At 31.0% G+C, this 57,671-nt stretch carries 49 protein-coding genes and 1 tRNA gene (1 of these 50 running past the window's edge); 21 read left to right on the top strand and 29 right to left on the bottom strand.

Features of this window, described 5'->3' with window-relative positions; translation table 11 throughout:
- Positions 1-338: the 3' end of a 6-phosphofructokinase gene (gene pfkA, locus H527_RS0113545; RefSeq protein ID WP_027413210.1), read on the top strand. The gene continues 649 nt to the left of window position 1, outside the view; 338 of the gene's 987 nt are visible here — the last part of the coding sequence; its start codon lies beyond the left edge, outside the window; it ends in the stop codon at positions 336-338.
- Positions 339-645: 307 nt separating this feature from the next.
- Here pfkA and H527_RS0113540 read toward each other — a convergent pair whose 3' ends face one another.
- Complete coding sequence (locus H527_RS0113540) at positions 646-984, bottom strand: cupin domain-containing protein (protein WP_027413209.1); 339 nt, start codon at positions 982-984, stop codon at positions 646-648.
- A gap of 321 nt (positions 985-1,305) precedes the next feature.
- On the opposite strand from H527_RS0113540, the gene H527_RS0113535 reads away from it, so the two are divergent.
- From H527_RS0113535 to H527_RS0113520, 4 genes are all read left to right on the top strand, one after another.
- Positions 1,306-3,528: a nitric-oxide reductase large subunit gene (locus H527_RS0113535; protein WP_027413208.1), complete on the top strand. Its 2,223-nt coding sequence runs from the start codon at positions 1,306-1,308 to the stop codon at positions 3,526-3,528.
- A gap of 732 nt (positions 3,529-4,260) precedes the next feature.
- Positions 4,261-6,024 carry a hypothetical protein gene (locus tag H527_RS0113530; protein ID WP_027413207.1) on the top strand — a complete coding sequence of 588 codons (1,764 nt, stop codon included), beginning with the start codon at positions 4,261-4,263 and terminating at the stop codon, positions 6,022-6,024.
- A 112-nt stretch (positions 6,025-6,136) separates the two neighbouring features.
- On the top strand, positions 6,137-6,535 hold the full coding sequence (locus tag H527_RS0113525; protein ID WP_027413206.1) for a lipocalin family protein: 399 nt from the start codon (positions 6,137-6,139) through the stop codon (positions 6,533-6,535).
- A 208-nt stretch (positions 6,536-6,743) separates the two neighbouring features.
- Positions 6,744-9,119, top strand: coding sequence for a porin family protein (locus H527_RS0113520; protein ID WP_027413205.1), 2,376 nt, complete (start codon positions 6,744-6,746; stop codon positions 9,117-9,119).
- 205 nt (positions 9,120-9,324) lie between these two features.
- Here the strand turns inward: H527_RS0113520 and H527_RS0113515 are convergent, their stop codons facing one another.
- Positions 9,325-10,002, bottom strand: a complete 678-nt coding sequence (locus H527_RS0113515) for a class I SAM-dependent methyltransferase (RefSeq protein ID WP_027413204.1) — start codon at positions 10,000-10,002, stop codon at positions 9,325-9,327.
- A 417-nt stretch (positions 10,003-10,419) separates the two neighbouring features.
- Between H527_RS0113515 and H527_RS0113510 the strand changes: the two genes are divergently transcribed.
- Together H527_RS0113510 and H527_RS0113505 are read left to right on the top strand one after the other, a co-directional pair.
- A complete protein-coding gene (locus tag H527_RS0113510) occupies positions 10,420-12,321 on the top strand; it encodes a T9SS type A sorting domain-containing protein (RefSeq protein WP_162143821.1) in 1,902 nt (633 codons plus the stop codon).
- 140 nt (positions 12,322-12,461) lie between these two features.
- A complete protein-coding gene (locus tag H527_RS0113505) occupies positions 12,462-13,439 on the top strand; it encodes a hypothetical protein (protein ID WP_027413202.1) in 978 nt (325 codons plus the stop codon).
- Positions 13,440-13,496: 57 nt separating this feature from the next.
- On the opposite strand, the gene H527_RS0113500 is transcribed toward H527_RS0113505, so the two are convergent.
- Both H527_RS0113500 and H527_RS0113495 read right to left on the bottom strand, forming a co-directional pair.
- A complete protein-coding gene (locus H527_RS0113500; RefSeq protein WP_027413201.1) occupies positions 13,497-16,238 on the bottom strand; it encodes a CHAT domain-containing protein in 2,742 nt (913 codons plus the stop codon).
- A gap of 162 nt (positions 16,239-16,400) precedes the next feature.
- On the bottom strand, positions 16,401-17,720 hold the full coding sequence (locus H527_RS0113495) for a S8 family peptidase (protein WP_027413200.1): 1,320 nt from the start codon (positions 17,718-17,720) through the stop codon (positions 16,401-16,403).
- Between the two features lie 347 nt (positions 17,721-18,067).
- Between H527_RS0113495 and H527_RS0113490 the strand changes: the two genes are divergently transcribed.
- Together H527_RS0113490 and H527_RS0113485 are read left to right on the top strand one after the other, a co-directional pair.
- A complete protein-coding gene (locus H527_RS0113490; protein WP_027413199.1) occupies positions 18,068-18,640 on the top strand; it encodes an RNA polymerase sigma factor in 573 nt (190 codons plus the stop codon).
- The gene (locus H527_RS0113485) at positions 18,637-19,440 is read left to right on the top strand and encodes a tetratricopeptide repeat protein (RefSeq protein ID WP_027413198.1); all 804 of its coding nucleotides are present in this window, start codon (positions 18,637-18,639) and stop codon (positions 19,438-19,440) included. The genes H527_RS0113490 and H527_RS0113485 overlap by 4 nt, the downstream gene beginning before the upstream one ends.
- A 220-nt stretch (positions 19,441-19,660) precedes the next feature.
- Here the strand turns inward: H527_RS0113485 and H527_RS0113480 are convergent.
- Positions 19,661-19,734, bottom strand: a tRNA-Met gene (locus H527_RS0113480).
- Between the two features lie 202 nt (positions 19,735-19,936).
- Between H527_RS0113480 and H527_RS0113475 the strand changes: the two genes are divergently transcribed.
- Positions 19,937-20,329: an START-like domain-containing protein gene (locus H527_RS0113475; RefSeq protein WP_027413197.1), complete on the top strand. Its 393-nt coding sequence runs from the start codon at positions 19,937-19,939 to the stop codon at positions 20,327-20,329.
- A 60-nt stretch (positions 20,330-20,389) separates the two neighbouring features.
- A complete protein-coding gene (locus H527_RS0113470; RefSeq protein WP_027413196.1) occupies positions 20,390-21,238 on the top strand; it encodes an aminotransferase class IV in 849 nt (282 codons plus the stop codon).
- Here H527_RS0113470 and H527_RS0113465 read toward each other — a convergent pair.
- The 5 genes from H527_RS0113465 to H527_RS0113445 all read right to left on the bottom strand — a co-directional run bounded on the left by H527_RS0113465 (position 21,235) and on the right by H527_RS0113445 (position 25,779).
- Positions 21,235-21,795, bottom strand: coding sequence for a YqgE/AlgH family protein (locus tag H527_RS0113465; protein ID WP_027413195.1), 561 nt, complete (start codon positions 21,793-21,795; stop codon positions 21,235-21,237). The two genes, H527_RS0113470 and H527_RS0113465, sit on opposite strands and share 4 nt — an antisense overlap.
- A gap of 136 nt (positions 21,796-21,931) precedes the next feature.
- Positions 21,932-22,204 carry an HU family DNA-binding protein gene (locus H527_RS0113460; RefSeq protein WP_027413194.1) on the bottom strand — a complete coding sequence of 91 codons (273 nt, stop codon included), beginning with the start codon at positions 22,202-22,204 and terminating at the stop codon, positions 21,932-21,934.
- 187 nt (positions 22,205-22,391) lie between these two features.
- Complete coding sequence (fmt, locus tag H527_RS0113455) at positions 22,392-23,339, bottom strand: methionyl-tRNA formyltransferase (RefSeq protein WP_027413193.1); 948 nt, start codon at positions 23,337-23,339, stop codon at positions 22,392-22,394.
- 5 nt (positions 23,340-23,344) lie between these two features.
- Positions 23,345-25,243 carry a RecQ family ATP-dependent DNA helicase gene (locus tag H527_RS0113450; RefSeq protein WP_027413192.1) on the bottom strand — a complete coding sequence of 633 codons (1,899 nt, stop codon included), beginning with the start codon at positions 25,241-25,243 and terminating at the stop codon, positions 23,345-23,347.
- Positions 25,243-25,779, bottom strand: coding sequence for an AAA family ATPase (locus H527_RS0113445; protein WP_035088191.1), 537 nt, complete (start codon positions 25,777-25,779; stop codon positions 25,243-25,245). Before H527_RS0113445 ends, H527_RS0113450 begins: the two co-directional genes overlap by 1 nt.
- Positions 25,780-25,956: 177 nt before the next feature.
- Between H527_RS0113445 and H527_RS0113440 the strand changes: the two genes are divergently transcribed.
- From H527_RS0113440 to murA, 7 genes are all read left to right on the top strand, one after another.
- Positions 25,957-26,418 carry a (2Fe-2S)-binding protein gene (locus tag H527_RS0113440; RefSeq protein WP_027413190.1) on the top strand — a complete coding sequence of 154 codons (462 nt, stop codon included), beginning with the start codon at positions 25,957-25,959 and terminating at the stop codon, positions 26,416-26,418.
- Between the two features lie 21 nt (positions 26,419-26,439).
- Complete coding sequence (locus tag H527_RS0113435; RefSeq protein WP_027413189.1) at positions 26,440-28,593, top strand: xanthine dehydrogenase family protein molybdopterin-binding subunit; 2,154 nt, start codon at positions 26,440-26,442, stop codon at positions 28,591-28,593.
- A 7-nt stretch (positions 28,594-28,600) separates the two neighbouring features.
- Entirely contained in the window at positions 28,601-29,656 is a 1,056-nt protein-coding gene (locus H527_RS0113430) for an XdhC family protein (RefSeq protein WP_027413188.1), read from the top strand.
- On the top strand, positions 29,634-30,263 hold the full coding sequence (locus tag H527_RS22140; RefSeq protein WP_051316765.1) for a nucleotidyltransferase family protein: 630 nt from the start codon (positions 29,634-29,636) through the stop codon (positions 30,261-30,263). The genes H527_RS0113430 and H527_RS22140 overlap by 23 nt, the downstream gene beginning before the upstream one ends.
- Before the next feature lie 57 nt (positions 30,264-30,320).
- Positions 30,321-30,614 carry a DUF493 family protein gene (locus H527_RS0113420; protein ID WP_027413187.1) on the top strand — a complete coding sequence of 98 codons (294 nt, stop codon included), beginning with the start codon at positions 30,321-30,323 and terminating at the stop codon, positions 30,612-30,614.
- Positions 30,615-30,900: 286 nt separating this feature from the next.
- On the top strand, positions 30,901-31,557 hold the full coding sequence (locus tag H527_RS0113415) for a DUF4290 domain-containing protein (protein ID WP_027413186.1): 657 nt from the start codon (positions 30,901-30,903) through the stop codon (positions 31,555-31,557).
- A gap of 38 nt (positions 31,558-31,595) precedes the next feature.
- Positions 31,596-32,909 carry a UDP-N-acetylglucosamine 1-carboxyvinyltransferase gene (gene murA, locus H527_RS0113410; protein WP_027413185.1) on the top strand — a complete coding sequence of 438 codons (1,314 nt, stop codon included), beginning with the start codon at positions 31,596-31,598 and terminating at the stop codon, positions 32,907-32,909.
- An 80-nt stretch (positions 32,910-32,989) separates the two neighbouring features.
- Here the strand turns inward: murA and H527_RS22135 are convergent, their stop codons facing one another.
- From H527_RS22135 to hutH, 9 genes are all read right to left on the bottom strand, one after another.
- The gene (locus H527_RS22135; protein WP_051316764.1) at positions 32,990-34,888 is read right to left on the bottom strand and encodes a sensor histidine kinase; all 1,899 of its coding nucleotides are present in this window, start codon (positions 34,886-34,888) and stop codon (positions 32,990-32,992) included.
- A gap of 382 nt (positions 34,889-35,270) precedes the next feature.
- Positions 35,271-35,462: a cold-shock protein gene (locus H527_RS0113400; RefSeq protein ID WP_024769089.1), complete on the bottom strand. Its 192-nt coding sequence runs from the start codon at positions 35,460-35,462 to the stop codon at positions 35,271-35,273.
- A 220-nt stretch (positions 35,463-35,682) separates the two neighbouring features.
- On the bottom strand, positions 35,683-36,159 hold the full coding sequence (locus tag H527_RS0113395) for a hypothetical protein (RefSeq protein ID WP_027413184.1): 477 nt from the start codon (positions 36,157-36,159) through the stop codon (positions 35,683-35,685).
- A 205-nt stretch (positions 36,160-36,364) separates the two neighbouring features.
- Positions 36,365-37,744, bottom strand: coding sequence for a formimidoylglutamate deiminase (hutF, locus tag H527_RS0113390; RefSeq protein ID WP_027413183.1), 1,380 nt, complete (start codon positions 37,742-37,744; stop codon positions 36,365-36,367).
- Between the two features lie 103 nt (positions 37,745-37,847).
- Positions 37,848-38,651: an N-formylglutamate amidohydrolase gene (locus H527_RS0113385; protein ID WP_027413182.1), complete on the bottom strand. Its 804-nt coding sequence runs from the start codon at positions 38,649-38,651 to the stop codon at positions 37,848-37,850.
- Positions 38,638-39,237 (bottom strand): HutD/Ves family protein, encoded by a 600-nt coding sequence (locus H527_RS22130; RefSeq protein WP_051316763.1) that lies wholly within the window; start codon positions 39,235-39,237, stop codon positions 38,638-38,640. The genes H527_RS0113385 and H527_RS22130 overlap by 14 nt, the downstream gene beginning before the upstream one ends.
- Before the next feature lie 16 nt (positions 39,238-39,253).
- The gene (gene hutU, locus H527_RS0113375) at positions 39,254-41,254 is read right to left on the bottom strand and encodes a urocanate hydratase (protein WP_027413181.1); all 2,001 of its coding nucleotides are present in this window, start codon (positions 41,252-41,254) and stop codon (positions 39,254-39,256) included.
- 111 nt (positions 41,255-41,365) lie between these two features.
- Positions 41,366-42,607, bottom strand: coding sequence for an imidazolonepropionase (gene hutI / locus H527_RS0113370; protein ID WP_027413180.1), 1,242 nt, complete (start codon positions 42,605-42,607; stop codon positions 41,366-41,368).
- 86 nt (positions 42,608-42,693) lie between these two features.
- Positions 42,694-44,274, bottom strand: a complete 1,581-nt coding sequence (gene hutH / locus H527_RS0113365; protein WP_027413179.1) for a histidine ammonia-lyase — start codon at positions 44,272-44,274, stop codon at positions 42,694-42,696.
- An 82-nt stretch (positions 44,275-44,356) separates the two neighbouring features.
- Between hutH and H527_RS0113360 the strand changes: the two genes are divergently transcribed.
- A complete protein-coding gene (locus H527_RS0113360; RefSeq protein WP_027413178.1) occupies positions 44,357-45,235 on the top strand; it encodes a LysR family transcriptional regulator in 879 nt (292 codons plus the stop codon).
- 97 nt (positions 45,236-45,332) lie between these two features.
- Here H527_RS0113360 and H527_RS0113355 read toward each other — a convergent pair whose 3' ends face one another.
- The 5 genes from H527_RS0113355 to H527_RS0113335 form a co-directional block, all read right to left on the bottom strand.
- Entirely contained in the window at positions 45,333-45,698 is a 366-nt protein-coding gene (locus H527_RS0113355; protein ID WP_027413177.1) for a SnoaL-like domain-containing protein, read from the bottom strand.
- Positions 45,699-45,779: 81 nt separating this feature from the next.
- The gene (locus H527_RS0113350; RefSeq protein ID WP_027413176.1) at positions 45,780-47,090 is read right to left on the bottom strand and encodes a cryptochrome/photolyase family protein; all 1,311 of its coding nucleotides are present in this window, start codon (positions 47,088-47,090) and stop codon (positions 45,780-45,782) included.
- A complete protein-coding gene (locus H527_RS0113345) occupies positions 47,091-47,789 on the bottom strand; it encodes an SDR family NAD(P)-dependent oxidoreductase (RefSeq protein ID WP_027413175.1) in 699 nt (232 codons plus the stop codon).
- Positions 47,790-47,799: 10 nt separating this feature from the next.
- A complete protein-coding gene (locus H527_RS0113340) occupies positions 47,800-48,294 on the bottom strand; it encodes an SRPBCC family protein (protein ID WP_035088186.1) in 495 nt (164 codons plus the stop codon).
- 82 nt (positions 48,295-48,376) lie between these two features.
- A complete protein-coding gene (locus H527_RS0113335; RefSeq protein WP_027413173.1) occupies positions 48,377-48,733 on the bottom strand; it encodes a hypothetical protein in 357 nt (118 codons plus the stop codon).
- Between the two features lie 360 nt (positions 48,734-49,093).
- Here H527_RS0113335 and H527_RS0113330 point away from each other — a divergent pair, with 360 nt between their 5' ends.
- Complete coding sequence (locus H527_RS0113330; RefSeq protein ID WP_027413172.1) at positions 49,094-49,936, top strand: DUF2911 domain-containing protein; 843 nt, start codon at positions 49,094-49,096, stop codon at positions 49,934-49,936.
- A gap of 410 nt (positions 49,937-50,346) precedes the next feature.
- On the opposite strand, the gene H527_RS0113325 is transcribed toward H527_RS0113330, so the two are convergent.
- Entirely contained in the window at positions 50,347-52,191 is a 1,845-nt protein-coding gene (locus H527_RS0113325) for a PLP-dependent aminotransferase family protein (RefSeq protein ID WP_027413171.1), read from the bottom strand.
- Between the two features lie 957 nt (positions 52,192-53,148).
- On the opposite strand from H527_RS0113325, the gene H527_RS23570 reads away from it, so the two are divergent.
- On the top strand, positions 53,149-53,373 hold the full coding sequence (locus tag H527_RS23570) for a hypothetical protein (RefSeq protein WP_081414611.1): 225 nt from the start codon (positions 53,149-53,151) through the stop codon (positions 53,371-53,373).
- A 215-nt stretch (positions 53,374-53,588) separates the two neighbouring features.
- Here H527_RS23570 and H527_RS0113315 read toward each other — a convergent pair whose 3' ends face one another.
- The 4 genes from H527_RS0113315 to tssD all read right to left on the bottom strand — a co-directional run bounded on the left by H527_RS0113315 (position 53,589) and on the right by tssD (position 57,637).
- Positions 53,589-54,242, bottom strand: a complete 654-nt coding sequence (locus tag H527_RS0113315; RefSeq protein WP_027413170.1) for a toxin-antitoxin system YwqK family antitoxin — start codon at positions 54,240-54,242, stop codon at positions 53,589-53,591.
- Positions 54,243-54,581: 339 nt separating this feature from the next.
- Entirely contained in the window at positions 54,582-55,466 is an 885-nt protein-coding gene (locus H527_RS0113310; protein ID WP_027413169.1) for a hypothetical protein, read from the bottom strand.
- Positions 55,467-55,548: 82 nt separating this feature from the next.
- Positions 55,549-56,016, bottom strand: coding sequence for a hypothetical protein (locus H527_RS0113305; RefSeq protein WP_027413168.1), 468 nt, complete (start codon positions 56,014-56,016; stop codon positions 55,549-55,551).
- A gap of 1 nt (position 56,017) precedes the next feature.
- Positions 56,018-57,637 carry a type VI secretion system tube protein TssD gene (gene tssD, locus H527_RS0113300; RefSeq protein ID WP_027413167.1) on the bottom strand — a complete coding sequence of 540 codons (1,620 nt, stop codon included), beginning with the start codon at positions 57,635-57,637 and terminating at the stop codon, positions 56,018-56,020.
- Positions 57,638-57,671: the final 34 nt, after the last annotated feature.

Here is a 57,671-nt window from a genome sequence, read left to right as displayed (position 1 = left end):
GTAAATCTTCTAGTATAGTAGTAGTAAGCGAGGGAGATAAAATAGGAAAAAATGTATATGAACTAGCAGATTATGTAACTGAAAACATGCCAGATTATGATGTTAGAGTTACTGTTTTGGGGCATATGCAAAGAGGAGGTACCCCTTCATGTTTTGATAGAACTCTTGCAAGTAGACTTTGTGTAAAAGCAGTAGAGCTACTTTTGGATGGAGAAAAAAATGTAATGGTAGGTATATTAAATAATGAAATAGCAGCAACAAGTTTTGATAGAGGGTTAAAAGAAAAACATAGTATTAATAAAGAGCTATTACGTATTTCAGATATTCTTTCTACTTAAAAAAAAGTAAAAACATATATTAGTAAAAACTAAATATTATCCGAACTAGGAGGAGATGCACAAATAGCCTTAAGAATAGCAAAAAAAAAAATAGATATGGTTATTCTTTAGAGTATCCTTTAGTAAAACACCCCCATGAGTCAGATATTTTTATATTAATGCGGTTTTTCTAAGTTTATAATATACTTCTGGTTACTAATTCAACAACAGCAGAATTATAACTTAAGGGATTATAATTTCTCATTAAAAGACTGTTTCAAAACGACATATGTTTTAAGGAGTATATTCATCAGTTCGTTAATCAGGATTATGTATTCACCTTTAATACTCTTTCTACAGAATCGTTTTTAGATAAAGAAAGCCTTACAATACTATTTTCTGAAGCAATAAGATTATGGCTTATATTAGGATCTAGAGATATGATATCCCCTTTTTTAAGAACATAAGTAATGTTTTTTGCACCAAAACCAATTTCACCTTCAAAAACCTCTACAGTTATCGGGAACTTAGTTTTATGTTCCTTCATTTCTTGTCCTTTTTTAAATACAATTCTTATTTCTTTGGTAGCGTCGTTTTCAATTAATTTGGTAATTACGGGATTTTTATCTCCATAATTAAGATCTTTAAGTAAAGATGTCACTTGCATAATATGATATTTTTATTTACTTCAAAAGTATACTCTTTTTATTTCTTGTTTTATGAGTTTAATCATAAACTATGTAATATGATTCTGTCATTACCAGATAAATTATAAAAAACAACAAAAGAATAATAATTATGTTGTCATATAAATGGTAGATAAGCTTATCGGATACTTTTAGATAAACATATTCATACAGCAGATATAGAAATTAAAGAGAAGTTGATTCTAGGAAAAAATCATTAAACATGATTTCAATCATAAAAAGACAATTAGTTGAGGTGTTAGTTTTGTGTAAAAAATTTACTAAAACCTAAAACTAAAATAATGAAAAAAATATGGATAGGATTTATCACCATTGTAGTGCTCTCTTTTGCGGCACTAATTTGGGTAGGAGTCAAGATATACCAAGAAAAACCTCCCATACCAGAAAAAGTAATGGTAGTAAAAACAAATGAGGTCATTTTTACAAAAGCAAATATACAGCGAGGACAAAATGTTTGGGAATCTATCGGTGGGATGGAGGTAGGCTCTATTTGGGGGCATGGTAGTTATGTAGCACCAGACTGGTCTGCCGATTGGATCCATAAAGAAGCAATGTTTTTATTAAATAAATGGTCTTTACCCTATGGCGAGAGTTATGAAAACCTATCTACAGAAAATAAAGGATTACTAAAAGGGCGATTGGTAGATCAAATCAAAACGAATACATATGATACAATAACAAAAAATGTTTGGATTACTGCCGACAGAAAAGAAGCCATTTTATCCAATTCAAAGCATTATAAAAATATATTTTCAAAAGGAAATGCAGAATATGCTATACCAAAAGATATGTTGGTAGATGAATCTAAATTAGATGATCTTAATGCATTTTTATTTTGGGCATCTTGGGCAGCCTCTACCAATAGAATAGGAGATACTATTACGTATACCTCTAATTGGCCGCATGAGCCATTAATTGATAATCTTATAACAGTAGATGCACAGATATGGTCTGGATTTTCGATTGTTTTACTTTTATTATTTATATCTATTATGGTTTGGTACCATATACGAAGTAGTCATAGAGAAAGAGAAGAAAAAGGCGAAATACCTAATGTAAACCCTTTAAAGAATATTAAATTGTTTGCCTCTCAAAAAGCAACATTAAAGTACTTTTTGGTAATAAGTCTTTTAATAGCACTACAAGTAGTTCTTGGTATTATTACAGTACATTATACTGTAGAAGGACAAGAGTTTTTTGGGTTTGAATTATCTAAATACCTGCCGTATACTATAAGTAGAACCTGGCATACACAACTAGCAATTTTTTGGATTGCAGCAGCATGGTTATCCACCGGGCTATTTATTGCACCTTTAGTAAGCAATAAAGAATTAAAATTTCAAACATTTGGTATTAACTTTTTATTCATAGCCATACTAATTGTCGTATTAGGATCTATGGTAGGAGAGTGGCTGGGAGTAAAACAATATTTAGAATTAACTACTAATTTTTTCTTTGGACATCAGGGATATGAATATATGGATTTAGGTAGATTCTGGCAAATATTATTAGCAGTAGGCTTAGTCTTATGGGTGATTTTAGTTGGTAGACACATTCTTGTAGGTATCCGAAGAAAAGATAATACCAGACATTTATTAATACTATTCCTAATATCTGTAATAGCAATAGGTTCATTTTTCTTTTCGGGGTTAATGTATGGAGAAAACTCATCTCTATCTGTAATCAATTATTGGAGATGGTGGTTGGTTCATTTATGGGTAGAAGGATTTTTTGAAGTTTTTGCAACTGTTGTCATTGCTTTTTTGTTTACAAAAATGAAACTTATACCAGCAAAAACTGCAGGAAGAGTTACCGTTCTATCAGCTATTATATTCCTTTCAGGAGGTATTATAGGAACACTACATCATTTGTATTTTTCAGGAACTCCGGTTCATGCTATAGCTTTAGGAGCTACATTTAGTGCTTTAGAGGTAGTGCCTTTAACTTTAATTGGTTACGAAATCTGGGAAAACTGGAGTCTGTTAAAGGCTAAGGAATGGGTAAAAGAATACAAGTGGCCTATTTATTTCTTTCTTGCAGTTTCCTTCTGGAATATGCTGGGAGCCGGAGTATTTGGTTTTTTGATAAATCCACCAATAGCATTATACTATATACAAGGACTAAACACAACAGCAGTGCATGCGCACACAGCTTTATTTGGTGTTTATGGTATGCTAGGAATGGGGTTAATACTTTTTTCGTTACGAATGATTTCAAAAACAGAATGGAACGATAAAATATTAAAAATATCTTTCTGGTCTTTAAATATAGGGTTATTAGCAATGGTGGTATTTAGTTTGTTACCACAAGGTATTATACAGGCATTAGCTTCTATTAAACATGGATATTGGTATGCAAGAAGTACAGAGTTACTATACTCTCCTTCATTTCAGACTATTAAATGGTTACGAATTATAGGAGACGTTATTTTTTCAGTAGGGATAGGATATTTTTGTTGGTTTACCATTAAAGAAACTTTAAAATGTATGGCTAAAAAAAAATAAATAATTCGTAACCATTTAACTAATACCATTTATAGTTTGAGTTTACTGGAAAAGAAAATTAAGATTTTTTTTGTTTCAGTGAAGAAGAAAAGCTTGTGCCAGACTCGATCTGGTATCAAGCTTTTATTTTGATACTTGAGGCGAAAAAAGAACATTTATTACGGTAAATTCAAATTGTAAATGGTATAAATGTAACTTAGGGTGGTATAACTCTAAAATATAAACTATTTGGATAGTCATCAGAAATTTTGGATACAAATGGTAATATTGTAATGTTAGAAGAAATAAATTAACTATAACAGATATAGATTCAAGTATAATAAAACTATTGGTAAAGTTATTTTCTAAAACTTCTTTATGCACTATAACATTAAATCAAGTAAGGAGCTGCTCAGCTCTTAATACAATAAAACCATTTTAACTTTTAAAAGTTGTGCGTGTAGAAATTGAATACTCAAAAAAGAAATAATTTAGCAGCACTATTTTTAGTTTAAAATGCTGTAAATAAGGTGTTTGAATTAAATAAAAGATAGAGTTGTAAAAGAATAATTTTTATGTTTTTTCAAAATTAAGGAAACCTCTTTAGCATAAACTAATAATTAATAAAACTTGTGTTTTACCATCTATTTCAAAAGGTAAAACCATATTTTTTGTAATTTGAATGTCTTAAGACTTTGTTAACTACCCTTAAAAACCGTTCTTTGCAATCATTCTAATTAATTCAAAATTTATATGAAAAGCTATTTTTTTAAAACCATTATTGTATTAATTATTTTGCTTAATAGTGATGTTGTATCAGGACAGTCTCATCCAAGAATCAAGGACTCTGTATTAATTGACATCCCAAATATTGGTAAAACAGGAGGAGCACACTTGTTAAATTGGTCCTTAAATAAAGATAAAAATGAGATATTTTTATATGCATATAGTCATGTAAACGGTTCTCAAATTATAAGTAGTACTCAAGAAATAGAAGCAGCAAAAAAAGAACATAACGATAAAGGTTTTTTTGGGAAATTAATTTCTGCTGCAACAGTAGACAATAGTTATCAAAATACTATTGTGCCAGTAGTTTTGGAAGGAAGTATTCTCACAAAAGATATGTCAGTTATAGATACCAAAAAGTATTTATTTCATAAAGTAGACCCTTTACCAGAAGGGAAAAATGTGTTTTTTAAACCCGCTAGTGGGATGATAGATATTACAGGTTTTGAGTCAGGTACTCTTTTAAACTATCATTATAATGACTTAAATAAAGCTTTTAAATATGCCCCAGCACTGGATAAAGAACTGTTATCGCTTACAGAACTTAAGCTAAAAGGAGAAGGGTTTTTAGGGATTAAAAATATAGCACCTTGGATTACTAATAGAAAAGCTTTTTTTAGATATGTAGCCTCTAAGGGGTATATAAGTGACACAGAAAAAAAAGATTTAGTAAATCTTAAAGAAACGCCAGAGCTTCAAGAATATGAGTTTTTAAGAGAAAGTGAAAACTCTGTAGGTGAAAATTATATCGTTTGGTTTGTAAAAAAGAAAGATGATACTAAATACAAAATGGTATCTTATAATGAAGGGAGCGCAAAAATGAGCGTCCAATCTTTTGAATTTGATACTCCTCGAAAACCAAAAGTAATAACCAAAACCGTGTATAATAAAGATTTAGATCCAGTAGGTTTTGCTACTGTTTTTGGATATCATAAAAAAGGGAAGAAATCAGAAACCTATGCAAAAACAGATTTTGATATAATCTATATGGATCTTACAGGAGCAGTAAAGTTTCAAACCAAATTTTCTCACGGTACAGAAAAAAAATATAAAAATGTAGTTTCTCCTTTACTTATAATTAATGATGGAGAGGATACTTTACGATTTATCAATAATCATCAGTTATCCTTAATAAGTAGTCAATTTGAAATTTTTACTCTTGATTCAACAGGAAAAGTAACTGTGGAACTTTCTGAAGCATTTTCTGCAAGACAGGGAGAAACACCGATTAATTACTATAATTATTTAGTAGATTTTGATGCCATATATAAAATGGGACAATTTTATGTTATTCGTAAAAATAATATTGAAAAAACTACAGAAAGTGTTCCTAACAGTTCAATACCTAAAAGTGTAACCTTAAATTCAGGATTTAAATATACTGTATTGGATAATGATTTTAAACCTATTCATTTTGGCTCGTTATATTCAAAATCTAATCAAAAAGAAGATTTTAGATACCAAAATATTGAAATAACAGAGGATAGTTTTACTTCTCTTGCTACACGCGCAGGAAAATATTACTTAACTACAATCACTCCAGAAAAAGTAGAAACTATAAATTTAGAAACAGACCTTGGTAATAATGCATCCCGAATGCTTTATTTTGGTAGTTATATGAGGGATTTTGCTTTGGTAAATAAAGATAGTAAAGACCTCTTTATTTTACATCAATACTATACTAAAGAAAAAGTTTTAAATAAGGTAGCAATCATCAAAGTAGGGTATTAATTATTTATACCTCTAATAACTAAAACTAATAGTGAAATAAAAACGGATATGTGCTATACTTTATAGTAAAGTATTAACGAGAAGCAATCATTAATTTCAATTTTTAAAAACAATGAAAAAAGTAATTTTAGTAGTAACTGTATTTTTAAGTACATTATCTATTATTTCATGTAGTAAAGATGATGATGGAGGAGGGCAAGATCCTATTATCGCCAAATGGTTTAATTTTTCGGAAACCGAAATTGTTAATGGTACTACTACCGAGGCATCAGCATGTAGAAAAAAGGGATCTCTTGAGTTTAAAGCAGATGGTACTTATATATCCACACCTTATATAGAATATCAGGGTGAGTGTATAGTTGATGGTGTTACAAATGGAACTTGGAAAAATGAAGGAAACGGGAAGTATAGATTTAAATTCGATACTAGTGATAATGTTGTTCCAGTTGAATTTAAAGATAATACTATAATACTTAGGTCATCAGAGTCGGTTAATGTATATGCTAAATAAAATAACAAATACCCTGAAAATTGAACTATACTATAGAAAAGGTTTTCAGGGTATTTTTATGTATAGTAAGAGTCTAAAATGTATATATTCTTTTATAACGAAAGAAAGTTTAAATTTTCAAAACTATTGTTAGCTATGTTATCCTCTCATTTTATATTCATTTTTTTAGTATGATCATTATAGTAGTAATAACAGAAAGCATATAGTATTGAAGAAGTCTTTACTCTTATTTTTAGTCTTTCCATTTCTATCTATTGGTCAAACGCTAGACTATGAGTCTATAACCAAAAGCAAACCTTTTACAGTAAGTGGTCAGGTTTCCGCTAGTGGTATATACTATAGCTCTAATCAAAATAAAAGCAGAGAACCATATACTTATTTTTTACAAGGCGCTCTTAATATAAATATTTACAGTTTTTCCTTACCCATATCGTACAGTTTTTCTAACCAAGGAGAAAACTTGGGCTACCAGCTACCTTTTGATTTTAACAGGATAAGCTTACATCCCAAGTATAAATGGATCACAGGGCATATAGGTAATATAAGTATGACCTTTTCTCCATATACCTTAAGCGGACATCAATTTACAGGAGGAGGAGTAGATCTAACTCCCCCAGGATCCGTTAAAATAAGTGCCATGTCGGGACAATTGTTAAAAGCAACCGAGGATAATGGAGATCTCAGAACTGTTCCTGCATTTAGCCGTATGGGATATGGATTAAAAACTAGTATAGAAAAAGAACAGTATAAAATAGGAATTATTGGTTTTTATGCAAAAGATAATCCAAACTCTATCGATTCTATCCCCGAAGCCAAAGGAGTCTTACCACAAGAAAATTTAGTAGTAAGTGTAGAAGGAGAAGTTAAATTAGGAAAGAGTTTTAGCCTGCAAGCAGAATACGCATCTACCGCGATTACTAAAGATACCAGAGCCGAAGAGAGCGAAAGTATCGAATCGACTCCTATTGCAGTACTATTTAATAATCGTACCTCTACCGAGTATTATAACGCGGTTAAAACACGTTTAGGATATGGCATAGGACGAGTAAATCTAGGATTGGGATACGAACGTATCGATCCAGGATATGAAACTTTAGGAGCATATTATTTTAACAACGATTTCGAAAACATTACTCTGGATGCTTCTAATACCTTTTTTAGAGACAGACTAACCTTAGCCCTTAATATTGGGTACCAACGGGATGATCTGGATAACTTAAAAGCTAATAACACCAATCGTACTGTAGGTTCTTTAAACGCTACCCTTGCCTTGTCCGAGAGATTGAATATCTCAGGATCGTACTCTAACTTTAGCACCTTTACCAATATCAAACCCAATCAGTTTGACGAAATTAATGATGCCGATTTATTAGACGAGCAGATAGAAGAACTGGATTATAAGCAACTCTCCCAAACCGCCACAGCAACGATAAGTTATGTGCTTTCTAATAAAAAAACATCCAGACAAAACCTTACTACCAATTATGCATTAAATGATGTATCTAACGAACAAGGAGGCGTAGTGCGATTAGGAGATGCCTCTACCTTTCATAATATGAATATAGGACATACCATAGATTTTTCAGAAAGAAACCTCAATATCAGCACTTCGGTTAATGGTACGTATAATACTATAGGCAGAGAAGAGTCTACCACCTGGGGCCCTACCGTAAGTGTAGGGAAACGATATTTTGAAAAAACATTGAATGTACGGTTATCCTCGGGCTACAACAGTTCTACCAGTTCTACATCCAATACCAATGTAACCAATCTAAGGGGAGCAGTTACCTATACCTTAAAAGAGCGACATAATTTTAATTTGAATGCCGTACAACTGTTTAGAAACGGGGGTAACAATGGGCAGTTAAGTGAGTTTACTGCAACTTTTGGATATAATTATGCATTCGGGCTTAAAAAACCGAAACTTAATTTTAAAAAGAAAGAAAAGAAACCTAAAGAAGATAACGATTCTATCAAAATTCAATACAAAAAATATCGTTTTGAAGGGTTGCCAATAAATATTACCCCACAATTGTTAGAGTTACCAGAAAAAGAGGGATTTGCACATATCATCAAAGATAAAAAAGGAGAGTTAAGCAAATTGGCAGAGCAGCTTAAAGAAACCGAAGAGAAAGAGAAAAAGGTGTACAAAGAGATTGCAATAAGGTACCTAAAAGAAATGGAAACCTATCTGGATTTTGCAGCATTTTATAATGAAAAGATATACGAAGCCTATAACAAACTGGTTAGTGAAGCCAGAGAGATAGACCGGCAGATCCGAGATGAGTTTACGATAGTAAGCGCAAAAATAAACAGTGCAGAGGAGAAGGATTCAGAAGATCTGAAAAGACAAAAAGTACTCGAAAAACGATATGCCTCGCATACTGAGCTATTAGAATCATTGCTGAAATGGAATTTACAACCAGAAGATATAGAGAACCCGAAAGGAGATATTCAAACGCTTAAAAAACGTAATGCCGCCAAAGTATTCTCTATGCATCAGGCAGAAAAATCAGAAGAACATATCGTTAAGTTTATCGAAATACGACTGGCAGATATGTTTCATAAAATTTTAAAAGAATAGGAAATAGCTCTATTTTTATAGAAGGATATAAAGTTAATTTCACTAAGCCTATTTTATGATTTGAACATAATCTATAGTTTGTCACAACTATAAAATTCAAAAAAAGATAGCTATGCCCCAAAAACCTCTATTTTAATTGTCCTTATACTTCTTTCGATGAATATTATATACCAAAGTGAAACATTTTAACATAGCTCTCAAGATTTCAAAAAACTTTATAAATAGTAGTTAAAATAACACCTTTACAATTATTTAAAGTAACAGATAATAATTGTTTTTCTTCTTTTACTTTAAAACTAAAAGGTTTTACTAATAAGTCTAAACCACTTTGTTTTTTTAATCTAATTCCTTGACCTGAAATAATATCTTTATTGGGTATAAAATCTCCTTCAGGTAAATGTTCTGTTAAAATAACATACTTAAAATCAGTTAATTTATTCACTATACTTTGTACTTCAGAATTCGATAAATGTTGTAGAACTTGCCTTAATAATACACAATCTCCAGAAGGCAAATCATCTACAGCAATATCTAAACAATAGAATTCTAAATTTTCTTCTTTAAACTTCTTTTTATTATAATTTATAAGGTCTTTTACTATATCTACTGCAATATATTTCTCAGTATGTTTTACTAATTTTTCCCCTATATTAAAATCTCCACAACCTAGATCACACACTACAAGAGGAGGGGTGAAAGAGGTTAAAAAAGAGGTTAAAACATCTATATATGGATTTACTATATCAGGGTGGTGTGATCCTATGCCTGAATAAAAATCGGATTCGTTATCACCCCAAAGTTTCATAGAGTAAACCTGTTCCATAGCATCTCTAGTAGGCCAAGGCTTCTTTATTTTTTTAACTTCATTTTCTTTCTTTTTCATAAACTCTCTATTGGTTTATACATACTATAAAACATATTTGTATGTATTTAAATAGAACATTAAAACAAACGTACAAATTATATGTAACAACATATATTGGACAGCCTAGTTTCTTAAACTTCTTAATAGAATCTACACATTATTTTTTAAAAGAAATAAGCTAAAATCAATAAATAGTATTACAGTATACTTGATTCTCTAACAATAGGAACTAAGTAATGTTTTTAGTTGTTTTACTGCCAGTTTTTTTATCTGCTAGATTATTTTTTTATATACAAGGGTAACATTTTCCATACTATCTACTCCCTTCTACAAATAAGCAATTGCTTTGGGTCTGATCCATCCAAGAAGAACTCTTTTTTTTAGAGCGCGAAAGCCGAAAAGCGTATGAGTAGGTATCTCTTAAAAACTAATACAATGAAACTAAAAAATATATTACTTATTCTTTTTTTACTAGTCTGTTCCTACTGGAGTACGGCACAAAACAATTTGGTAACTAATGGGGATTTTTCACAATATGATCCTAATTGTGGTGATTTCCGTTTTGCATTTGAAGACGGTTGTGTATCTGTGTGGACAGAATTTAGTGCAGATGCCTCCTTATGGGGTGTACCTACTAATCCGTATGCATGGATGTGGTCTGCAAACGGAAGTTTTGAAGCGCTGCAAACTCCAGTAGCTTTTGAACAAGGAAAATGTTATACCGTATCTTTTAGAGTAAGAACTAATGATAATGGTAACACAAATACCAATACGAACGGAATCATAAATTTGAGAGCAGTTAATTTACAAAATGGTGGTATACAAAGCGAACAGGATATATATGTAAACTCTATAGGAGGAAATTATTTAAACAATTGGAAGCCTATAACCGTTTCTTTTATCCCTACAGCAAATTTTTCGACATTACTAATTAATCCATTATATGCTGGGAGTGCACCACAGGCAGAAATGTCTATAGATGATATTGTTGTTGTGGAAGATCATCTTGCAGTAGATTTCCATTTTGAAGATGCCTCTGGAACAACTAAAGACATCTTTTGTGCAGGCGAAACTATCTTTTTGGATGGATCTGCATCTGCAGACGAGGACAATTACTTTATAGAAGCATACAAAAGACCCAAAGGGAGTACGAGCAATTTTCAAGCTATATCCAGTTTAGGATGGACAGCTGGAGAACTAAATACAATAAATCTCACTACTTTATTTGGAACGGCAGGTATTACCTTCGATATAGGATATGAATATGAGATCAAGGTTGCTGTTCAAAACACATGTACTAATTGGTTGCCATTAACAAAACGATTTACCGTATTGGGTAATGTACATTTGAATCCTAATTTTGCAATGAATACTTTTTGTGCAGGAGATGGTACCATTTCTGCAGAGGTAACTACCACAGAACCTACAGCAAACCAATGGTGGGGATTGTTTGAAACCTCTACAAGTGCTACTACAGGAGGTACACAAGTTGGCGCCATACAAACAGGAAATACCTATACGTTTACAGGATTAAGTTGGACTAAAAATTATTATATCAAACATGGCGTATGGAAAGATAGTGATAAAGATGCTTGTTACCCTTGGCAAGAAAGCAGACAAACCGTTACTACACCTGTTAGCTGGAAAGGACAAACCTCTGATTTTAATATTAGTTTAACTACAGATTTTAATGGAAATGTAGTAGTCAATACGCAAGCAGATACAAACCCTGTTAATGTATATCATCTTTGGGATTTATACGACAGTAATGATAATGTAGTAGGAACCACCTATTGTTGTTCTGTAGATGCAGTAACATATTCAGGATTAAGTTTAAATACCTGGTATTATATCAAACATGGTGTCTGGAACAATTGTATAGGGTGGACAGAAACCAGAATTTACTTTAGAGTGCAAACACAAAAAAGTAGAAACAATAATGATCCTGTTCGATTTATTTTAGAGACCAAAGAATACCCTTATGAGCCAGATAGTGGTTATATCCAACAAATCAATGATCAGATAGTATCTGGAGCTATTTATGAGATGTATGAAGAATATAAGAAAGATAAACGTACTGTTACAGAATCTAAAATAGAAATATACCCTAACCCCGTACAAGTAGGAAAAACACTTACGATCTCTAATTCCTCTAAAAATCCTATTAAAAAGATAGAGTTAGTAACCTTATCCGGAAAAAGTACTGTTTTGGAATATGTCAGACAAAGCGAAAATATACAAGTACCGATAGATGAGAGAACCTCTAAAGGAATGTATTTTGTGCGAATCACAAAACAATCTGGAGAAATAATCACAAAACAAGTAGCGATACAATAAAAAAATAAAGCAGGTTAGATAACCATTTGGTGAATTATGGGGGTAGTTCATTAGATGGTTTAACCTAAGGTAACAAAAGAATAAGAGTAAATAAATATAAACCTTATATAAATCAATTAACACATTTAAAAAACCATAAAATGAAACAATTTTTTAAAATGGCAATTTTCGGACTATTAATTACTGCATGTTCTCAAGATGATACAATAACAGAAACACATAGTATAGAAGAAACTAAAGAAACACAATCTCAAACAATTAAAGCTATAGATTCCTCGATGTTAAGTTTTGCTTCCGAAGATGAATTTAGAGAGTTTATTAAAAACAGAATAGAAAATAAAGAAAATCTATTAGAGGAAGCCAGAACAGTTTTTGAAAAAGAAGGTAGATTATCATTATTACTCATTTATAAGAGTTTAGAAAAAACAGAAGCAGAAAAACTAGGGCTTAAAAAAGAAGATATCGCTATAGTAGATTCACCAGATAGTGTTTTACTTTCCATGTTAAATTCGAAAGGAGAATTGCGTATCGGTAGGCATATATTTAGAATCGATGGGGATTTTGTATATACCTATACTTCTGGTAATTCTTCAGAAATAATAAAATTTATAGAAGCATACAATGCCAGAGAAATTGAAATTAAAAGTGGTACTACTATTACCTTTGGGGATAATCTAAAAGTATATAAACATAAGAATACTGTGGAGCAAGCAAAGGCAAACACTAATGAAAGAGAAATAATTTTATTTAATGGTAGAAAAGCTAGAATGATCGCCAGACAATGGACTGGTTTTTATCCGCATTATAGTTCTATTGGTTCTGTTACTAAAACACAAGTGTGGTCAAAGGTTTTATGGTGGAGTCAATGGAAAGATGTGAAAACAGATAATCGACTAGAATTTGATATGACGTATACCAAAAAAGAAGCTTTTACAGCACCTCTTGCATTTGGCAAAAAAAGTCATAATTACTGCAACTGCCTTGAAGCTATGGATATATATGATTGGAGTGCTGGGTTTATTCCAGCAGAATTTTATGAACGTGATGGATTTTCAAAGCATTGGGCACATTGGTATCCAGCAACTCCTAATACTGTAGGCACAACCATGTTTTATTAACAAGATAAAAATTTCATGTTGTTTTAAGAAAAGAGGCTAAATAGATTATATAATCGTTTAGCCTTTTTGTTTTTTTCGTCTTATATAAAAAACACTAATAATAAGCATTAAAAGAGCTAGCGAACCAGCCCAATACCAGTAATAGGTGTTTTGTGATAAAGTAATAGGGGAGTTGTCTCCAATAAGGATTAAAGATCCCCAGTAAAAAGGGGATAATTCACTACCAGTATGCGTACGTATATAGTCTAATTTAGCATTACGTAAAGCAGATGCTTTAGTTTCTCCTTTATCTAGCTTTTTGTAAAAATCCAGCATCAATTCCTGGCTCGATTTATCATTAGTTGCCCATAAAGAAGAGACTACACTTTTTGCACCAGAATGAAAAAAACCTCTGGCAAGACTCATAATCCCTTCGCCTAGTTTTAATTCTCCTAAAGAAGTTTTACAAGCACTTAATACTACCATATCCGATTGATTTTTAGTAGCATAAATTTCATGTAAAGATAGTTTTTGATCCCTAAAAGCAATCCAGGGATCTACAATATCACCAATATCGGCATGTGTAGACAGGTGTATGACTTTATATGCTTGAATAGTGTCCAGAAAATTAGCTTTGGTAGCCTTTTCTTCAAGGATTGTATCACCGTTGTATAAACTCGAAATCGAGAGTACTTCGTCTTTACTAAGAGGTAGATCTCCTAATTTGTTGTTAGAAAAAGTTACGGGAGCAAAACCTATAAACGGGTATTTTGAGATATTTGTAACCTGTTCTTTTCTATCTAGATATGACATCGAATACGCATAACGTATCTCGGCATCTTTTATAAAATAACTGTGCGGTTGTGCAGAGGTAGTTAATGCATCAAAAGAGATTTGTTGCAAGGTATAATCTGGTACTATGGTTATTTTTTTCCCTTTTACTAAAGTATGTACACTAGGAGGTATTAATTTTTGGAATATGCTATTCGCATTTTTTTGGTATGCAGTTACTTGTTCTTGATGAACAAACCATTGTGAAGATTGCTTACGTAAAAGTTTAATATCCTCTATAAGTACAGGTACATCTTTAATCTCAAAAAAAATAGATTTGTTAGAGGAGGTAAGTAAACCATATCCATGGTCTTTATCTAGTATATATTGTAGTACCACTTCATCCTCTAAAATGTATTTTGTGGTAAAGGTATAATGTGGTAATACCGTTATTTTCTTTTTATTTACAGCATATTCTGGGTATATTTTAGATATAGAGTCTACAAATTGTTCATACAAACGCTTATTTTTATATACCTTGTCTTTTATAATCTGGATACTATCCTTTGGTTGTTTTTGAGAACTATTTAATTCGTTTTCGGATAGATATATTTCTTTCTTTAGTGCAAACTCTCGTTTTGCAATCACCACAGGTAGTTTGGTATTTTCTTTAGCTTGCTCATTGGTGATATCTTCCAGTAATAATAACGCCTTATTTTTTTCCATAAAATAGTAGGCTTCTTCTGGCTTCTTAAGTAGATAACAAGTTTCTACTGCTTTCCTATATAAAGACGCTCCTTGCTCTCGCCAAAACAATTTAGATTTATACTCCGTACTTTCAAAACGAATAATATCTACTAGTTTGTCTGCTAATTTAAAAGTTTCTAAAGCTTCTATGAGGTGGTTTTTATCCTTATCATAAAGGTAATATTGCATCCACCCATTGGCTTTTTGGATGAGGTGATGTAATAAATCATATTTGTTAACTGTTACCTCTAATTCTTGAATTGTTATCAAATTTTTATATCCTGAATTTTTATCATTAGAAACAGAATAGTCAATTGCTTTTTGATATGCCTGTAATCCTTTAATAAAATCTTTTTGTTCTATGTATAAATCGCCCATATTTTCATGTGCGGGAGTGAAATTTGGGGCTACAGAAATTGATTTTTGTATATAAAATTGTGCACTATCTAATTTTCGTAAATTATGGAATGATACTCCAAGACTATTATAGGTAATTGCTTTGTTATAAGAATCGCCAGAATATAAATTTTCTAAAGTTTTATGAAAAAAGAAATTAGCTTGCAGATATTTTTTAGTTTTAAGTAACCGATTTCCTTCTATTTGATAGATATAGTTTTTATGACGTATTGTATTAAATGAAACCAAATCTAAAATAGAGTCTGCCTTTTGTAAATTTGATTGAATTTCTGAAGAATATTCTTCATACCCCATTAGTGAATATGTATCTGCTAGTTGTATATATCCATCTATTATATTTTTTTGATAAAGTTTATCACTTCCGGCTAGTTCAATTCCTTTTTCTAAAATATGTAAAGCTTTATGAAAATCTCCAATTTTTGTATAAGTTTCTCCTAGTGCTATGTGAGAAAAGAGGAGTCTTTTTTTAGTTCCATTTGCCTTGATTATTTCAGAATAATACTTTATGGCTTCAAAAAAATCATGCTTTCTAAAGCTGAAATGACCTAAATTGTATAAAGTCTTATTTAGCGATTGTTGATCAATGTTAGATATTGCTTTTTTAATGTTTTTTGACTTCTCAGTATAAAAAAATGCTTTTTCTAAAAGAGTAATATCTTTAATGATATTCCATTTTTGGAAATACCACAATCCGTATTCATGGTAATGATCTGCTATTTCAATCGGAGGTAAAATTTTTGTAGCATTGTTGACAAAAGAGTCAATTTTCTGTTCAGCTATTTCTAAAGGAATATTGGGGGATAATTTTTTTTGAAAAATTTTGTAATCTTGTGAATAAGAAAAAAAAGTAAATAAATATAAATAAACAACGAGTCTGTATTTCATGTAATAAAATTATAATTTTATTATAGGAATACAAATTCTATGGAAGAGAAAAATTTGTAGTTATTTAAAATAAAAAAAGAGTACCAAATGCATAACATGTCTGGTACTCTTTTTTTATGGTTTCTTTTAAAATTTTCTGTACTATAATTAAATATTTCTATTCTAATGATTTCGTACTAATACGTTGCCATCCATTATAGATGCTTGTATTCTTTGTAAGCTATGTGTAGTAAGCATTATTTGATTCTTAAGATCAGAAACAGAAAGCTCTCTATCATGTAATTCTGCTACTTTTGCAGTAACATAGGCAGCAGAAAAAGAGGTTCCGATAGGATGAACGGTTTCTATTCGATTTCCTGCTTGCGTATTAAAAACAAGATTATATCCATCCAAAGGAGCAACGAGATTTATATTCTCAGAACCATAGTTAGATTTATGGATTATAATCCGATCTAATATGTCTTGTACTCCCCAATGATTTTGTTGTTCTGATTCTAACTCATACCCACCAATCGCTATTGTGTTATCTAGCCTATAACCCGATGGAAAATGCATATTCTCGATTTCGTCTGTATTTAGCCCAAGGTTACCAGCAGAAGTAATTATTAAAGTATTGTTTTTTACATCATCCATTAAATTTCTTAAGATAGACTGTTGGTTTCTTCCATACCAACCAAAACTCATATTGATTATATGAATATTGGTAAGTTTTGATATATAATTCATTCCGCAAACAACATCAAAATAGGTCGCTTTTCCTCTTTTGTCAAATGCTTTAACAGCTAGTATATTATATGGAGTATTGGTAATATCTAATTCTGTAGTAATAACTTTGGCAACAATACTTCCATGACCATGATCATCTTGTATATCTTTATCATGGTTTACAAAATCCCAACCAGAAATACCAGAAGCGCCATTATTGGTGTTTTGTGTATTATATAGAAATTGTCCAGAGAAATAACTATAATCTATACCTGTATCTAAAATCGCAATATTCACATTATCTGTACTACTATTGGTTGCAATTTTAGAACTCATAGAGCTAGAGTATAATCCTGACAAAGGATTGTTACTTATATTAATATAAAACTGAAGATCTCCTTCTACACCTCCTTCAGAAGCGTTACTATCCAAATTTTTAACGAGCTCTTCAACTCCCAAAAAACCAATTTGTGTAATACCTATAGTCCATAATTCTGGGCCATTAGGATCACAGTCACAAACTTCGATGCTTTGTATTGTGAATTTGTGTCGAGCTTGGATAGTATCTCTTATTGCCTGTTTTTGATTTGAAGGTAATAATGGGTTGTTAAACTTAATTACTATTTGATTATTTACTATGTCAGGTATAGGAACATTCCCTGTACTTTTTGTAATATTTTGTTTTACTTCATTTTCAATAAAATTACCTTCGTCTGTGGTGCATCCCCATACTACTAGTAGACATAATACCATAATAAATCCAATACTTTTTTTCATGTTTTTTAAATTTTAATATACATCAAAGTATAATTTTCCTTCCCCGAGAGCTTTGATATATTTTTGGTTTATAAATATTTGCAAACAAGAGCACAAAATAAATGAAATGTTACCCTCAAATGTTATTATTTTTTTTATTTCATGGTTATTAAGGAGTATAGAGGATAAAATAGAACAGTATGTTTTTATGGTTGTTTTAATAGGATAGAAACATTATAGATTTTAATAAATCAGGTTTTTTCCCTTGTGCAAATCTCAAAATTATATCTAAGTTTGTAATATGGTACGTTGGTAAAGCCACAAATAGTACCTAAATTTAGATCTAACCTAACCAATCTTTGTAGTACATGAGTGCCCAAAAGTATGATAATTACTTATTAGAAAGCCTTATTAATGGAAATGAGGTAGGAATCAAAGAGATTTATAAAAAAGTATACCCAAAAGTTTTTACCTATGTGCGAACTCACGATGGTACAGAAGAAGATGCTAAGGATGTTATGCAAAAATCACTACTACAATTATCTGTTAGAGCACAAGCAAAAGATTTTGTAATAACTTCTAGTTTTGAAGGCTATTTTTTTACTACCTGTAAAAATGTTTGGCGACGAGAAGTTAAAATTCATAAATCTAGGGTAACAAATTCTACAGTTATAGATCTAGTACATGAAGAAAGAGAGATAGCTTTAGCAGCTTATGAGCAAGAAAAATGGGAGTTGTTTCAACAAAAACTAGAAGAAATATCAGAAAATTGCAGAAAAATACTTCAGTTTTTTTTTAATAAGATACCGTATTCTAAAATAGCGGATACATTAGGATATGCTACAGAAAATACGGTTAGACAACGTATTTTTAAATGTAAATCAAAGCTTAAAGAAGCTATACAAACCGATTCTCGATATAATGAATTAAAGGAGTTATGAATAATTTAGAGAAAGAAATAGAAACGTATCTGAACGGAGAGATGACTGTGGAAGAAAATAAAATTTTTGAAAAAAAAATAGAGTTAGATCCTACAGCACAAAAAGAATTTAAAATATATAAGGAAATGTATACCTTATATAATGATGCAGATTGGGAGATATCTAATAGCGCAACACAAAATGATAGAATTACTACCTATGTAACTTTCTTGAAAAGCGAAAAAGGACAATCGATATCCAAAAATATACAAAAAGCAGAAGATGCCTATTTTAATGCTTTTTCTACAAAAATTAAAAAGATAGTATTGTATGCAGGGTCTATAGCTGCATTGTTGGTGTTAGGTTTATTTGTTTTTGTACAATTAAACAAAGATATAGATGCTAAAAGTTTGTATGCAGAACATAAAAACTGGAATGATCTTCCGTCATTAAGCTTAAGGGATGGTGTTACAAGTTTATCTGAAGGAGAAATACTTTTTAGAAAAAAACAATATAGTACAGCATTAACAGTATTTAAGTCTTATGTATCCCAAAACGCTACACAAAGTAATCCACAAGTTTTATTATATATAGGAGTTACTCAATTAGAATTAAATCAAAATGAAGCAGCGATAAAAAGTTTTGAAAAACTACTTGGCAGCGATACTTTGGATGCGTCGAAAGCATATTGGTATCTTTCTTTAACTTATTTAAAGATAAATAAAGTTGAAGAAGCTAAAACGCAGTTGCAAATCCTATCGAAAAATCCTCAAAATTATAAATATAAAGAAGCAAAAGAGCTGTTAAACAGGTTACAGTAATAATAAAAAGCACTTGGATTAGCGTATTTTAATATCCTATCATGCATAGGGTTAAGCTAGTAGGTTATATCTATATACATTAACCAATTATGATCTTGCGTTAACTTCGAAAAGGATGTATTGTAACAATCAGCTAAAATCGATATATAGGACGGGACGGGACAGTACATAAAATAAAAAAGCCGACTCGTTAAAGTCAGCTTTCTTTTGTTGTTCCTAGTAGCGAGAGGGGGGCACGATCCCCCGACCTCCGGGTTATGAATCCGACGCTCTAACCAACTGAGCTACCTCGCCAAATTTTTTTATTCACAGTAACAAAACTTATATAAAATTACTATTGTTATATAGAGTGTTTATTACAGAACTCTTTTAAGAGGGTGCAAATATAAAAACAAATTAGAATGTGGCAAACATTTATGCATAATTAATTTTTTTTTCAATGTCCTTTCAAAGTATATAATTAATCTATATATTGGCTTACCAACAATTATATGATATGTCTGAAAAAACAAAATATGAACTTGAATTTGTGGTACAGTCATCACCGCAACTATTGTATCAATACATTTCAACACCATCTGGGTTATCAGAGTGGTTTGCTGACAACGTAAACTCTAGGGGAGAGCTATTTACATTTATCTGGGATGATTCTGAAGAAGAAGCAAAACTCTTAAGTCGAAAAAGCGGGGAGAGAATTAAATTTAGATGGGTAGAAGATGAAGAAGAAGGAAACGATTATTTTTTCGAATTACGTATTCAAGTAGATGAAATAACAAAGGATGTTTCTCTTATGATTACCGATTATTCTGAAGAAGATGAGATTTCTGAAAGTAAAATGCTTTGGGATAATATGATTAGCAACCTTAAACAAGTTTTAGGATCAGCATAAACATTCTTTTTATAAACTAATTTTTACAACCCATAAAGATATGTTTATGGGAATTTTTTTATGATTAATATTAATGGAAATTTATTAGAAGACGATAAAGCCTTACTAACTACTCACAACAGAGGGTATAATTACGGGGATGCTTTATTTGAAACTATACGAGTTAATTCTGGAGAAATTTTATTTTGGGAAGATCATTATTTTAGATTAATGTCTTCAATGCGTATTCTTAGGATGCAAATACCAATGCAATTTACTCCAGAATTTTTGCAGCAAGAGATTATGGATATCATTGTGAAAAATGGTTTAAGTAATAGTTCAGCACGAGTAAAACTAATGATACATAGGGTTTCAGGGGGGCTATATACTCCTTTGTCTAATGCAATAGAATATACCATATCGGTTTCGGATTTGCAATCTAATTTTTATACGATTAAAGAACAAGAGTATGAAGTTACCCTATATAAAGATCATTATGTAGCGGCAGATCTTCTATCTACACTAAAATCGAATAATAGATTGATAAATATTCTTGGTGGGATCTTTGCTAGAGAGAATGGTTTTGATAGCTGTTTACTTATAAACTCTAATAAAATGATTGTCGAAGCCTTAAACGGTAACTTGTTTTTGGTAAAAGGTCATACAATAAAAACACCTCCTTTAGCAGACGGATGTATAAAAGGGATTGTTAGAACTCAATTGTTACGAATTTTTGAAAAACTTCCAGAGTACCAACTAGAAGAAGCTTCTATTTCTCCATTTGAACTTCAAAAAGCAGATGAATTGTTTATTACTAATGTAATTACAGGTATTTTACCTATAACAAAGTTTAGGAAAAAGAACTATGATACCAAAACCAGTAAAAGATTATTAGGGATATTAAATACTAGAGTAAGGTTGGGAGATTAATTATAAGCAGGATTTTCTGGGGCATTAGACCAAAGCAAATATTCACCACCCAATTCTATCATTTTTTCTTTCCAGAAAGTATCATAAGATTTACCAAAAATATTCTTTTTATAATTATTTTCAACAATAACCCAAGAGTTGGCTTCTAATTCTTGATTAAGTTGTTTTGAATCCCAGCCAGAGTATCCCAGAAAAAACCTAATTTCATTAGGAGTTATTTTATTTTCAGCAATAAGTTTGGATACAATAATAAAATCCCCACCCCAATAAATTCCGCTTGATATCTCAACACTATTAGGTATTAAATCAGGAATCTTGTGTATAAAGTATAAATTATCTTGCTCTACAGGCCCACCATTATATATTTTAAATTCAATTTCTATTTCAGGTATAAGATCAGCAAGATAATAATCTAAAGGTTTGTTCATTATAAATCCAATAGAGCCTTGATCACCATGATCAGCCAAAAGAACCACTGAACGATTAAAAGATACATCACCTATAATAGATGGTTCTGCGATTAATAAATTTCCCTTTGTGGGTTGGAGTGAAATCATATTGGGAATTTTGGTTATCTTAAATCTAAATAATTATTTCTAAAAATCAAAGCTGTAAAAGCATTTTTTAAACAAAAGCATAAAAAAAGCCTCCTTATTTGTGGAGGCTTTTTGAATAATATCGAAAACGAACTGATTAGTTTACTGAACTTGATAAATCAGCACCAGCCTTAAACTTAACAACGTTTTTAGCAGCGATTTTAATAGTCTTACCAGTTTGTGGGTTTCTTCCTTCTCTTGCAGCTCTTTTTGATACTGACCAAGATCCAAATCCAACCAAAGAAACACGTCCTCCTTTTTTAAGAGTACCTTCAACGTTTCCTAAGAAAGACTCTAAAGCTTTTTTAGCCGCTGCCTTAGTAATTCCAGCATCAGCTGCCATTGCATCGATTAATTCTGTTTTGTTCATAATTCTGTTTTTAAATTAATTGTTGGTTAAACCAATCTTTATGTTAAACGCTTTACAAATTTATACGGATTTATGATTCATGCAAGGATTAGCCCAGTAAATACAGGGATTTGTTGATAACTCAATGCGATTGTTAATAACCAATGTTGTTTTATATAGATTTTTAAAGCCTTATTATACATAGGGTTCAGCTCATTTTAGCATCTCTATAAAAATCATACCCATTTAATAAAGCTTTAGAGTCCATTGCTTTTTTTCCAGGTAATTGAAGTTTATCCACTAAAATATAACCATTTTGTACAGCAACCTTTATGATAGAGTCTTCAATAATGATTTTTCCTGTTTCATAATTGTGAACTTCTAATATAGGATGAGCATTATATATTTTTATAGTTTCTAATACGCCCTTATTGTATAAATTACACCAAGCAGAAGGGTAAGGGCTTAGTCCTTTTATCAAATTATGGATAATGTTAATATCCTCTTTCCAATTAATTTTAGTGTTCTCTCTATTTAGTTTATAAGCTGTTTTAAAGGTGTTTTCTTTTGGTTGAGGTTTAACACTTACAGAATCGTTTTCTATAGCTTTTATAGTTTCTAAAACAAGTTTAGCGCCATCTATCATGAGTTTGTCGTGTAATATACCAGCAGTATCTTCATTATCGATAATAACTTCTTTTTGAAATATAACATTACCAGTATCTATTTTTTCGTCAATAAAAAAAGTAGTAATACCACTTTTTTTCTCACCATTAATGATTGCCCAGTTTATAGGTGCTGCTCCTCGATAATCTGGTAGTAAAGATGCATGTAAATTAAAAGTACCGTATTTAGGCATATTCCAAACTACTTTTGGCAACATTCTAAAAGCTACAACGATATTAAGATTTGCTTTTAGAGAAGCTAATTCTTCGATAAATTTTTCATCTTTAAGATTAGTAGGCTGAAGAATTTTTAAGTTTTTAGAAACGGCATATTCTTTTACTGCAGATGCTCTTAGTTTTCTACCTCTGCCCGCAGGTTTGTCTGGTGCGGTAATAACACCAACAACATTATATTTGTTTTCTATAATTGTTTTCAAGGTTTCGACAGCAAAATCTGGCGTACCCATAAACAGGATTCTTAAGTCTCTCATTGGTTCTATACTAATTGATAGTTATTATCGGGATTAATCTTTATAAGTTGATGTGTGTTCATTTCTCGTAAAACTTTTAATACTAGTTTTTCAGAATATGGTAATTGTGCTAGTAAATCTCTTGAAGATAAGTTTTTTATTGCTAAAAGCGTTAAAATATCACTCTGTACTTTATTTAAATCTATTGGAGTAGAGTTAATTTTATTAGTAATACAAAAGCTACATACACCACAATCTTCCGTTTTTTTTTCTCCGAAATAATGAAGTAATTGTCTGCTTTTACAAACTTGATTATTTTCAGTGAATTTTATAATAGCTTCTATCTTTTTAATTTTAGAAGTATTTTGTTTTATCAAATGGTGTTTTATACGATTTATAGTATGATCATCTTCTCTAGGTGTTAAAAAAATAATTTCAGCATCAGCAATATTATAAGTAAACTCTAATAACTCGGATTCTTTTAATGCGTTAAGAACCGTAATGATTTTTGATTCTGAGATATTGATTTTTGATGCAATAAGTGGTAAATTAATCTCTACCTCTTCATCAAAAATACCTCCATAGGTTCTTAAGATAGCTTTAGCTATTAGTTCATACTCTTTATTATTTTCTAAAAAGTCTAAAAATTGATTTCCTGTAGTTGTAATATGAATACTACTTTTTTTAGTAAATCGTTGTGTAAACCTAATTACTCCACATCGATCCAAAAATTGAATAGTATTATATGTTTTTAAAGTATTTAAATTGTAGGTTTTACAAAATGTATTAAACTCAAAATCATGAATACTCTGTTCTCCTTCTCCATAAGAAATTCGAAAATAATTACAAAGTTTTCTATATACTAACTTTACCATACTTATGTCTGGTAAAACTTTTATGAATTGATCATTTAGTTGTTGGTTATCATTTTTACTTTTTAATAGGAAAGCAAAGGACTTTTTTCCGTCTCTTCCTGCTCTTCCTGCTTCTTGAAAATAACTTTCTATGCTCTCGGGAATAGTGTAGTGGATTACAGTACGAACGTTTGGTTTGTCGATACCCATTCCAAAAGCACTTGTAGCAACCATTACCCTTATGTCTTCTTGTAGCCACTGGTTAAAGCGTTTGGTTTTCTTTTCAGAATCTACACCTCCATGGTAATATGTGGCGTTATATCCATTTGCGTTAAGAAAATCACTAAGTTCTACAGCAGATTTTCGATTTCTAACATAAACAATTGAAGTCCCTGGGTAGGTGCTTAAAATTTGAATAAGTTTATAATTTTTATCAAGCACATTTTCTACTCGGTATCCAAGATTAGATCTAAAAAAAGATTGTTTACATATTTTTGGTTGAAAAAGATCTAACTCAGTAATAATATCCTCTACAACCTCTGTAGTAGCAGAAGCAGTCAATGCAATCATAGGTATAGAGGGATGTATTTTCCTGAGAATTTCTATTTTTTTATAAGAAGGTCTAAAATCGCTTCCCCATTGTGAAATACAGTGAGCTTCATCTATAGCAATTAAGTTAATATTCATTTTTTTTAAACGTTCTTGTACAATATTTTGCTGTAAACGTTCAGGAGAAAGATATAAGAATTTATAATTTCCATATATACAATTATCCAAAAGAGTATCTAGTTCAGAATATTTAATACCGCTGGTTAGGGCGATAGCCTTGATGCTTTTTTGTTGTAGATTTTTTACCTGATCTTCCATTAATGCTATTAAAGGAGAAATAACTATACAGATCCCATCTTTTAACAAAGCAGGAATCTGAAAACATATTGATTTTCCCCCGCCAGTTGGTAATAGAGCAAAAGTATCTTCTCCTTTTAGGATGTGGTTGATAATCTCTTCCTGAAGAGGTTTAAAAGAGGTGTGTTTCCAATAGTGCTGTAATATTTGTAAGGGGGTATTCATTATAAAACGTTTTGTAATATAAAATCACTACGTTCTTTGACATTTCCAAAAGGAACTTCTATACAATGATATCCAAAATTGCTGTATACTTCATAAAGATGATGATGTATACGTTGTGCCTGATCAAAGCTTTCATAACGTTCATTATCTGTTTTATGTATATCTTCCCAAGGAGGGAGCAAAAACACATGATCATATTTATACTTTTCACATGCGTCCATAAATTCTGATGGATAGGATTTATTAATATAATTCATATATGCAATTACATCGGGAATACCCCTGTCAAAAAATATTCTGGATACAGATATTTTAGTAGCATCTGTATATTGTTTTATACGACCCTCTATGAGTTTTTGACTAAACAATAAGGGGTTTTTCAAAAATAATTGATCAATACCTTGCTGTTGCGCTTCCTGAGTAACCTGTCTTGAAATTTCATGAAGGCATATCTCTTCAATAAATTCAAGATGTTTAATGATTGTGGTCTTTCCTGTAGAAGGACCTCCTATAATAACAATTTTTTTATTAGCCAAAGATATAATTTTAAGGCAAATTTCGTAATTATAAAAGAATTATGAAAATCATATTGCTATAACTATAAAGCTGTGTTAAAGTTATATTATAAAAGTGATTTTTTAGTAACTTTCTTAAAAATAGCTATTGTAATTGTTTACTTAGACTAAATAAGTGTAATCTTAAAGTTAAAAATCATGCCTGTTTATAATTTAAAAATTAATGGTACCTCCTATAATATAAAAGCAGAACAAGATACTCCTCTTTTATGGGTGTTAAGAGATTATTTGGATATGGTTGGTACAAAATATGGTTGTGGAATAGGTCAATGTGGTGCTTGTACTGTACATGTAGATGGATCTGCTACAAGAAGTTGTTTGCTACAAGTTTCTATGGTAGAGGACATGGAGATCACTACGATAGAAGGCTTATCTAAAAACACTTTGCACCCTGTTCAGGAAGCGTGGAAGGAAATCGATGTACCACAATGCGGATATTGCCAAACGGGACAAATAATGTCTGCTACTGCATTTTTAAGTCAAAATAAAAACCCTAATAAAACAGAAATTAGAGACGCTATGAGTGGTAATATTTGTAGATGTGCTTCTTATAATAGGATAGAAAAGGCAGTAGAACTTGCCGCTAGTAAATTGAGTTAATTCAATTAAATTGAAAATAAAATGAAAAATTCTATTTCAACCTCTTTTAGTAGAAGATCTTTTTTAAAAACATCGGTATTAGCTGGTGGGGGAATGTTAATTGGGTTTAACTTGTTTCAGGCATGTAAACCAGAGGTAGTACCACCTGTTGATGTTTCTCAATTAAATTTTAATGATTTTAATGCTTTTATCAAGATAGCAGATAATGGAATGGTAACTATTTTCTCTCCAAACCCAGAAATAGGGCAGGGAGTAAAAACTTCTATGCCCATGTTGATAGCAGAAGAACTGGATGTGTCTTGGGATAACGTTCATGTTGTTCAAGGCGAATTAGACACCAAAAACTTTGTCAGACAAGTAGCAGGAGGAAGCCAGTCTATTCGACAAGGTTGGGAACCATTAAGACAAACAGGAGCAACGGCAAGGCAAATGTTGATTAATGCTGCTGCAGCAAAATGGGGAGTAGGTGCCTCAGAGTGCAGTACAAAAGAGGGAGTGATTACCAATGCAAAAGGAGATACCTTAGGATATGGAGAAGTGGTTAAAGAAGCAGCAGTTTTGGAAATTCCTGAAAATATAGTATTAAAAGATCCAAAAGATTTCAAGATTATAGGAAAAGATATCCCTAATATAGATATAGATAAAATTATTACAGGAAAACCTCTTTATGGAATGGACTATAAAGAAGAAGGAATGGTAGTGGCAAGTGTTTTAAGACCGCCCTCTTTTGGTGAAAAATTAGTGGATTGTAATGCTATAGATATAAAAGGAATTGAAGGAGTAATAGATGTAATTAAATTTGGAGATAAAGTAGCTGTTCTGGCAAAAGATACATGGACAGCAATGAAAGCTAAAAAAGCTCTAAAAGCCACTTGGACCTCAGATACTAAATTAGAAAGTACAGAAGAGCATGATAAAATATTGAAAAACCTTTTGGATGGTAAAGAATTTACAACTCTGCGTGCAGATGGAGATGTAAAAAAAGCCTTTGCAGAGGCAGATCAAGTAATTGAAAGGATTTATGAATCTCCATTTTTACCGCATAATTGTATGGAACCAATGAATTTCTTTGCGGATGTTACAAAAAATAAAGTTCGTTTAGTTGGACCAGTACAAACACCAGAAGGAACTGCACGAAGAGTTGCAGAGCTATTAGAGAGAGATATAAAAGATGTTTCTGTAGAAATGACCAGAATGGGAGGTGGATTTGGAAGACGCCTTTATGGAGATTTTGCTTTAGAAGCAGCAGAAATATCTAAAATAGCTCAAAAACCAGTAAAAGTAGTCTATTCTAGAGAAGATGATATGTCTGCAGGGATATATAGACCTGCTATAAAATATAAAATAAGTGCCTCTGTTAAAGATGGTAATGTTACAGGGTATCATCTTAAAGAAGCTTCGATAAACTCCAATATGTATGGGTTGATTCCTAATTTTTTTCCAGCAGGAGCTATAGAAAATTACCAAGTAGATGTAGCAAAATATACCAGTAATATTACTACAGGAGCTTGGAGAGCACCATATACCAATTTTTTGTCTTTTGCAGAGCAAAGTTTTTTTGATGAACTAGCAGAGCTATTAGAGGTAGATCGAATTCAACTTCGTCTAGATTTATTGCAAAAAGTAAAAGGAACTACAGACGAAAGGATTCAATATTCGCCAGAAAGATTAGAGGAAGTGATTAAAGTAGCAGTAGATAAATCTGGATGGGGTAAAACAAAAGAAGGAGTATATCAAGGGTTTAGTGTATATTATTGCCATAACACGCACGTAGCTGAAGTTGCAGATGTTGTACTAGAGAATGATATACCAGTAGTTAAAAAAATCACATGTGTAGTCGATTGCGGTATAGTAGTAAATCCACTAGGTGCTAAAAATCAAATAGAAGGTGGTATAATAGATGGAGTGGGTCATGCTATGTATGGGGATTTTTCTTTTAAAGAAGGGGAGCCACAGGATAAAAATTTTAATACGTATCGTTTAATACGATTAAATGAAACCCCAGTAGTCGAAACCCATTTTATAGACAGTAATTTAGCGCCAACAGGATTGGGTGAGCCAACTTTACCTCCTGCAGGAGCAGCTGTTGCCAATGCAATAAAAGCAGCAAAAGGAATTCGCTTATATAAGCAGCCATTTATTAAAAATATGAATTATAAAGCACCATTAGGATAGTATTTTTATGACGCATGAATTTAAAGAAATAATAGAAGGTTATCAAAAAGCTAAACAGTTAGAAATACCAGCTGTTATGGCTACAGTGGTAGATGTAGAAGGGTCTTCTTATAGAAGACCAGGGGTAGGAATGTTAATACTGCAAAATGGAAAGGTAACAGGAGCAGTAAGTGGTGGTTGTGTAGAGAAAGAAGTATTACGACAAGCACAATCTGTTTTTGTATCTGGAAAACCAAAAATAATGACTTATGATGGTAAATATCGTTTAGGTTGTGAGGGAGTCTTATATATTTTAATTGAAAAACTAGAAGCGAATATTAATATTATTGCAGAAATACAAAAACATTTAACATTAAGAATACCTTTTGAAATTAATTCTTGGTATTCAAAAACTGAAAGCAATTCTTTAATGATGGGATCTGTTATTAAGTTTAAAAACGGAAATCAATTTTCTTTTTCAGAAATAAATCAACCAAATACTGCTTTAGATGTTTTTAAACGAGAGATACAACCATGTTTCCGATTATTTATTATAGGAGTAGAACATGATACAGCAGAACTTTGTAAGTTAGCTAGTGCAACAGGTTGGGAAGTTATCATAATTGGATCGCCTAAAAACCCAAAAGAACCAGAGGATTTTCCAGGAGCACAAGAGGTATTGTTAAGTACTCCCGAAAATTTAAATATTGGGTGTTTAGATGATCAAACTGCGGTTGTATTAATGACTCATAATTTTGCTAAAGATTTATTATATCTACAAGCTATAAAAGATACTATGCCAGCCTACATAGGGTTGTTAGGCCCAGCAAAACGGCGAGAAAAGATACTTTCTGCCTTTATAGAATATTTTCCAGATGTTCCAAATTCATTTATAGATAGTATACATGGCCCTGCTGGGTTAAATTTAGGAGCAGAAACTCCTCAAGAAATAGCTATTTCAATTATAGCAGAAATTTTATCTGTTATTAGAAATCAAAACCCAATACCGCTTCAAGAAAAAAAAGGAGCTATTCACACTATTTCTAATCAAAAAATGATGAATGCAACTACAGTCAAACCCTAAAATAGCTATCCTTATTCTGGCAGCAGGCGCTTCAAGTAGAATGGGGAGTCCAAAGCAACTATTGCCTTGGAAAAAAACAACGTTAATTGGACATTCTATAGAACAAGCAATAACCTTACAACAAGCATCTGTTTATGTTGTTTTAGGAGCGAATTATAAACTGATTTATAATGAAATACGCCATTTTCCAGTAACTGTAATTCATAATACGAACTGGCAATCAGGAATAGGTTCTTCTATAAATTTTGGTATAAAAGAAATAGTAGAAAAAGATAATTTGCTATATGATGCTGTGTTAATTTCATTAATAGATCAGCCTTTAATAGATCGTCAACATTTGGATCGATTAATTGCAGAGTATAAGCAGAATACAGATTTTTTTGTTGCTACTGGTTTAAAAAATAGAGTAGGAGTGCCAGCTATTATTCCTTCAAGTCATTTTAATGACTTATTGCATTTACAAGAAGATTTTGGAGCAAGATATATTATTAAACAAAATAGAAATAAAGTACGAGTGGTTTCAGCTTTAGACAAAGCCGTAGATATAGATACAAAAGAGGAGTATGAAGCATTATTAAAAGTGATTTCTGGAGATGATAATCCTTAAAAAAAGTATTTAATTTTGTATTTCATAAACTGTATCTTTGACCTAAATTTTGAATTTATGGATGAAATGAAAGACCAAGAGGAATTTTATAAAAAACTTAAAACACAATTAGCAGATACAGCACTTTGGCCTGCTACATATTTATATAAATTTATTGTACCTACCGATACTGGTAAAATAAACCAAATTGAAACAATTTTTGATAACCTTGGAGCAGTAATAACCACTAAAAAATCTAAAAACGGGAAGTATACCAGTTTATCTATAAATGTGCGAATGAAGAATCCAGATCATGTAATTATAAAGTATAAAGAAGTTATTTCTAAAGTTGAAGGTGTAATCTCTTTATAGCACCAAAAAATAGAATTACTTCTATAAAAACGAGATTGCAAAATCAAAAAAACACTAAAATTATTTTCATGAGTAAATAAATTTAGTAATCACACTGCATACTTATTTTATTTTAGTATTTTGCGCAACAAATTATAGAATAGTTTAATAAAATAATCAATTGCCGAAGAGAACCTATAGAAGTTTATAAACAAAATACTTATAAATACCCTTCAAAAACTCATATTGGCAGCACTATACATGTTGATATTTAAAGCTATTTCTACACAATTTTTACATACATTTTATGGATATATATAATATAGAATACAACACTGAGCGCGAAAAGCTTATTATTCCAGAATATGGTCGTCATTTACAAAAAATGATTAACCATACGGTAGCTATAGAAAATAGGGAAGAACGAAATAAAGTTGCTAAGTCAATTATAGCGGTAATGGGTAATTTACAGCCTCATCTTCGTGATGTGCCAGAGTTTCAACATAAATTATGGGATCAATTATTTATAATGAGTGATTTTAAATTAGATGTAGATACTCCTTTTCCAGTGTTGACTAAAGAAAAATTACAAGAAAGACCAGAACCATTAGATTATCCTCAAAATTTTCCAAAATATCGTTTTTATGGTAATAATATTAAAAGGATGATTGATGTGGCAAATAGTTGGGAAGATGGAGATCTAAAAAATGCTCTTACTTTAACTATTGCTAATCATATGAAAAAATGCTACCTGAACTGGAATAAAGATACGGTTGAAGATAGTGCAATATTTAATCACCTTTATGAATTGAGTGATGGGAAAATAAATTTGAAGGGGAGTGATGAAGATCTTACAGATTCTACAAATTTGATGAGAGGTAAAAAGAAAAAACATAATACTAGTAGTAATAGCGGTGCTAAAAAAAATTACCGAAGCAATAATAGAGGTAAAAAACGCTATTAAACTCCAATCTAAATTAACTAATAATTACTTACGATTACATGGGTACTTTTCAGATAGAAGGAGGGCATCAGCTTAAAGGTGAAATTACACCTCAAGGAGCTAAAAATGAAGCCCTGCAGATTCTTTGTGCAGTATTATTAACTCCAGAAGAAGTTATAATCTCTAACATACCAGATATTAGAGATGTAAATAAATTAATCGATATTCTTAGCAATCTAGGAGTCAAGATTCAGAAACTTGGTAAAGGAAAATATTCATTTAAGAGCGATCAGCTTAACTTGAAATACCTAGAGGGCGAACAATTTAAAAAAGAAGGAAGCGGACTTCGAGGTTCTATAATGATTGTAGGTCCTCTTTTAGCAAGATTTGGAAAAGGATATATTCCAAGACCAGGAGGCGATAAAATAGGGAGAAGACGTTTAGATACTCATTTTGAAGGTTTCATAAATCTTGGAGCAAAATTTAGATACAATAAAGAAGAACGTTTTTATGGTGTTGAAGCTCCAGAAGGCCTAACAGGAACTTATATGTTACTTGACGAAGCATCTGTTACTGGTACAGCAAATATTGTAATGGCTGCAGTTTTGGCTAAAGGAACTACGACTATCTATAATGCTGCTTGTGAACCTTATTTACAACAGTTATGTAAGATGCTCAATTGTATGGGAGCAAAGATAACTGGAGTAGGATCTAATTTATTAGTAATTGAAGGTGTAACAGAACTAAGAGGGTGTGAGCATGAGATATTGCCAGATATGATTGAAATAGGATCTTGGATTGGATTGGCTGCTATGACCAAAAGCGAGATTACTATTAAGAATGTAAGTTGGGAAAACCTTGGGCTAATACCTAATACCTTTAGAAAATTAGGGATTACTTTAGAAAAAAAAGGAGATGATATATATATTCCTGCTCATAAAAATGGATATCAAATAGAAAGCTATATTGATGGTTCCTTTATGACAATATCGGATGCTCCATGGCCTGGTTTTACGCCAGATTTACTTAGTATAGTATTGGTAGTGGCAACACAAGCTAAAGGAGAAGTTATGGTGCATCAAAAAATGTTCGAAAGTCGATTGTTTTTTGTGGATAAATTAATTGATATGGGAGCAAAGATTATTTTGTGTGATCCGCATAGAGCAACTATAATAGGTCATGATTTTCAATCTAAATTAAAAGCTACAACAATGGTCTCTCCAGATATTAGAGCCGGAATTTCTTTATTGATAGCTGCATTAAGTGCAAAAGGAACATCTACAATACATAACATAGAGCAAATAGATCGTGGATATGAAAACATAGACGAACGTTTAAGAGCAATTGGAGCGAAAATTATAAGAATAGAATAAGAGATATTTTTTATTTTGAACAACAAAAATCCCTTTTTTATTTAAAAAAAGGGATTTTTGTTATGCTACGAAGTTTTTATCTACTCTTTATTTGTGATTATATTCTGTTTTTTAAGAAAAGGAATAGTAAAGTAAAAAGTAGAGCCTTTTTCTTTTTTACTCTCTAACCAAATTTTACCACCTAACATTTCTACATATGCTTTTGCTATAGATAATCCAATACCAGCACCTTCTAGTGCATAACGATCCTCTTCTGCTTGTACAAATCGTTCAAAAATAGCTTTCTGTCTATCTTCGGCAATTCCCATTCCAGTATCTTTTACGTAAAATAGTAATACATTATCTTCTTTTTGATAGCCAAACTCTATACCACCTTCATGGGTATATTTTATAGCATTTTTTATTAGATTAGTAAGAATAGTTGTTAGCTTTTCTTTATCTGTGTTTAATGTTGCATCTTTAGAAGAAAGACCATTAGATAATAACAATACAATACCTTTTTTATCTGTCTGAGGTTTGAAAAAATTAAATAAATAATCGGTCTGCTCATTAATGTTAATTTCTTGTATGTCTACCGTTACCTGATCTGCAGCTATTCGGGAAATATCAATAATATCTCTAATAATGTTAAGCATTCTTGCTCCACTTTCTTTAATTAAATCCAGATATAATTGTTGTTCATCACCAGTAAGTTTTGGCTCATCCAAAAGCTCTGCTAATCCCATTATACCATTCATTGGAGTTCGGATTTCATGACTCATATTTGCAAGAAAAGCAGACTTAAGACGATCACTTTCTTCAGCTTTTTCTTTTAAACGATTCAATTCTTCCTCGTATAATTTGATGTCTGTAATATCTGTAATAGTACCTACATAACCTATAATTTTTTGTTTTTCATTATATTCTGGAATTACCCTTCCTAAAACCCAAGTTATAGAATCATCAGATTTAAGAAATCTGTATTCTACATCATAGGTTTCTCTTTTATCAGCACTAGTATACCATCCTTGCTTTAGTTTTTTTCTGTCCTCAGGATGCACTGCTTTTAACCATCCATTTATTAAAGCATCCTCATTTGATAACCCCGAAATTTCGCACCATTTTGGGTTTACAAATGTAGTTTTTCCTTCACTACTAGTCATAAAAATACCCACAGGAACTAGATCTGTTAAGACATGATATCTATTTTCGGTAAGTTGTACTGCTTTTTCGGCTACTTGAAATTTCTGTTTATAAGTAAGAGAATGAAAAATGTCTTTAAAATTAATGTAATTTAATTGGTCATCTTCTTTTTCAAAATATTTTAAATAAACAGTAAATAAAATACTGTAAACTAATGCCATAATGTTTTTAGACACCAAACCTGATATTATAATTTTTTGTATGTCTTTAAAATACCAAAAGGAACCTAATGTAAAAAAAACAGAATCAAAACTTAAAACAAGTATCATAGTAAATAATACTCTTAAGAAGAGATTTGAAGTGTATTTGGATATATATTCATATAAAAAAATAATCAATAAAGCATCAAGGTAAAGTACACAAGTGCCGACTATTAATACAAACATATTGGTGTAAAAGAATTCTGTAGAAACATCAAATGGATTATAATTGTAGGCACCTTCTATGTTCATTCTAAAGGAAAGTAAGAGAAAACATAATACTACATTAGCAATAACTAGAGCATATATCAATTTTCTGGCAGTGGTAGCATCTTCTTTAATATAAATCAATAATATAGCAAATAACGTAGCAGAAAATAAAACAGAGGAGCCAGGAGAGATTGTTATAACATCTGATATTTCAAAATATAGAGCGCTAGCCATAAAAACTTGAATGAACTGAAATAACCCTAAAGATGTGAAAAGTAGTCCTAAGCCTATGATTGTTCGTAAACGAAAAAGTAGTAGAATAAGAAAAGCAACAACAAATCCTTGAAATAGAAAAATTAATATTTGATAAAAATTTAGTGTATCCATAGAGTATAATACCGCATCAAAAATGATGTTTTAATTTATTTTATTAACCTCATTGTATAATATATGTTTTTTTATAGTCCCTTAAATCTACGAACAATTGTTAAATTTTTGTTGTGTAAATTCATAAAAAAATATTTTTTTATGAAAATTTCGAACTTAAATTCAGTAATAAAATGGGTTATGCTAAGATATGAGGGGTTTTAATTTTTGGATATATAATAAATTCTAGTAAAAAATTATGTTGTTTTTAAAAGATTATAGGTAAAAAACTGATTTTAAAACAATTAAATTTCTATTATTTCTGCTTTTTTCTTAAAAATAGTATAAAAAAACCTGTCATATTTTGACAGGTTTTTGTTTTAAAAAAATTAAGTAGTATATATTAAATTACTTTTACATTTACTGCATTTAATCCTTTTTTACCTTCTTGTAAGTCAAATTCTACAGCATCTCCTTCTCGAATTTCATCGATTAAACCAGAAATGTGTACAAAATGTTCTTTGTTAGAATCTTCTTCGGTGATGAACCCAAACCCTTTGGCATCGTTGAAAAATTTTACTGTTCCTTTGTTCATTGTTAAAATTTAAATTAGTTAATAAAAATCAAAGATAATGCCAAATATCTAAATGATCATCATCAAGGTGTTTTTTACATATTTAAATAAACACATATTTTATATGTTTATTGTAAACAAAAATATAAAAATAATTTGCCAATCAATGTTTTAAAAAATATTATATATTTTTTTATTAAGAAATTAAGGATATGATGGTTCAAATTTAAGAAGGGAAGCATTATATCAGTAATTCTTTTATTTTTATAGTATAATCATACTGTAAATCTTCATGCAGTACCTGCACTTTTTTTTGAATAGACATTATCTCTCGATGATACATGTTTTTTAAAACAATGTTATTTTGGATTGAAGGGGTAATGTGTTTTAATTTACCACAAAAATGAAGTAATAACTCTACTTCAGTTTCTTTATTTTTGGAGTACCTAATATGCTTTTTTACGTTTCGTAAAATTTTTCGAACACTCTTTTTTATAAAATAATAAGTAGACGTGTTAATCATATTAAATTGTTCATCAATTTCTGTTTTTATTTGAATAATATACTCGTTTTCGTTTGTAGATTCAAACAATATATAGGTAATCAGTTCTTTATTTTCTTTTTTAAATCTAGATAATTGAAGACATAATTCTATTAGTTCTTGATGTGAGCAAGTATTTAATTCTGTTTTTATTTCTTTTATAGTGGCAGTTTTCATTTGTTTGTATCTTATACTCTATATCTTTATTCTTTTGAAACTTATTTACATGTATTGTAAATGACATTATTACGGTTTATATAGGCTCTTAAAAAAGGATTATTTAGCCTTATATATAGCCGCAATTTAGAATAAAAAATGAAAAAGTTTCAATCAAGATTTCTAAAAACTGATATTTTAGATTGGATAGAGATAATTTTAAAATTTATCTGCTTTTTAGTTGCTTCATTGTTTTTATAAAATTCTCCTTAATAATTTGGTAAGAACTATGTTTTCCTAATGTTACAATTTCTTCACCATAAGCCATTGTTTTTAATTGCATAGATGAATCACCTGCATATACTATTGTAGAAGATAAATTTTTAATAGAAGCAGTAGATATTAAAGCAGATGAGCTATCAAATACTGAAGCATTTAGAGGTTCGCCAACTTTAAAAAATGTAGAATTAAAATTATTCATTGCTTTTCTACCGCTTATGGTTGCCATTTCTAAAGCATACATTCCAGAATCTCCTTGGTTAGTAGAGGAGTATGTATTTCTTTTATGAGATATTAATCGTTGTCCATAGTCTAAAAGTCTTAATTCTTCTAAAGGGTTAAGACCAATATGACTATCTGTTCCAATGCTCCATTTACCACCTTTTTCTTGATATTTCTGTAAAGGAAATAAGCCATCCCCTAAATTACCTTCGGTACTGGGACAAAGTACTACATTAGCTTTGCTTTTAGCGATTCCTTCTATCTCCTTATCTGTTAAATGTGTTGCATGTACTAAATGAAATCTATCATTCATTTCTATAGTGTCCAGTAACCATTCTACCGGACGTTTATTTAGATATTTTATAGAGTCTTCGATTTCTTTAATTTGCTCTGAAACATGAATATGAAAAGGTATATCTTGTGGCCCAGACTGTGCTATTTTTGCGATATCCATAGGTTCAACTCCTCGCATAGAGTGAATTCCTATAGCAATATTTGCGTGTTCATAATACTTACATGCCTCTTTACTAGCATCTAATAATTTTAAATAGCTATCTATTGTTGGAGAAATAAATCTTCTTTGCCTGTCATTAGGGGCTTGTCCAAAACCACCTTTTTGATAAAAAATCGGAATTAAGGTAATGCCAATACCTACTGTTTTTGCCGCAGAGATCAAGCTACTGCCCATTTCTGCAAGGTTAGTATATGGTTTTCCGTTTTTATCGTGATGTACATAATGAAATTCTGCAACATTAGTATATCCATGGCGTGCCATTTCTGCATATAGCATAGTTGCAATAGCTTCCATTTGTTCTGGATTCATACGTAATGCAAGTTGATACATTGCTTCTCTCCATCCCCAAAAATCATCAGGATTACTGGTGCCTTCATGTCTTTCTGCTAAACCAGCCATTGCATATTGAAAAGCATGAGAATGTGCATTTTGAAATCCTGGAATAGCAAATCCTTTAACTAGATCATTGGATATGGTATTTGGATCAAAGGATGAAATATTAGTTATAATACCTTCTTTGTTTACCGTTACTGTTGTGTTTTGTAGCCAACCTGTATTTTGTAATATTCCGTTAAAATGGTATGTTTTCATTTGTTTTAATCTGTAAGATTTTGAGTCCATGAGAATTTAGGAAATAAAAGTACTATCTTCAATTTTTAGTATTCCAACTTTTTTATTTTTTGTACCTCTTTTACTATTTTTTTAGAGTTTCAATTAAATTGCCCATAGTATTTTGTAATACTTTCTGTACCTTTTTTGCTCGATCTTTATTATAAGTAATTTCATTATCATCCATATACAGAATTTTGTTCATCTCGAGTTGTAGAGAGTGAATATCATCTTCAGGTTTACCAAAGTAACGGGTGATATGTCCCCCTTTAAAAGGGGAATTATGATTTATAGCAAATTCTCCTGATTTTAATCCGTTTAATGCCGATTTTATTACATCTGGATGTGCTGTTTTTTCATCATTATTTCCTAAAATCATATCAGGAAAAGGATCTTTTTGGATAGTACTTACCTTATGACGGATAGAGTGTGCATCCCATAATAGTACTTTTCCGAATTGCTTTTTTCGTTTTTCTAATAAATCTTCGATTTGCTTATAGTATGGCCAATAATAGGTTTCTAGTCTTCGATTAATTTCATTTTGATTAGGCTCGAATTCTTTAGAAATATAGATTTTGTTACCATAAAAATCGGTAGTTGGAGTATTGTTGGTAATAAGCCTATTATCTGTATACAAAGGAACACTTTCAGGATCTCTATTAAGATCAATAATCCATCTGCTTAGGTTAGCTTTTATAACTGTAATTCCCAGAGAAGGGGCAAATTTATATAACCAATGTACGTACCAATCGGTATCATCTAAATGTTTTTGCATTCTTTTTTTATAATGGCTTTTTATTTCTTTTGGAAATTTTGTTCCAGAATGCGGTATACTAATAATGATAGGAACCAAAGGAGCTTTAGCCTCTTTAATTTTAAATAGATTCATAAGGTTGTTTCTTTGTTATTTCGGCAAAAACTAAGATACTGTCTTTAACAGGTTTAATATGTAAAGTATTAGTTCGTTCGCGAATAATTAATAAATCGCCTGCATCTATAACATGTGTTTTTTTATTTACTTCTACAGAGATGCTTCCTGAATAATTATAAATAAATAACCAATCTTCTTTATTTTTCATAGAGTATTGGATGTTTTCATTTTGTTTACTGTCAAAAACAATTAATTTTCCTGTAGTTTCCTCTTTAGTCATTAGATTAAAGTCGGTACATTTTCCGACAGAAGAAGTTTTCCAGTCTCCTTCAAATTCATCCATATCAAATCTACCAAGTTTTTTTTGGTGTCTGTTTTCATGATCTAAAGTTATCTCTCCTTCTAACACCAATAACTTTCTGGATACTCCTGGCAATGAAGTAAAAACAGACTCTTTTATTGCAACGGTAGCCATACTTAATCTAAAATCAAAATTTAATTTTGAATACTCAGCAGAATGGGGGTATATAAAAAACTGAGTCGTAGTACCTCCTGACCAAGTATTTTTTTTTAAAGTATGTGATTTTATAATTTCAACTTTCATATAGTAGAAAATTAGTTTAAATAAAATTCTCTAATAATTCATCATCTACCAGATTTGGTAAAGTGACTTTAAGTTGTGGGGTTCTTTCCATTTCTCGTTTTATTGCAAATAAAGCTTCTTCATTTCTTGCCCAACTTCTTCTGGAAATACCATTATTTACATCATAAAATAACATTCGCTCTAGTTTTTTGGAGGCTTCTTCTGTACCGTCTAGTAGCATCCCAAAGCCACCATTAATTACTTCTCCCCAGCCAACACCACCTCCGTTATGAATAGATACCCAGGTGGCTCCTCTAAAACTATCTCCTATAACATTATGTATAGCCATATCTGCAGTAAATTTACTGCCATCATAAATATTACTGGTTTCCCGGTATGGGGAATCCGTACCACTTACATCATGATGATCTCTACCTAAAACTACAGGAGCCGTTATTTTTCCTGTTTGTATGGCTTGGTTAAAAGCTTCAGCAATTTTAATTCTTCCTTCGGCATCTGCATATAAAATACGTGCTTGTGACCCAACTACTAATTTGTTTTGTTTTGCTTCTCGTATCCAAGTTATATTATCCTGCATTTGCTGCTGAATTTCTTTTGGAGATACTTTTTTGATAGACTCCATAACCTCTAAAGCTATTTGATCTGTAGTATCCAAATCTTCAGGTTTACCCGAAGTACAAACCCATCTAAAAGGACCAAAACCATAATCAAAACACATTGGTCCTAAAATATCTTGCACATAAGATGGGTATTTAAAATCAATTCCATTTTTTGCCATTATATCTGCTCCAGCTCGAGAAGCTTCTAACAAAAATGCATTACCATAATCAAAGAAATAAGTACCTCTGGCAGTATGTTTATTTATAGCATCTGCTTGTCGGCGTAAGGATTCTTGTACTTTTTGTTTAAATGCATCTGGATTTGTGCTAATTAAAGTATTTGCTTCGTCATAGCTTAATCCAGCAGGATAATATCCACCAGACCACGGATTATGTAAAGAGGTTTGATCAGATCCTAGTTGAATATGAATATTTTCATCATAAAATTTCTCCCAGATATCCACAACATTACCTTGATAGGCAATAGATACAATTTCTTTTTGATCCATCGCTTTTTTAGTACGAGTAACTAAATCATTAATATCATCAATAATTTCGTCTACCCAACCTTGTTCATGACGTTTTGTAGCAGCTTTTGGATTTACTTCTGCACAAATAGTGATACATCCTGCAATATTTCCTGCTTTAGGCTGTGCACCGCTCATTCCTCCTAATCCAGAAGTCAAAAATATTTTACCAGCAGAGGTTTCTGTTGGTTTTAACGTCTTTCTAAAAGCATTCATTACGGTAATAGTGGTACCGTGTACAATTCCTTGAGGCCCGATATACATATAGCTACCTGCGGTCATTTGGCCATATTGTGTAACTCCAAGCGCATTATATTTTTCCCAATCATCTGGTTTCGAGTAATTAGGAATCATCATGCCATTGGTAACTACTACTCTTGGAGCATCGTTAGAAGATGGGAACAATCCCATTGGGTGCCCAGAGTACATGTGTAAAGTTTGCTCGTCTGTCATCGTTGCCAGATATTGCATAGTTAACAGATACTGTGCCCAGTTTTGAAATACAGCACCATTACCACCGTATGTTATTAGCTCATAAGGATGTTGTGCTACCGCATGATCTAAATTATTTTGGATCATTAACATAATCCCTGCGGCTTGGTTTGTTTTGGACGGATATTCATGAATAGAACGAGCAGATATTTCATATTCTGGCATAAATCTATACATGTAGATACGTCCGTAGGTATTTAATTCTTCTAAAAATTCAATAGCAAGTTCTTTATGCCAATCTTTAGGGAAATATCGTAATGCGTTTTTAAGCGCTAATTTTTTTTCTTCGGTAGAAAGAATTTGTTTTCGTTTAGGAGCACGACTAACTTTAGGATCTAAAGATCTTTTTTTTGGTAATATTTCAGGAATCCCTTGTAGTATTTGTTCTTTAAAGGTCATCGATATATGTTTTAAATTAAAATTTTAGTTAGGTTAAGCAGAGCCGAAATGGAAAAAAATACTTAAGATCCATCTTCCGATTCGACTCTGTAGGGCAAAAAAGGTAATATCTTAGGGTACTAAAACTCCTCGTTTCCATACTTGCGAGGGAACAAGCTTGCCTTGATGATAAAAAATTTCATGAATAGAGTGGGTAGGAAACAGGTTGAAATCTGCTAACATTCCTGAAACCAATTTTCCTCTATCCTTAAGATTAAGTGCTGCTGCGGCTCTGGATGTTACCCCAGCAAGGACTTCGGCATTACTTAATTTTTCAAAAGTACCTAAAACACAAGCTTGCATTAGTAAATCACCCATAGGAGCAGAACCTGGGTTCCAATCGCTTGCTATTGCTAGTGCTCCTCCTGCATCCAGAATTTTTCTAGCAGGGGTAAAGCTACACCCTAATCCTATCGATGCACCTGGTAATGCTACAGAAACTACATTGCTTTTTGCTAGCATTTGTATTTCTTTATCAGTACTTGCTTCTAAATGATCGGCACTTATTGCTTCTACTTTTACAGCCACTTCACTACCTCCTGCAGTAAATTGATCTGCATGTACTGTAATATCAAATCCCATGTGTTTTGCTTTTTCAAAATAAGGGTAAATATGAGATGGAGAAAAAGCACTTTGTTCTATAAAAGCATCAATTCTATTTGCTAGTTTTTCTTCTTTTAAAATAGGGAATAGGGTCGTGCTAATTTCTTCGAGATATTCTTTATGATCTCCTGTATAATCTTTTGGCAACATATGCCCAGCAAGACAAGTAGTAATTAAATCTACTTTTGTTTCTGGACTGGCATTTTTTATAGCCCGTAGCATTTTAAGCTCTTCTTCTACAGAAAGACCATATCCGCTTTTTACTTCCACCGTTGTAATACCATTTTTTAATAGGGTATTGGCTCTTTTTATTACTCCATTAGAAAGTTCCTGTATACTGGCTTTTCTGGTTTGGGTTACTGTATCCCAAATACCACCACCAGCTTTTGCTATTTCAAGATAAGATTTTCCTGCGTTTCGCATAGCATAATCATTAGCTCTTGATCCTGAAAAACAGATATGTGTATGCGCATCGATAAACCCAGGAGTACACACATAATCTGTATGTAGCTCTATAATTTCGGTAGTATGTATATCTGCTTTTTCTTTTAAATCCGAAAACTGACCAATAGTATGTATTTTTTCGTCTTCAATAAGAATACCTGCTTTTTCTATAATAATTAGATCCTGATCTTTTACAGAGCCTTTGGTTTTTATAGTATCCAAAGAAATGAGTTGTGTAATTGGACCTATTAGTTTATACTGTTTCATATTGTATTTTTAGTGATGAACTGGATGTATACCATTTCTTTAATGAAAAAAACTGTTTTTGTTTTCAATTAAATTACGGTGTCGTTTTAATAAACTTCGAATTCATCTGAAAATTGGGTTTCTATAGATACCTGTTCTTTTTTTGCTATTTGGTTAGCGGTATTAATAATTGTTCTATTTTTAATTATTTCAATTCCTTTTTCGATATCCTCAGCAAACACACGGTCTTTATCTGCAAAAGAAACAGTTTCACGCACTTTTTTGTGAATTTCATCTAAAATAATCCCAGATTTCAATGGTTTTCTGAACTCAAATGCTTGTGCTGCGGTTAAAAGTTCTATAGCTAGTATTTTTTCTAGATTATCAATAACTCGTAAAGCTTTTCTTCCTCCTATAGATCCCATGCTTACATGATCTTCTTGACCAAGTGAAGTAGGAATACTATCTGCACTTGAAGGAAAACATAATCCTTTGTTTTCACTAGCTAATGCAGCTGTAGTATATTGTAGTATCATGTAACCTGAATTAATACCAGTATCCGACATTAATAGTTTAGGTACCCCGGGAGAGTTACCTTCTAGGGATAGGTATATTCTTCGATCAGAGATATTACCAAGTTCTGAAGCAGCCAGACAAGCATAATCTATAGCCATTGCCAGTGGTTGTCCATGAAAACTACCTCCACTAATAGTAAGCTCTTCGTTAATGATAATAGGGTTGTCGGTTACAGAATTCAATTCTACTTCTAAAAGTTCTTTTAAATGTAGCCATGCATTTCTGGATGCACCATGAACCTGTGGCATACATCGAAGTGAATAAGGATCTTGAACTCTCTCACAATCGATATGATCTTCCATTATTTCAGATCCTTTTAATAGCGATTTTATTCTAGAGGCAACATGTATGTTGCCTTTAAAAGGACGTAGTTGATGTAGTTCTTCAAAAAATGGTTTTACAGATCCTTGCAACCCTTCTATCATCATTGCACCTATAATATCGGCTTGTGATAGGCAACTATGCAATTTGGCAACTACTTGTACTGCGTGCGCTGCAATAAATTGAGTTCCGTTTATTAAGGCTAATCCTTCTTTAGGACCTAAGTCAATAGGTTTTATCCCAGTTTCTTTAAATAATTCTGCAGTAGTAATCGTTTTATTGTTGTAAACTACTTTTCCTAATCCTAATAAGGGTAGAAAAAGATGCGATAGAGGAGCTAAATCTCCCGATGCACCAACAGATCCTTGGCTAGGAACTACAGGTATCGCATCATTATCAATATGCCATAAAATTCTATCTAAAGTTTCTTCTGCTATACCAGAATATCCTTTGGATAGAGATTGCACCTTAAGAATCATCATTAATTTTGCGATTTCAGAATCAATAGGATCCCCTACGCCGACACTATGGCTTTGCAAAATATTACTTTGTAAAATGTTTGTTTTTTCTTTAGAAATCTTTGTTGTACAAAGTGGTCCAAATCCTGTATTTATACCATAAACAGGATCTCCTTTGTCTACAATATTTAGTACGGTTTGTCTGCTAGTCTTAATTTTTTTTCTAGAAGCTTCAGAAATAATCCCCTGGATTTTTCCTTGCGCAATTTTTAAAGCTATTCCTGCTGTTAAATGATCTTCTCCGTATAAAAAATGATGTATTGTTTCTGACATTATCGTGTTTTTATTTGCTAGCACTAATTTAATATCTATTTTTGATAATTAAAAATACCAAATTAATCATTGATTAATAACTATGGGTTATCAAATAGAATTGCGACATTTTACTTATTTTTTGGCTGTAGCCGAAGAATTACACTTTAGAAAAGCAGCAGATAGACTATTTATTTCTCAACCAGGTTTGAGTAGACAGATCAAACAAATGGAAGAAATAATAGGAGTAACTCTTTTTATAAGAAATAAGAGAAAAGTAAGTTTAACCGTTGCTGGAGAATATCTAAAAAAAGAATTAGACTATATTTTTAATCATATTGATTTTACCATAAAACAAACTCGTTTAATTGATAAGGGTAGTGATGGAGAGATTCGAATAGGGTTTTTGGGTTCTGCAATGCAAACTATTATACCTGAGTTATTAATAAAAGTTAATGAACAATACTCTAATGTACAATTTAGCTTAGAAGAAATGTCTAATCATTTACAAGTGGAAGGGATAGAAAAAGATCAACTAGATCTTGGGTTTGTTAGATTAGCCAGAGTACCAAAAGGAATACAAATGAAAACAGTACATGTAGATACATTTTCATTAGTCTTACCAAAAAATCATTACTTAGAGGAGAAGAATTTTAAAAATATAGCACAGGTATCGGATCAGCATTTTATTTTATTCTCTTCGGATTATAGTTCCCTATATTATGATAAGATTATGAGCATATGTGAGGATAAAGGTTTTACGCCTAAAGTTTCTCATAAATCAGTGCATGCACAAACTATTTTTAAATTGGTAGAGAGTGGGCTAGGAGTAGCGATAGTTCCTACATCATTACAATATGGGTTTGATTTGGGGGTAAAATTTTTAGAAATCCCAAAAATATCTCAAAAAGCTACACTTTCGGTTATTTGGAAACAAGATAATCGTAATCCTGTATTGGAGAAAATATGGCGTTTTTTATAACAAAACAAGGAGTATTCGTGAAGATATTATTAGAGAATACACTTAGAAATCAAATCACAAAGGTTTGATTTTTAAGTGTATTTGTTAAGGAGTTAAGTTAATTTGGTGTAGAATAGAAAAATTGTTCTTCGGTTATTTTTCCATTATTTACTTGATATACACATACTTCTTCTATTTGCATACGTCCACTTTCTTTAAAAGTACAATCCATTTTCATAGAGCAGCTAAAGTGGTTTTCTGCAACAACTGGATCAGATATTTCTCCACCATGAAATTCTTCTACAGAGGCATACCAGTCTTCACTTTTTTTGATAACAGCATCAATACCAGAGGTCACTTCATTTGGGCTTCCTGGCATTTCTTTACTTACAATGTTGTTGTCATATAATTCGTTAAGAGCTTGCATATTTTCACCTTGGCGACAAAGTTCAACTAATCTATTAGCAACTGTTTGAGTATTCATGAGCTTATAATTTATTGATTAAACAATGGTAAATTACAAAAAACTTCTGTTTATAACTTTAAAGAAATGTTATAAAATAGATTATTGATTAAGTGCTTCTTTATATGTTTTTAAGCAACGTTCTCTCGCAGTTTTATGCTCTATTATAGGTGAAGGGTAGCTAAGTTCATTGAGATCTTTTACCCAAGTGTTAATATATATAAGTTGCTTATCAAATTTAGTAATTTGAGTGGTTGGATTAAAAATTCTGAAGTAAGGAGCTGCATCGACACCAGATCCAGCTGCCCATTGCCAATTACCTACATTGGCAGACATATCATAGTCTAGTAGTTTTTCTGCAAAATAGGCTTCTCCCCAACGCCAATCGATAAGTAAATGTTTACATAAAAAACTAGCAACAACCATTCGTACTCGATTATGCATATATCCAGTTTTGTTTAACTGTCTCATTCCTGCATCTACTAATGGATAGCCTGTTTTTCCTATTGTCCAATTTTGAAAATCTTGTTCATTATTTCTCCATTCAATCCTGTCATATTTTGGTTTAAAAGAAGTGTTTTTTGTATGTGGATAATGCCATAATATTTGCATAAAAAACTCTCTCCAGATCAGTTCAGACAAAAATACTTCGTTTTCTTGTTCAATAGCTTTTTTTATAATTGTTCGTATTCCTACAGTTCCAAAACGAAGATGTGGACCTATTCTTGAAGTTCCGTTTTCTTTTGAAGGAAAATTACGTGTTGCTTCATAGTTTTGAATAATATCTGGCGAGGTATCAAAATCCCTAACTTTTATAGATGAGGTAATGAAACCCATTTCTTGGAGAGTAATACCTGGAAAGTCTATGTTTTTCACTAGATTGTGAAGATGTTGTTTAGTGGTATGTATTTTTAGTTTAGAGGAATCAAATGTTTCTTTCCAGCGATTTTTATAAGGAGTGTAAACTATATATGGATTACCATCTTTTTTTACAATTTCATCCTTCTCAAATATAACCTGATCTTTAAATGAATTAAATTGTATGTTACTTTTTTGTAAAAGAGTTTTGATTTTATTATCTCTAGTTAATGCATAAGGTTCATAATCCTGATTAGTATATACCGCTTGAATTTGATATTTAGAAATTAAGCTTTTAAAAATATTTTCGGGAGTGTTATGATATATAGATAGAGAGCTGTTGTGTTTGGCTTTAAGTTCGTGATTTATTTTTTTTAACCGTTCAAAAATAAAGGATATTCTAGCATCATCTTTAGGTAATTGATCTAGAATATTTTTGTCAAAAATAAAAATAAGAAGAACTGGATATTCTGATTGTAAAGCTTTAAAAAGCCCAATATTATCTTCTAATCTTAGATCTCTTCTAAACCAAAATATAGATATTTTTGAACTCATTTAATTTACATTTAAAGTAGATAAGCCTCCATCAACACCAATAACTTGACCTGTAATCCAACTACTATCATCGCTCAACAAAAATCGAGCAATATTTGCTATGTCTGCTGCTTGGCCAATACGTTTCATTGGATGTCTACTATCCATGATTTCTTGCTTTTTTTCATTATTCAATAACTTTTTTGCTAATGGAGTATCCGTTAACGAAGGGGCAATTACATTTACTCTAAACAGGGGAGCATATTCTGCGGCTAGTGCTTTTGCAAAACCTTCAATAGCTCCTTTTGCTGCAGCAATACTGGTGTGAAAAGGCATTCCTATTTTTACGGCAACTGTACTAAAAAAAATTAAACTAGCTTGCTTTGATTTTTTTAATTTAGGGAGTAATGCATGTATGATTTTAACCAAAAACATAAAATTGATTTGCATGTCCTCTTCAAAATCTTTTAACTCGAGCCTTTTAAAAGGTTTTAAATTAATGCTACCAGGACAATATACAAATCCGTCTATCCTTTCAGGAAGTAAAGAAACATCAATTTCATCTTTAGACGTATCGTAGGGGATGTGAGTAACTTCAAGATTCCCTAAGTTTTCAGAAGTTCTAGAGGCAATAAAAATAGTATGTTCGCTATATAATTTTAGAGCAATTTCAAAACCTATTCCGTGGCTGCCACCAATAAGAAGTATATTTTTTTTCATTATTTTATTTTTAAGAAAAGAGGATTGAATTATTAGTTTTGTTAGTAATAGTTCCAAAAAGTTCTATTAATTTCTTTTCTCTATATTGGAAAATTTCTTTCAGTTTTGGTTTAACTATAAATGGGTGTATACATTGTCCTAGAATACCAAAAGGAACTTTATAATCAATAATATCCTCCATTTCTATTCCTCCATTAATTTCTTTGATAAAATGTTTATGATGCCATAAAGCATAGGGACCAAATCTTTGTTCGTCTACAAAGTATTTGTTTTCTTCTACATGGGTTATTTCTGTAACCCATTTGGTTTTAATTCCTGCTATTGGAGTAACAATATATTGTATGATTTGACCAGGATACATCTCACGATCTGCGCCAGATATAATTTCAAACCCCATATACTCTGGAGTTATGATTTTTAAGTTATTTGGGTTAGAAAGAAATTTCCATGCTTCTTTAACAGAAATAGGAAGGTGCTGTTTTGCTTTTAGTGTATAAATCTTCATAAGAATAGGATTACACAGTAAAGTTACGTTATTTTTGTTTAACAAAAAACTATAAATATTAAACAAATATAAATATTATAAATTAAAAAAAACTTTTCGCCCAAGATTTGGCTTCTTCTATAGTACTAAAAAAGGTGAAAGATTTATCGTATAGTGGTTGTTCAATAATAGCTTTCTCTCTCTCTTTATTATTGTTAGAAACAATTGCTAGACCTTTCATGTTTTCTAGTTGTCCTTTTTTATATACTTCAGCAGAAACTTTATGTTGGTGTTTACGGTAACTAATCATTATAAAGTCTTTAGATTTATAATAACTACGTAATTTTTCTCTTATGATAGAAGCTTTATTTAATGTAAAATCTATATTTTCATTAATAGTAAGAATAGAATATTTGTCATGTAATTCTATTTCACAAAATTCATTAGTAAAATGTTCCATAGGGGGGTATGGTTTTTCTAAAAATGTAAATATATGTTAAAAAGAATTAATCTTTGATAATATCAATATTTTAGTAGAGATAGTTGACAAGTATTACTAATCGTTACAGCACATAGCTATAAGCCCCAAGTCATCACTACAATATGAAGAAGACCTCTTGCCGTAATTTCTATTAATTATTATAGCTTTTGTACCACCAAACACTAAGCTAAATATTATTACACCTTCAGAAAGGTGTATTTTTAATTATTCTTTTTAAAAGCAAACAGATATAAGGTTCCTATTTTTAAGGTTTTGTTAACCTTTTATGTCCTTGTAATCCTTATTTTCGTTATTAAGTAAATTAAACAAAATTATATAATGAAAAAGATAGTCTTATTTCTTTCTGTTGCTTTATTGTCCTTTGGGATTGAAGCTCAGGTAAAAGCACCACAACCAAGTCCGATTTCAAAAATTGAGCAGGTTATTGGATTAACAGATGTTTCAGTAGAGTACTCACGTCCTAGTATGAAAGGAAGAACTATTTTTGGAGATTTAGTACCCTTTGATAAACTTTGGAGAACAGGAGCCAATAAAAACACACAAATTACTTTTAGTGATGATGTAAAGGTTGGTGGTAAAGAGCTTAAAAAAGGTACTTACGCAATTTTTACGAAACCAGGTAAAGAAAACTGGGATGTGATTTTTTATAAAGACACAAATAATTGGGGAACTCCTCAAAAATGGGAAGATGCAAAAGTAGCTGCAAATGTTAAAGTAAAAGCTAATACATTGCCTATGAATGTAGAGACATTTACTATAATGTTTAGTGATTTTACTATGGAATCTGCTGTTCTTAATTTTATTTGGGCTAATACAGAAGCTGCAGTTACTATACAAACTTCAGCAAAAGAAGCTACTTTAGCAAGTATTGAAAAGGCAATGGCAGGACCATCTGATGGAGATCATTACCAAGCAGCTACATTTTATAAAGAAATAGGGGAGACCGCTAAAGCTAAAGAACATATTGATAAAGCGATTTCGTTAAGTAAACAACCTGCTTTTTGGTATTATAGACAGCAGTCCTTGATTTATGCAAAATCTGGTGATAAAGATGGTGCAATAAAAGCAGCTAAAATGTCGTTAGAGTTAGCAGGTAAGGCAGGAAATGCCGACTATGTTAAAATGAATAAAGACTCTCTTACTGAGTGGGGAGCTAAATAAACATTTTTCTTTACACACAAATTATTAAAAAGCATTCTGTTCATCAGAATGCTTTTTTAAGTTATACCAGAGTTGTTGTTTTAATTTACGGGAAAAGAAAATAAATATTTTTTTGTTTCAATGAAAAAGAAAAGCTTGTGCCAGAATCGATCTGGTATTAAGCATAAGAGAACTACACATTCAAAACCCAAATTACATGCCTGAAATTGAAGTTTTAACAGAAATAGAAAAAAGATTTGGATTACGATATATAAATAATATTATTAGCAATAAAAAAGCAATCTTTATTTGATAGTGTAATAAAACAAGAGTATTACACAGTATTTATCTTGCTTTTTTATTAAGATTTCTCTACTTACTAATAGCCCGAGTTCGATTCATTAATATTAGTCGAACTCGGGTTAATAAAATCAAATTTTTTCAACAAAATTTAAAAAGACTTTTTTATGAAGTTCAAGATCCATATTAGGAGAAAGTGCTACACGAGCAATATAATCTTTGTCCCCTTCTTTAGTTGTTCCTTGTGTAGATGTTGCAGGTATCGTCCAATAGCATCCATTTAATTGCCCATAGCTCACACAGTACTTACTTTCATTTGGGATTTCTTTGATCATTAAATCGATTAATTTATGATTCAATGCTCTTTTATAAGATTCTTTTTCTTCATCAGTATCTCCTTTAGTGGGAAGGTCTAATGAAAAAACGGATGGGGTAAATCCTTCTTCTGCTAATTCTTTGGAAACAAAATTAATTTTTGCTTCTGGTAAAACATCATTAATAAAGTTTACAAATTCACGTGTATTCTTATAAGCATCATTAATTCTTTGTTTCATTGAGGGTAATTGTTTTGCTAATATTTTTATTTGAAGATTTGTCGCTTCGTTATCACAAAGTCTTAGATGCATTTCTACTTTTTGCATCAAAGCTTCTGATTTTTTATTTGCCACGCAGTACCCCGAAGTACATAGTCCGCCACTTGGAAATTTTGATCCACTAGCAAATGAAATAGTTCTAACTGTAGAGAGTATTTCGTTATCCCCTAAAAAATGTACATTAGGGCAAAATGTTTGATCTAAAATAAAAACAGGGTCGATAGCAATTTTACCTGTTGTAGATTTACGTTCTTTACTTAAAACATCTTTTAATTTTATAAGATCAGGAACTTCAACTCTAGGGTTTGTTGGGATTTCGGCAATTATGTAAGGGATAGCATCTTCGGTTGCAATTTTATCTAAAACTATATCAATACTTTGAACCATATCTTTACCACCATCAACTAGTAAATCCAATACTTCGACATTGTCAATACAGGCAGCAACTCGCCTAGCTTGATCATTTGTTCCACCATAACAATTTGGAGGGACAATAATCTTGATATCTTTTCCTTTATGTTTTTCTAGGGCATCATGAATTAGCCCCATTAAAATGGCATATTGAATAGATAGCCCACTAGAAGCAATTAACGCCTTTGTATTCGTACCAGTAATGGTTGCTATAGAATCTAAAACTAATGCTTTGTTTGTCTCGAGATCACTTTTTTTATTATTAACAGAAGATTTTTTTATTAGATATTTTAATGCTGCAAGAGAGTTGTCTGGCGTCATTGCAATTGTTTCTCTTCTTCTAACATGCTGAATTTCTGAAATGTAATTTTCATTTCCCTGACCATTTACAAGTAAAATACTTCCTAAGTAAGAATGAGCATTGATGAAAAAGTCAATATTTGGAGTTAGATCGAAATTACAAATTTCATCTTGTTGTGAAAAGAAAATGATACTACCATCAAACTCAGAAATTTCTTCTAATTCCTCAACAGTCTTTAATTCAAATTTATAACCATAAATGTTTTTTAATACCTCAGTATCAAAATAATCGGGTAATTTACCTGTATAAATGATTTGGGTGTTTTTATTATCTAATAAATTTTTTCTTAGAATAGCCAAAACAGGAACCGTCTTTGATGCAAAGCTTATTACATTATCTGATTTTAGATTATTGAAGCTAGCAATCACCCATTCTAGTATACAGGATAATGGATGACCTAATCGAATATAGTCGAAAGCAGTGGGTAATTCACTTAGTGCCGATGCTTTAAAATTATTGGTATTAAATAAGGTTTCAAACTGTTCTAAAAATTGAATTTTGGCCAATTTTTCATCGTAAATATCTAATCGATGCGTTGTTAGACTTAGCCATCCAGTTGGCATGTTTTCTAATACATTTTCAATATAATTGAGCATTTTATTATCTTCCATAATTTTCACCTTTATATAGGTTGCTAGTATACATTAATTAGATCTATTTTAAAAATATTATAGGGTGTTTTGTTACATCTCGATATTAGTCGAGTTTAGTTATATAAAATCAAGAAGTTTAAAATCAATATCTTCGGGTTTAAATATTAGGTATATTAATTATTTTTAATAAATCATTTTTCTTTTTTGATCTAAGAATAGATATTCAGAATGAGGTAATAGGTCTATTTTTAGTGATTATAGTAAGTAAAAAACTCAATGCGGTAACTAATTACTACAAGGACTACTGGATTAGTAGTAGTTTGTACTCAAATTTTAAATCATCAATTATTATTGAAAAGTATTCTGAATTAAAACTTGAACTATCTAGAGAGAGTTTATGAGTAGTCTAGAACTAAATAATTAATCTAGAGGGTATAGGGGGTTACGTTCTGAACTATTGTAAAAATAGCATAAGAGGACTATTTTTATTTGACAGTTTATACTTAAACGCCTTGAAAAATTTGAGAGACAATTTTATTTTAAAAGTCACATGTATTTGACAATTAGTCATCTATGTGATTGAAGAGAAGTGTCGATTTGTCCTTTTTTTAAGATTTTTTTTAGAAACCTTACCTTATTTATATATCTGAATTGACTAAAGTGGTTGGGATTTATCATTGGTACTTTTTTTGAAATACAATAATTGTGTTTACTAATAAATTATTTAGTAACAAGTATAGATTTAAGAAAATAATTAAAATTAATTATCGTTTTTAAAAATAAGTTTATGATGTTTCTGTATTCAATAAAATTGTCTGTTCAAGAGTAAGGTTGAAAAGGCATCAACACAAGTACTATTCCATTTATCATAGTTATCTAAACCGTTTTTAATCGAAGTCAGGTGTTGGACGTAAAATAAAGACTAATATTTACCTATTTATATTTTTTTAAGAATCTAAAAATTTGAAAAAAAAAATGAAAAAGCTACCAGTAGAAGTTCGTTTAATAGGACGCAAGAATAAATATTATCAAATAGAGTTCCCTAATGTTGCTGTACCAGTAGAGGTTAATGAAGAACTATATAAAAAAATGTTAGAAAGCCCTGTTTTTAAGTTTATAGCTTCTAATGGAAGGGCTTCCATCGGCAAGCGACACAAAACCATCAAATCAAGGAAACAGAAAAGGCTATACTCCTCTTAAATGTGTGAGAGCCTCAACGTGGTATTAATTACTGCGTTGGGCTGCTCGACTGTAAACTATTTTTTAAGCTTTTTGAATTCAATAAATTTATATCGGATAGAGTTCCAATCCAATATAATGTTTGATTTGGGGTTATGTTATTTTGAAGCATAATATCATATAGTGCCGAAATAAATGATCCGTCTAAACTTTGGATTAAGAGTCAAATCTCATAATTAATTATCCATTTTGTTATTTCGAATTGAATGTATTTTTTTTCCCTTTTCATAAGTTTCAGTTAGCAATAGAACTCCTTTATTATTATAAGTTTTCCAGATTCCATTTTCTATGCCTGTTATTTTTTCTCCAGTTCTATAGATTTGGCCATTTTTATAAAAATAGGTCCATAAACCATTTGCTTTTCCTTTTTTATAATTTTCTACAGAAGCTAATTCACCTGAATCATAGTAGCTTTTCCATTCGCCTGTACTTCCTTCTGTATCATAATGCTTAATGTATTTAAGGGTTCCATCATCCAAATAGTGTTTCCATGTTCCGATTTTGGAATTTTGTAGGTGTGCTCCGTCCAGATATACTTTTCCTGTTGGGTGAAATATTTTCCAAGTACCTTCTAATTTTCCATACTGATAGTTTTCTATTTTAGATGGTTTCCCGTTTTTGAAATAGCTAGTCCATTCACCTGTCTTTTCCTTATTTGTATACTGCCCAGTGACAAGTAGTTCTCCGCTGTCATAATAGTCTTTAAAGACTACGGTATTTTTTTCATAATTAATATTTATACCATTAATATTTGATGGGTTAGAACTTTGTTTGCATCCCAAAAGCAGGCATATTATAAGAACAAGTAATAATTGCGGGATTTTTTTCATATTTTCTAATAGTTTGCTAGGGCTTTCGTAAGTAGGAAAGAAGCAAGTGATAAATTATAGCTATTGTGTGTGCCCAGCATGGGCATTTTTTATTTATCGAAGATAAATAATTCATCTAGAGGGTGCAAGTCTTTTATGGGCGGGGGTGCTTCGACCTTGCTCAGGACAGCTTATCAATAAACGTAACGATTGACTATATAATAAAAGCCGTATAAGAGATTTGTATAGCCTGTCCTTAGCTTGACGAAAGATATATGTTGGTACTTCGATAAACTCAGTAGAGCTGTGAGAGGTTTAGGGGTGAAATTCCCCTTTTCCTACTCGACTGTATGCAGTGATTTACGCATTTTGTTTCAGTTTTACGTTTTTCCGTAAATATGATTTAATGTCAGTTTCATTCTGCAATTCCCTTTTTCTAAAGATAATTATTTTATTAGCATTCTCAATATAGTTCAAATTAATATAGGCATATCTTAAAATGGAACTTCTAATTTTCTTTTTTCTATCTAATGTAAGAAATTTATAACGTCTTAAATTTTCAAACACTTTTTCGTATTTTATATAAAGCACAGTGTAATAAATAATTGGTAGGAAAACTAAAGTGAATATTGGTGGAAGTAAAAATGACTTTAAATTACTCAAAGTAAAGAAATCTGCATAATCAACGATTAATTTATAAATGCCATAAATTAAAAAACCAAATCCGATAATTGTTAAAACATTTTTTAAAAAATTTGCTACAATTTTGGTGTTTGGGTCATCTTTTTTCAAGTCTGCAAATACTGGAAGAATTGATATGAAAGTTAAAGATGGAATTAATATCAATTCCCAGATGAGTGAAAAATTATAGAAACCAACTATAAATTCCAGTATAGTTGTTAATGAAGTTGTGGTTAAAATAATTTTCGTAAAATCTTTATAGTTCTTTATATCCGAAACACCGAAAAAGAGTACAAGACCTGTTGTTAAAAACCAATAAATAAAATCTTTATAAAGAGAAAACTCCCAAATTGACAGCTCTCGAAATATATTAATAATGATGAATAAATACAGTCCGATTATTATATAAAACGGAATAATCTTTTTTACAAATATTACTTTAATTACACTCCAAAGGTTTAACAGACTTCCTTTTGATTTAAAAACTAAAATGGCAAAAAACAATAAAGTCCAAATTATTATAGAAATTTCTCTATTAGAAAGTAATTTGAAGAACTCTATCATTAAAAATTTTTCTGAATTTTGAGGTTAGCACAATTTTTTTTTCATTGCATATAGCCTGTTCTAAGCCGTTTTCGTTTTTACACTATTTGCTAAAAACAAGAGAGTTAGAACCTTTGTTATTAATAATATGCCCATTAACAGTATATTCAGCCAATTCACAAAAATTGATTTCTTTTATGCCAGTCTTTTTTGTTACCTTATTTAAGAGGAAATTATAAATATCATATTTTATAGTATCATTAAGGACAAATCGATAAGCTAATTTTGTTTCGATTTTATTGTTTAATGCTATATAGACTTTTTCTTTATCTGCTCTAATATTATTATGATGTGTTAAAAACTGATGGCTTGTTAAATTTACACTATCTAAAACAGTGTTAAAATTATCGATATAACGAATTAAATAAATTTTTTCTATTTTAACATCTGTTTCTTTCCACCCAGAAATACTAATATTAGAGTTAAGATTTATATGTTTTTCACAATTATCATCATGGCACGAGATCAATAAAAAAATAACAATTAAGTATTTAAAAATTTTAATAATCATATCATTTTAATTTTAAGTATCCATAATAATTGTTTCTATATGCTTTTTTTGATAATTCTAATTTTGGCTTTTCATTAGGAGTACCATTCTTAATTTCACCCCAAGTCACTACATTAAAGTTTATATTAGTTACTTTATCGTAGTCTGTTTCTGGATTTATTCCATTCAAAATTTCAAGTCCTCCCTCATAAGTTACCCAATGGTATTCTCCTAGGTCGGTTATATCATAATCCGATTTATTACTTATCATATCTCCATCAATCATCATACATATTTCATATCCATTTTGATAATCGTTGTCAATATCCTCTTCTAAAATTCTAATTTTTTCATCTGAACCAAAGAAATCCCGTATGTATGATTTGTTCACTTTATAATAATCCATTTTTACAGTTGTATAGCCTAAAAGTTTCTTACTCAAATTAGTCATTAACCAAGGCCAATTTATAGCAGAAGCATCTTGTCCTTTTTTACCTGTATATCCAAAATCACTTTCTTTACTCCTTGTAGTCGCCATTGTTATCCAGTCTATTTCAGGAATCCATGGATGTTCTTTAGAAGTAGTAGGGTTTGTGTCATACATTTCTTTTTTTGCATCTTCATCAGGTTCTACAGTATATCCATTATGAACTGCTTTTCCTTTTCGGTGAAGAGTTTCTGCAAACTTTTTATATCCGTGCTTATCGTTTTTGGCAAAAATATAGAATAAACAAGCCATCCCACAAAGAGAAGTTCCTCCTTGATTGATTTTCCAAGGTTTTTTTATTCGCTCTTCTATTTGTTGTTCTACTATTTGTCTATTAAACCATCTAAAACGGTTGTGATGAAATACTTCTAATTCAGCCTCATTTTCTTTTTTCTCTATGTAAGCATAAAAGGTTATGGTTTTACCACATAATTCTAAATCATCTGTTTTAAAAGTTACTTTTTCTCCTGTTTCTTTAAATGTTCCTACAAAAGCACTTCCATCATCGGGGTCATAGGTATAGCCCCATTTTATTTGGTTAAGATTACTGGGTATTTCATCATTTCTAAATTTGACAATTTTCAGAGTATATTCTTTTCCATAAATAAGCCCCATTTTACTATTAGTATCCCCATTAGTTGACCCTTCATCAAGTTCTATAACTTCAACTTTTTCTACAAAATATTGTTTTTTTTCTTCATTATCTAGAGGCTGATAAGGTATTCTCTCACTTGGAGGCATCCAACTCTCTTGCCAAGGTTTTACCAAAGTTATTCCTTTTACTTCTTGTATAGCCGCAGAGATTGTCATTGTTATGCTCATTGGTTTTTCTCCTACAGCAGTAAATTTTTCTTTCCAATAAATTAAAGCGGCATCATTAAATTTGTATTCAAAAAGTGTGACACCATCAAAATCACCTTCATAAAAAATAATTTTACATTCTGTTAATGTGCAGAATTTGTTTTCTGGATTGTGAGTCATCCAACGAAGTAGTCTATCATCATCATAACCAGAAGAAAAGGCTAGGGTAACAAGCCCTCCCATTGGAATCTCACCGCAACGACCTGTTTTATGATTTAATGTTTTGGAATATTCTAAATCAGTCCACAACAGTTCTCGTTCTGTTCCCAAAACGAATAATTTTGCTTTAATCATTGGTTAATTTTTAGGTTTTAAAAGTTAGCCATTG

The sequence above is a fragment of the Aquimarina muelleri DSM 19832 genome (assembly GCF_000430665.1).
In the GTDB taxonomy this organism is placed as follows: Bacteria; Bacteroidota; Bacteroidia; order Flavobacteriales; family Flavobacteriaceae; genus Aquimarina; species Aquimarina muelleri.
The sequence above is the reverse complement of the archived record's forward strand: the minus strand, read 5'-3'. Positions and strand labels throughout refer to the sequence as shown.

Coding starts and splice junctions, on each gene's coding strand:
- H527_RS0113495 (WP_027413200.1), bottom strand. CDS start 17,720: ATGAAAAAAAGTATTGGATTTATTATGGTATTATGTCTACTAGTAGTA.
- H527_RS0113485 (WP_027413198.1), top strand. CDS start 18,637: ATGAATAATTTAGAGAAAGAAATAGAAACGTATCTGAACGGAGAGATG.
- H527_RS0113360 (WP_027413178.1), top strand. CDS start 44,357: ATGGGTTATCAAATAGAATTGCGACATTTTACTTATTTTTTGGCTGTA.
- H527_RS0113415 (WP_027413186.1), top strand. CDS start 30,901: ATGGATATATATAATATAGAATACAACACTGAGCGCGAAAAGCTTATT.
- H527_RS0113310 (WP_027413169.1), bottom strand. CDS start 55,466: ATGATAGAGTTCTTCAAATTACTTTCTAATAGAGAAATTTCTATAATA.
- H527_RS0113535 (WP_027413208.1), top strand. CDS start 1,306: ATGAAAAAAATATGGATAGGATTTATCACCATTGTAGTGCTCTCTTTT.
- H527_RS0113420 (WP_027413187.1), top strand. CDS start 30,321: ATGGATGAAATGAAAGACCAAGAGGAATTTTATAAAAAACTTAAAACA.
- H527_RS0113475 (WP_027413197.1), top strand. CDS start 19,937: ATGTCTGAAAAAACAAAATATGAACTTGAATTTGTGGTACAGTCATCA.
- H527_RS0113315 (WP_027413170.1), bottom strand. CDS start 54,242: ATGAAAAAAATCCCGCAATTATTACTTGTTCTTATAATATGCCTGCTT.
- H527_RS0113505 (WP_027413202.1), top strand. CDS start 12,462: ATGAAACAATTTTTTAAAATGGCAATTTTCGGACTATTAATTACTGCA.
- H527_RS0113400 (WP_024769089.1), bottom strand. CDS start 35,462: ATGAACAAAGGAACAGTAAAATTTTTCAACGATGCCAAAGGGTTTGGG.
- H527_RS0113335 (WP_027413173.1), bottom strand. CDS start 48,733: ATGGAACATTTTACTAATGAATTTTGTGAAATAGAATTACATGACAAA.
- H527_RS0113440 (WP_027413190.1), top strand. CDS start 25,957: ATGCCTGTTTATAATTTAAAAATTAATGGTACCTCCTATAATATAAAA.
- H527_RS22130 (WP_051316763.1), bottom strand. CDS start 39,237: ATGAAAGTTGAAATTATAAAATCACATACTTTAAAAAAAAATACTTGG.
- H527_RS0113430 (WP_027413188.1), top strand. CDS start 28,601: ATGACGCATGAATTTAAAGAAATAATAGAAGGTTATCAAAAAGCTAAA.
- hutF (WP_027413183.1), bottom strand. CDS start 37,744: ATGAAAACATACCATTTTAACGGAATATTACAAAATACAGGTTGGCTA.
- H527_RS0113450 (WP_027413192.1), bottom strand. CDS start 25,243: ATGAATACCCCCTTACAAATATTACAGCACTATTGGAAACACACCTCT.
- H527_RS0113490 (WP_027413199.1), top strand. CDS start 18,068: ATGAGTGCCCAAAAGTATGATAATTACTTATTAGAAAGCCTTATTAAT.
- murA (WP_027413185.1), top strand. CDS start 31,596: ATGGGTACTTTTCAGATAGAAGGAGGGCATCAGCTTAAAGGTGAAATT.
- H527_RS0113340 (WP_035088186.1), bottom strand. CDS start 48,294: ATGAAGATTTATACACTAAAAGCAAAACAGCACCTTCCTATTTCTGTT.
- hutH (WP_027413179.1), bottom strand. CDS start 44,274: ATGTCAGAAACAATACATCATTTTTTATACGGAGAAGATCATTTAACA.
- H527_RS22135 (WP_051316764.1), bottom strand. CDS start 34,888: ATGGATACACTAAATTTTTATCAAATATTAATTTTTCTATTTCAAGGA.
- H527_RS0113460 (WP_027413194.1), bottom strand. CDS start 22,204: ATGAACAAAACAGAATTAATCGATGCAATGGCAGCTGATGCTGGAATT.
- H527_RS0113305 (WP_027413168.1), bottom strand. CDS start 56,016: ATGATTATTAAAATTTTTAAATACTTAATTGTTATTTTTTTATTGATC.
- H527_RS0113350 (WP_027413176.1), bottom strand. CDS start 47,090: ATGAGTTCAAAAATATCTATATTTTGGTTTAGAAGAGATCTAAGATTA.
- H527_RS0113325 (WP_027413171.1), bottom strand. CDS start 52,191: ATGGAAGATAATAAAATGCTCAATTATATTGAAAATGTATTAGAAAAC.
- H527_RS0113510 (WP_162143821.1), top strand. CDS start 10,420: ATGAAACTAAAAAATATATTACTTATTCTTTTTTTACTAGTCTGTTCC.
- H527_RS0113470 (WP_027413196.1), top strand. CDS start 20,390: ATGATTAATATTAATGGAAATTTATTAGAAGACGATAAAGCCTTACTA.
- H527_RS0113465 (WP_027413195.1), bottom strand. CDS start 21,795: ATGATTTCACTCCAACCCACAAAGGGAAATTTATTAATCGCAGAACCA.
- H527_RS0113500 (WP_027413201.1), bottom strand. CDS start 16,238: ATGAAATACAGACTCGTTGTTTATTTATATTTATTTACTTTTTTTTCT.
- H527_RS0113530 (WP_027413207.1), top strand. CDS start 4,261: ATGAAAAGCTATTTTTTTAAAACCATTATTGTATTAATTATTTTGCTT.
- H527_RS0113525 (WP_027413206.1), top strand. CDS start 6,137: ATGAAAAAAGTAATTTTAGTAGTAACTGTATTTTTAAGTACATTATCT.
- hutI (WP_027413180.1), bottom strand. CDS start 42,607: ATGAAACAGTATAAACTAATAGGTCCAATTACACAACTCATTTCTTTG.
- H527_RS0113540 (WP_027413209.1), bottom strand. CDS start 984: ATGCAAGTGACATCTTTACTTAAAGATCTTAATTATGGAGATAAAAAT.
- H527_RS0113385 (WP_027413182.1), bottom strand. CDS start 38,651: ATGAATCTATTTAAAATTAAAGAGGCTAAAGCTCCTTTGGTTCCTATC.
- tssD (WP_027413167.1), bottom strand. CDS start 57,637: ATGATTAAAGCAAAATTATTCGTTTTGGGAACAGAACGAGAACTGTTG.
- fmt (WP_027413193.1), bottom strand. CDS start 23,339: ATGAGAGACTTAAGAATCCTGTTTATGGGTACGCCAGATTTTGCTGTC.
- H527_RS0113330 (WP_027413172.1), top strand. CDS start 49,094: ATGAAAAAGATAGTCTTATTTCTTTCTGTTGCTTTATTGTCCTTTGGG.
- hutU (WP_027413181.1), bottom strand. CDS start 41,254: ATGACCTTTAAAGAACAAATACTACAAGGGATTCCTGAAATATTACCA.
- H527_RS0113515 (WP_027413204.1), bottom strand. CDS start 10,002: ATGAAAAAGAAAGAAAATGAAGTTAAAAAAATAAAGAAGCCTTGGCCT.
- H527_RS0113435 (WP_027413189.1), top strand. CDS start 26,440: ATGAAAAATTCTATTTCAACCTCTTTTAGTAGAAGATCTTTTTTAAAA.
- H527_RS23570 (WP_081414611.1), top strand. CDS start 53,149: ATGAAAAAGCTACCAGTAGAAGTTCGTTTAATAGGACGCAAGAATAAA.
- H527_RS0113355 (WP_027413177.1), bottom strand. CDS start 45,698: ATGAATACTCAAACAGTTGCTAATAGATTAGTTGAACTTTGTCGCCAA.
- H527_RS0113345 (WP_027413175.1), bottom strand. CDS start 47,789: ATGAAAAAAAATATACTTCTTATTGGTGGCAGCCACGGAATAGGTTTT.
- H527_RS22140 (WP_051316765.1), top strand. CDS start 29,634: ATGCAACTACAGTCAAACCCTAAAATAGCTATCCTTATTCTGGCAGCA.
- H527_RS0113395 (WP_027413184.1), bottom strand. CDS start 36,159: ATGAAAACTGCCACTATAAAAGAAATAAAAACAGAATTAAATACTTGC.